Origin of the sequence: Candidatus Liberimonas magnetica (assembly GCA_020523885.1) — a bacterium.
GTDB lineage: Bacteria > Elusimicrobiota > Endomicrobiia > Endomicrobiales > JAFGIL01 > Liberimonas > Liberimonas magnetica.
The window spans coordinates 1-57,671 of sequence record JAJAPY010000015.1 but is presented as its reverse complement, the minus strand read 5'-3'; the positions used below and the strand labels follow the sequence as shown (position 1 = coordinate 57,671).

Annotated in this window: 46 protein-coding genes and 1 tRNA gene (1 of these 47 running past the window's edge); 43 read left to right on the top strand and 4 right to left on the bottom strand. The window is 39.7% G+C overall.

The window, feature by feature from the left end; all coding sequences use genetic code 11:
- The 36 genes from LHV68_10725 to LHV68_10550 form a co-directional block, all read left to right on the top strand.
- Window positions 1-2,203: the 3' portion of a vitamin B12-dependent ribonucleotide reductase gene (locus tag LHV68_10725; GenBank protein MCB4792341.1), read on the top strand. 152 nt of this gene lie to the left of the window's left edge; the window shows 2,203 of its 2,355 coding nt (coding positions 153-2,355); its start codon lies off the left edge, out of view; its stop codon occupies window positions 2,201-2,203.
- Between the two features lie 527 nt (window positions 2,204-2,730).
- Window positions 2,731-2,931, top strand: coding sequence for a hypothetical protein (locus tag LHV68_10720; GenBank protein MCB4792340.1), 201 nt, complete (start codon window positions 2,731-2,733; stop codon window positions 2,929-2,931).
- Entirely contained in the window at window positions 2,928-3,401 is a 474-nt protein-coding gene (locus LHV68_10715) for a nucleotidyl transferase AbiEii/AbiGii toxin family protein (GenBank protein ID MCB4792339.1), read from the top strand. Before LHV68_10720 ends, LHV68_10715 begins: the two co-directional genes overlap by 4 nt.
- Window positions 3,388-3,936 carry a dCTP deaminase gene (gene dcd / locus LHV68_10710; protein MCB4792338.1) on the top strand — a complete coding sequence of 183 codons (549 nt, stop codon included), beginning with the start codon at window positions 3,388-3,390 and terminating at the stop codon, window positions 3,934-3,936. Before LHV68_10715 ends, dcd begins: the two co-directional genes overlap by 14 nt.
- 207 nt (window positions 3,937-4,143) lie before the next feature.
- Entirely contained in the window at window positions 4,144-5,304 is a 1,161-nt protein-coding gene (locus tag LHV68_10705; protein MCB4792337.1) for a GuaB3 family IMP dehydrogenase-related protein, read from the top strand.
- A gap of 83 nt (window positions 5,305-5,387) precedes the next feature.
- Window positions 5,388-5,675: a hypothetical protein gene (locus tag LHV68_10700; GenBank protein ID MCB4792336.1), complete on the top strand. Its 288-nt coding sequence runs from the start codon at window positions 5,388-5,390 to the stop codon at window positions 5,673-5,675.
- A gap of 213 nt (window positions 5,676-5,888) precedes the next feature.
- Window positions 5,889-7,418 carry a glutamine-hydrolyzing GMP synthase gene (guaA, locus tag LHV68_10695; GenBank protein ID MCB4792335.1) on the top strand — a complete coding sequence of 510 codons (1,530 nt, stop codon included), beginning with the start codon at window positions 5,889-5,891 and terminating at the stop codon, window positions 7,416-7,418.
- 108 nt (window positions 7,419-7,526) lie between these two features.
- Window positions 7,527-8,159 carry a DUF47 family protein gene (locus LHV68_10690; protein ID MCB4792334.1) on the top strand — a complete coding sequence of 211 codons (633 nt, stop codon included), beginning with the start codon at window positions 7,527-7,529 and terminating at the stop codon, window positions 8,157-8,159.
- Window positions 8,160-8,253: 94 nt separating this feature from the next.
- The gene (locus LHV68_10685; GenBank protein ID MCB4792333.1) at window positions 8,254-9,288 is read left to right on the top strand and encodes an inorganic phosphate transporter; all 1,035 of its coding nucleotides are present in this window, start codon (window positions 8,254-8,256) and stop codon (window positions 9,286-9,288) included.
- 123 nt (window positions 9,289-9,411) lie between these two features.
- Entirely contained in the window at window positions 9,412-10,296 is an 885-nt protein-coding gene (locus LHV68_10680; protein ID MCB4792332.1) for a phosphoribosylaminoimidazolesuccinocarboxamide synthase, read from the top strand.
- A gap of 85 nt (window positions 10,297-10,381) precedes the next feature.
- Window positions 10,382-10,864, top strand: coding sequence for a phosphoribosylformylglycinamidine synthase subunit PurS (locus LHV68_10675; GenBank protein ID MCB4792331.1), 483 nt, complete (start codon window positions 10,382-10,384; stop codon window positions 10,862-10,864).
- Window positions 10,865-10,876: 12 nt separating this feature from the next.
- Window positions 10,877-13,324, top strand: a complete 2,448-nt coding sequence (gene purL / locus LHV68_10670) for a phosphoribosylformylglycinamidine synthase subunit PurL (GenBank protein MCB4792330.1) — start codon at window positions 10,877-10,879, stop codon at window positions 13,322-13,324.
- Between the two features lie 5 nt (window positions 13,325-13,329).
- Window positions 13,330-14,202, top strand: coding sequence for a phosphoribosylformylglycinamidine synthase I (gene purQ / locus LHV68_10665; GenBank protein MCB4792329.1), 873 nt, complete (start codon window positions 13,330-13,332; stop codon window positions 14,200-14,202).
- Between the two features lie 11 nt (window positions 14,203-14,213).
- Window positions 14,214-15,494, top strand: coding sequence for a phosphoribosylamine--glycine ligase (gene purD / locus LHV68_10660; GenBank protein ID MCB4792328.1), 1,281 nt, complete (start codon window positions 14,214-14,216; stop codon window positions 15,492-15,494).
- Between the two features lie 140 nt (window positions 15,495-15,634).
- A complete protein-coding gene (locus LHV68_10655; protein MCB4792327.1) occupies window positions 15,635-16,378 on the top strand; it encodes a hypothetical protein in 744 nt (247 codons plus the stop codon).
- 153 nt (window positions 16,379-16,531) lie between these two features.
- Entirely contained in the window at window positions 16,532-17,572 is a 1,041-nt protein-coding gene (locus LHV68_10650) for an acetyl-CoA carboxylase carboxyltransferase subunit alpha (GenBank protein ID MCB4792326.1), read from the top strand.
- Between the two features lie 83 nt (window positions 17,573-17,655).
- Window positions 17,656-18,651, top strand: a complete 996-nt coding sequence (locus LHV68_10645) for a ketose-bisphosphate aldolase (protein ID MCB4792325.1) — start codon at window positions 17,656-17,658, stop codon at window positions 18,649-18,651.
- Window positions 18,652-18,722: 71 nt separating this feature from the next.
- Window positions 18,723-19,142: an acyl-CoA thioesterase gene (locus LHV68_10640; GenBank protein ID MCB4792324.1), complete on the top strand. Its 420-nt coding sequence runs from the start codon at window positions 18,723-18,725 to the stop codon at window positions 19,140-19,142.
- Entirely contained in the window at window positions 19,142-19,513 is a 372-nt protein-coding gene (locus LHV68_10635) for a response regulator (protein MCB4792323.1), read from the top strand. The genes LHV68_10640 and LHV68_10635 overlap by 1 nt, the downstream gene beginning before the upstream one ends.
- 16 nt (window positions 19,514-19,529) lie before the next feature.
- Window positions 19,530-19,754, top strand: a complete 225-nt coding sequence (locus LHV68_10630; protein ID MCB4792322.1) for a NifU family protein — start codon at window positions 19,530-19,532, stop codon at window positions 19,752-19,754.
- Between the two features lie 11 nt (window positions 19,755-19,765).
- On the top strand, window positions 19,766-20,251 hold the full coding sequence (locus LHV68_10625) for a metallophosphoesterase (protein ID MCB4792321.1): 486 nt from the start codon (window positions 19,766-19,768) through the stop codon (window positions 20,249-20,251).
- Between the two features lie 149 nt (window positions 20,252-20,400).
- A tRNA-Met gene (locus LHV68_10620) sits at window positions 20,401-20,472 on the top strand.
- Window positions 20,473-20,641: 169 nt separating this feature from the next.
- Window positions 20,642-20,932: a hypothetical protein gene (locus LHV68_10615; GenBank protein MCB4792320.1), complete on the top strand. Its 291-nt coding sequence runs from the start codon at window positions 20,642-20,644 to the stop codon at window positions 20,930-20,932.
- 424 nt (window positions 20,933-21,356) lie between these two features.
- Window positions 21,357-22,784, top strand: a complete 1,428-nt coding sequence (locus LHV68_10610) for a HAMP domain-containing histidine kinase (protein ID MCB4792319.1) — start codon at window positions 21,357-21,359, stop codon at window positions 22,782-22,784.
- A 52-nt stretch (window positions 22,785-22,836) separates the two neighbouring features.
- Window positions 22,837-23,769, top strand: coding sequence for a response regulator (locus LHV68_10605; protein MCB4792318.1), 933 nt, complete (start codon window positions 22,837-22,839; stop codon window positions 23,767-23,769).
- 127 nt (window positions 23,770-23,896) lie between these two features.
- Window positions 23,897-24,586 carry a response regulator transcription factor gene (locus LHV68_10600; protein MCB4792317.1) on the top strand — a complete coding sequence of 230 codons (690 nt, stop codon included), beginning with the start codon at window positions 23,897-23,899 and terminating at the stop codon, window positions 24,584-24,586.
- Window positions 24,587-24,602: 16 nt separating this feature from the next.
- The gene (locus LHV68_10595; GenBank protein MCB4792316.1) at window positions 24,603-25,559 is read left to right on the top strand and encodes a sigma-70 family RNA polymerase sigma factor; all 957 of its coding nucleotides are present in this window, start codon (window positions 24,603-24,605) and stop codon (window positions 25,557-25,559) included.
- Window positions 25,560-25,704: 145 nt separating this feature from the next.
- Entirely contained in the window at window positions 25,705-28,956 is a 3,252-nt protein-coding gene (locus LHV68_10590) for a cellobiose phosphorylase (GenBank protein MCB4792315.1), read from the top strand.
- A 102-nt stretch (window positions 28,957-29,058) separates the two neighbouring features.
- Complete coding sequence (locus LHV68_10585; GenBank protein ID MCB4792314.1) at window positions 29,059-30,987, top strand: hypothetical protein; 1,929 nt, start codon at window positions 29,059-29,061, stop codon at window positions 30,985-30,987.
- A gap of 99 nt (window positions 30,988-31,086) precedes the next feature.
- Window positions 31,087-33,480 carry an OmpA family protein gene (locus LHV68_10580; GenBank protein ID MCB4792313.1) on the top strand — a complete coding sequence of 798 codons (2,394 nt, stop codon included), beginning with the start codon at window positions 31,087-31,089 and terminating at the stop codon, window positions 33,478-33,480.
- Window positions 33,481-33,593: 113 nt separating this feature from the next.
- Complete coding sequence (locus LHV68_10575) at window positions 33,594-34,346, top strand: hypothetical protein (GenBank protein ID MCB4792312.1); 753 nt, start codon at window positions 33,594-33,596, stop codon at window positions 34,344-34,346.
- A gap of 120 nt (window positions 34,347-34,466) precedes the next feature.
- Complete coding sequence (locus LHV68_10570; protein ID MCB4792311.1) at window positions 34,467-35,147, top strand: hypothetical protein; 681 nt, start codon at window positions 34,467-34,469, stop codon at window positions 35,145-35,147.
- Window positions 35,148-35,151: 4 nt separating this feature from the next.
- Window positions 35,152-35,643, top strand: a complete 492-nt coding sequence (locus LHV68_10565) for a DUF5683 domain-containing protein (GenBank protein ID MCB4792310.1) — start codon at window positions 35,152-35,154, stop codon at window positions 35,641-35,643.
- Between the two features lie 9 nt (window positions 35,644-35,652).
- Entirely contained in the window at window positions 35,653-36,522 is an 870-nt protein-coding gene (locus tag LHV68_10560) for a hypothetical protein (GenBank protein ID MCB4792309.1), read from the top strand.
- Window positions 36,523-36,621: 99 nt separating this feature from the next.
- Complete coding sequence (locus tag LHV68_10555; protein ID MCB4792308.1) at window positions 36,622-38,238, top strand: AAA family ATPase; 1,617 nt, start codon at window positions 36,622-36,624, stop codon at window positions 38,236-38,238.
- A complete protein-coding gene (locus tag LHV68_10550; GenBank protein MCB4792307.1) occupies window positions 38,235-39,095 on the top strand; it encodes a hypothetical protein in 861 nt (286 codons plus the stop codon). The genes LHV68_10555 and LHV68_10550 overlap by 4 nt, the downstream gene beginning before the upstream one ends.
- A 180-nt stretch (window positions 39,096-39,275) precedes the next feature.
- Here LHV68_10550 and LHV68_10545 read toward each other — a convergent pair whose 3' ends face one another.
- The 4 genes from LHV68_10545 to LHV68_10530 all read right to left on the bottom strand — a co-directional run bounded on the left by LHV68_10545 (window position 39,276) and on the right by LHV68_10530 (window position 48,713).
- Window positions 39,276-42,566 (bottom strand): efflux RND transporter permease subunit, encoded by a 3,291-nt coding sequence (locus tag LHV68_10545; GenBank protein MCB4792306.1) that lies wholly within the window; start codon window positions 42,564-42,566, stop codon window positions 39,276-39,278.
- Window positions 42,567-42,736: 170 nt separating this feature from the next.
- Window positions 42,737-45,799, bottom strand: a complete 3,063-nt coding sequence (locus LHV68_10540; protein ID MCB4792305.1) for an efflux RND transporter permease subunit — start codon at window positions 45,797-45,799, stop codon at window positions 42,737-42,739.
- A 138-nt stretch (window positions 45,800-45,937) separates the two neighbouring features.
- The gene (locus LHV68_10535; GenBank protein ID MCB4792304.1) at window positions 45,938-47,290 is read right to left on the bottom strand and encodes an efflux RND transporter periplasmic adaptor subunit; all 1,353 of its coding nucleotides are present in this window, start codon (window positions 47,288-47,290) and stop codon (window positions 45,938-45,940) included.
- Window positions 47,291-47,294: 4 nt separating this feature from the next.
- On the bottom strand, window positions 47,295-48,713 hold the full coding sequence (locus LHV68_10530) for a TolC family protein (protein ID MCB4792303.1): 1,419 nt from the start codon (window positions 48,711-48,713) through the stop codon (window positions 47,295-47,297).
- 196 nt (window positions 48,714-48,909) lie between these two features.
- Between LHV68_10530 and LHV68_10525 the strand changes: the two genes are divergently transcribed.
- The 7 genes from LHV68_10525 (at window position 48,910) to LHV68_10495 (ending at window position 57,558) form a co-directional block, all read left to right on the top strand.
- Window positions 48,910-50,295: a 2-isopropylmalate synthase gene (locus LHV68_10525; GenBank protein ID MCB4792302.1), complete on the top strand. Its 1,386-nt coding sequence runs from the start codon at window positions 48,910-48,912 to the stop codon at window positions 50,293-50,295.
- Window positions 50,296-50,443: 148 nt separating this feature from the next.
- Complete coding sequence (locus LHV68_10520; protein MCB4792301.1) at window positions 50,444-52,168, top strand: sensor histidine kinase; 1,725 nt, start codon at window positions 50,444-50,446, stop codon at window positions 52,166-52,168.
- Window positions 52,169-52,277: 109 nt separating this feature from the next.
- A complete protein-coding gene (locus LHV68_10515; protein ID MCB4792300.1) occupies window positions 52,278-52,652 on the top strand; it encodes a response regulator in 375 nt (124 codons plus the stop codon).
- 266 nt (window positions 52,653-52,918) lie between these two features.
- On the top strand, window positions 52,919-53,584 hold the full coding sequence (locus LHV68_10510; GenBank protein ID MCB4792299.1) for a CPBP family intramembrane metalloprotease: 666 nt from the start codon (window positions 52,919-52,921) through the stop codon (window positions 53,582-53,584).
- 332 nt (window positions 53,585-53,916) lie between these two features.
- Window positions 53,917-54,267, top strand: a complete 351-nt coding sequence (locus LHV68_10505) for an RNA-binding protein (protein MCB4792298.1) — start codon at window positions 53,917-53,919, stop codon at window positions 54,265-54,267.
- A 208-nt stretch (window positions 54,268-54,475) separates the two neighbouring features.
- The gene (locus LHV68_10500) at window positions 54,476-56,485 is read left to right on the top strand and encodes a VacB/RNase II family 3'-5' exoribonuclease (protein ID MCB4792297.1); all 2,010 of its coding nucleotides are present in this window, start codon (window positions 54,476-54,478) and stop codon (window positions 56,483-56,485) included.
- A 71-nt stretch (window positions 56,486-56,556) separates the two neighbouring features.
- Window positions 56,557-57,558, top strand: a complete 1,002-nt coding sequence (locus LHV68_10495; GenBank protein ID MCB4792296.1) for a transposase — start codon at window positions 56,557-56,559, stop codon at window positions 57,556-57,558.
- Window positions 57,559-57,671 lie beyond the last annotated feature (113 nt).

The following is a 57,671-nucleotide window of genomic DNA, read 5'->3' as shown; positions in this document are numbered from 1 at the left end:
TGAAAACATCGCCCAGGCCGACAAGATCTATGACCCGAACGCAAATGTTGACCTTATAGCGCAGGAATTCTATGTGTTAATGTCAACCTTGAGTTTTTTGCCTAACTCTCCGACGCTCATGAATGCCGGCAGGTCCCTTCAGCAGTTGTCGGCTTGTTTCGTTTTACCTATAGAAGACTCGATGGATTCCATATTCGAAGCGCTCAAATATACCGCCTTGATACATAAGTCAGGCGGAGGCACAGGGTTTTCTTTTTCAAGGCTGCGCCCCAAGAAAGATGTTGTAAGAAGCACAAGCGGCATCTCTTCAGGGCCGGTTTCTTTTATGCAGGTTTTTAATGCTGCAACCGAAGCGATAAAGCAGGGCGGGACACGCCGCGGCGCAAACATGGGGATACTGCGCATCGACCATCCGGATATCATGGATTTTATTACCTGCAAAAATAACAACGCCGCTTTAAATAACTTTAATATATCGGTAGGTATTACCGAAGAGTTTATGAACGCGGTTGAAGAAGAAAGGGAATATGCCCTTTCCAATCCCAGGACCAAAGAAGTTGACGGCTACCTTGATGCAAAAGAGGTTTTTGCAAAGGTAGTTGACCAGGCCTGGAAGAACGGCGAACCCGGAATAGTTTTTATAGACCGGATGAACAAAGCAAACCCTACCCCCACCATAGCAGATATAGAATCTACCAACCCTTGCGGCGAGCAGCCTCTTCTTCCGTACGAGTCTTGTAACCTTGGCTCAATAAATATGGCAAAGCTGGTAATAGACCGTAAGATCGATTGGAAAAACTTAGAAAAGATAACAAAGACTTCTGTACACTTCTTGGATAACGTAATAGATATGAACGCTTATCCTATTGATAAAATCGCGGAGATGACGAGATCAAACAGAAAAATAGGCCTCGGCATTATGGGCTGGGCAGATGCGCTTATCCAGCTTGAAATGCCTTATAATTCTCACGAGGCTTTAAGGCTGGCAGAAAAAGTGATGTCATTCATTCATGATAAGGCAAGAGAAGAGTCCGAAGGACTTGCCGAAAAAAGAGGGGCTTTCCCGAATTTCCCAAAAAGTGTTTTCAGCGATGGCAAACCCAGAAGAAATGCCACCTTAACAACTATAGCGCCTACAGGGACCATTGGCATAATTGCAGGCGCGTCCGGGGGCATAGAACCGCTTTTTGCTATTGTGTATAAAAGGTCCAATGTCCTTGATAACAATGAGATGTTCGAAGTAAACCCGTATTTTGAAACTATAGCCAAAGAACAGGGTTTTCATACGCCCGAACTGATGAAAAAGATAGCCGAAAAAGGGAGCATAAAAGAATTAAAGGAAATCCCGGAAAAGATAAGAAGGATATTTACTACAGCTCACGATATAAGCCCGGAAGACCACATAAGGGTCCAGGCAGCTTTCCAGAAATATACGGATAATGCGGTTTCTAAGACCGTTAATTTCCCTCATGATGCCACGAAGGAAGATGTGGCAGGAGTCTACAGCCTAGCCTATAAATTGGGCTGCAAAGGCGTAACTGTTTACAGGGACAGGAGCAGGGATACGCAGGTGCTTAACCTTGACAATGCAAAGAAACAGGAAATAGGCACGGACGAAAGAAAGCCAAGAGGCCCGCGCAACAGGCCGCGCATGACAAGAGGCGTTACCCTTCTTATGAACACAGGCTGCGGAAAGATGTACGTTACTGTAAACGAGGACGAACACGGTGCCTGCGAAGTGTTTACCCAGCTTGGAAAATCCGGCGGCTGTACTGCTTCCCAGGCAGAAGCTGTATCAAGGCTCATATCTTTGGCACTTCGTTCAGGTATAAACCAGGAAGAGATAGTCTATCAACTTAAAGGCATCAGGTGCCCTTCGCCTACACTTACCGAAGGCGGAGCCATACTTTCCTGTGCCGATGCTATAGCAAAGGCTTTGCAGAGTTACCAGAGGGATCAAATGGTCCCGGATCTTTTTAATGAAAAGAAAAGTGTTGCACAAAACGAAGCTAATCCGCAGTTGGGCGAAGCGCAAGGCGAAAATATAGACCTTAGCGAGATATTGAAAAACAAGCCGCCCATAATACCGAACAAACGAGATATGGTAGGCTCTTGCCCCCAGTGCCCGGAATGCGGCGAGATGCTTGAATTCGGAGAAGGCTGTGCTGTGTGCCACTCTTGCGGTTATAGTAAATGTTGGTAAAACGGCTCTTGTTTCTACTGCGAAAGCGATATTTTGGCTATAACATCAAAAATCTTCGGCTAATTTAGCACACTAAACTTCGCCTCAGATTTTTAAGTTTCGCTCAAAATCCAGCTTTCTCGCTACGAAACCAAGCCGCCTTACCAACATTGCGTGCTGAATAGAAAATGAATGAAATTATTTCACTTAATTCAATGATTGTTGCTAGCATAAGCATTTTTGGTTCGGTTTTGGTAGCTTCACTAACGTACTATTTTACAAAAAAGAATCAATTAAATTTACAAATATGTAAATGGAAGCTGATAATCAAGATGTCAAAGTTAGAATAATTGACCATGACAGTATTGATGAATCTGGCAAGAAGGATTGTAAAGATAACGTTTTGTTTCCTATTGACTATGTGAAACATTTAGAAATATGAATGATTAATGACTTTGATTGAAAAATTAAAAGATACGTTGCATTATAAAATGCTGTAAAACAATGATAAAACCGGATAAGTGGATAGTCAAGATGAGAGAAGATAAATGATTGCAAAAAAGTGGTTTAATATTACAAATTCCTATGATAAAGCAAGGCGATTTCATGAAAAACTTGATGCACAGATGACGCCTGAGGAAAAATTGGATGATATATTCTTCTGTAGAAGGCAATATTTTATTCTTAATGGATTAAACCCCAATAAAATGTCTATGAAAAAGGTATTTAAAATTTCAAAAAGAATATGAGATACGAAAAGGATTTTAAAGAATTCTTAATGTTGTTAAATAAAAATAGAGTAAGATATTGTATTGTAGGTGCTTTCGCTGTAGGAATTCACGGAAGGCCCAGATATACAAAAGACATGGATATTTTGGTTGAACCTAATAGAGATAACGGAAAAAAAGTTATTAAAGCTTTAATTGATTTTGGATTTAAAGAATTGGCAAATCAGTTAAATGAAAGTGATTTTGAAAAAAAGGATAATATTGTCCAGATAGGCCAAGAGCCGATAAGAGTGGATTTGATAATGTCGATTAAAGGGGTAAGTTTTAGTAAAGTCTGGCAGAATAGAAAAATCCTTGATTACTATGGGCAAAAAGTTAATTACATCGGATATAATGAATTAGTAAAATCAAAAGAAAAAACAGGCAGATCAATAGATTTGATTGATGTTGAAAATTTAAGGAAGATTAGGAAATTAAATGATAAAACCTGATAAATGGATAGTCAAGATGGCGAGGGAACATAAGATGATTGAGCCGTTTGAAGAGGCTCAGGTTAGGAAGGGGGTTATTTCTTACGGGGTATCTTCTTATGGGTATGACATGCGGGTGGCTAACGAGTTTAAAATATACCAGCATAAGGGAGTGCTTGACCCGAAAAGGCTTGAACCTTCCTGTTTTAAGGAAGTAAAGGCTGATGATTTCATAGTAATTGAGCCTAACTCATACATACTTGGGCGTTCGCTTGAGTATTTCAGGATACCTCGTAACATATTGACCATTTGTTTTGGCAAATCTACCTATGCCAGGTGTGGGGTGATAGTAAATGTCACTCCTTTTGAACCTGAATGGGAGGGGTATGTTACTATGAGCATTTCAAATACCTCAAATGTTCCGGTCAAACTCTATGTAAACGAAGGTATAGCCCAGGTTATATTCCTTGAAGCGAATGAAATATGTCAGACATCGTATGCTGACAAGAAGGGCAAGTATCAGGCTCAAGATAAAATAACCGTTGCCAAGCTTTGAATTTTGCTGATAATTTTTATACAATATATGTCATTTAATATATATTCATATATATTAAAACAATAGATTTGACTTTTTTCTGTTTAAATGCTAAATACTAAGCTCGAAACCCTAAATAAGCTCAAACAATAAAAATTGAAAAAATAACTGTATTTTGTATAAGTTTTGTATTCTAAATATACAGAGTGTGATTGGAGGAATAGTAAAATGTCTTTTTTTATAGGCCGTGACCGTGAAGCAAGGCGTGCATATGGTTTTGATGAAGTGGCTATAGTACCGGGTCCTTTAACCGTAAATCCGGAGGAAGTTGATATACATACAAGAATCGGCAATATAGCCCTTGAGATACCTTTTCTTGCCAGTGCCATGGACGGCGTAGTAAACGTCAAGTTTGCCATTGCCATGGGAAAACTTGGAGGGTTAGGAGTGCTTAACCTTGACGGAATACAGACCCGTTACGACAATCCGGAAGAAATACTTGACAAAATAGCAAGTGCTCAACCGGAAGACGCAACAGCTCTTGTCCAAAATATTTATAAGGAACCTGTAAAGAAAAACCTTATAGCAAAACGTGTTGAAGAAATCAAAAAAAGTGGAGTATTGGCTGCTGTGTCTTGTGTGCCGATGAATGCACCAATGGCAGGGCCGATAGCTCAGGAAGCGGGTGTTGACATATTTGTTGTACAAAACACGGTTGCAACAGCAAGGCATATAGCAACAAAATATGAGGTTCTTGATTATAAAAAATTCTGCAAGGATATGAAGGTTCCTGTAATCGTAGGGAACGTCGTTAACTACAATGCCGCGCTTGAGCTTATGGAAACCGGTTGTGCTGCTTTGCTTATCGGGGTAGGGCCAGGGGCTGCGTGTACTTCCCGCGGTGTGCTTGGCATAGGTGTTCCCCAGGTTACGGCAACGGTTGACTGCGCTGCAGCAAGGGATTGGTATTTTAAAAAATCAGGGAAATATGTATCTATAATAACTGACGGCGGAATGAGCACAGGCGGAGACATCTGCAAAGCTTTTGCTTCAGGTGCGGATGCCGTTATGGTAGGTTCTGCGTTTGCGCGGACAAAAGAGGCTCCGGGAAGAGGTTTTCACTGGGGAATGGCTACTCCTCATCAGAACCTTCCCAGAGGCACAAGAATAAGAGTAGGCGTAACAGGCACTCTTGAAGAAATATTGTACGGGCCGGCATCTCTTGATGATGGTACGCAAAACCTTGTCGGCGCCCTGCAAACCTGTATGGGGTCTGTCGGAGCAATGAATATAAAAGAAATGCAGCTTGCCGAGCTTATCATAGCTCCTGATATAAAACATGAAGGCAAGCTTTTCCAGAAAGCCCAAAGAGTCGGAATGTGCAAGTAAAGAGTTCTTAGTTCGGAGTTAGAAGTTCGTAGTAACTACGAACTAATGACTAATAACTACGGACTGATAGGAGGTAAATTAAAATGATACGGCTTCCGAAGAAAAAAAAGAAACTCTGCATTGAGGAACCTCATTTCTTATACTATAACGGTTTTGAGATACAGGTCATACCTGAGCAGGACAAGAAAACTCTTCTCTGGAGATATAGGGTCTGTTTTTATAGACACAGGAACGAAAAAGTAAGGAAAAGAGTTTTTAGCGATAAAACTACATTCTCAAGGAAAACAGAAGCCATAAAACAGGGATTTGTTTTCGGACAGAAAGTTATAGATGGAAAATCAAAAAAGTTTTCGTTAAAGGATATAAAATAATCAATAAAAGCCTTTTATAAACCCGCCTGTCCACGGCCTTTCCTTGTTCTCATAGGTCCTATGGAGCAAGAGCAGCCCTGGTGGACCAAAGGCAGTTGGAGCAGATAATTTCTCCATAACTGCTTAATACACAAAAAATCAACACCTAAATAGGTTAATAAAAACTTTATTAAAGGATAGAAGTATTCCTAAAAACTAAAGTCATATATAAAAATGATACTAATACTTGATTTCGGTTCTCAATACACGCAGCTAATAGCACGAAGGGTCAGGGAAGCAAAGGTATATTGCGAGATATACCCGGGAAATAAACCTGTATCCGGCTTGCCGTCCCTTAGCGATATTTCAGGCTTGATATTGTCCGGAGGCCCTTCCAGCGTATATGATAAGAATGCGCCGTGGCCCGATTCCAGGATATGGGATTATAATGTGCCTGTACTTGGCATATGTTACGGTATGCAGCTTATAGGAGAACACTTTAAGGGAAAAGTAAAACGCTCAAAGCACAGGGAATATGGTTTAAGCGAACTTACACTTGATACCTCAAATGACCTGTTTTCAAACCTTGATATGAGGATGCCTGTTTGGATGAGCCATGGAGATGCATTGAAAAGGCTCCCTAAGGGTTTTGAACATATAGGCCATACAAAAAACTCTGCCTATGCAGCGATTTTCAGTAAAGAAAAAAAGATATTCGGCGTACAATTCCACCCTGAGGTAAAGCACACCCCTTTTGGAAAAAAGATAATAGAAAATTTTGTTTACAATATCTGCAGGGAAAAACCTGACTGGACTATGCATTCGTTCATAGAAGAAGAGATAAAAAGGATCAAAGCGGCTGTAGGCAGGGAAAAGGTCCTTTGCGCTCTTTCGGGAGGAGTGGATTCTTCGGTAGCTTCGGTCCTGGTACATAAAGCTGTCGGTAAACAGCTTACTTGCATCTTCGTGGATAACGGGGTCCTGCGCCACGGAGAAAAAGAAAGAGTTAAAAAGATATTCAGCAGAAAATTCGGCAAAAATATGATAATTAGAGATGCTTCCGCAAGGTTTTTAAATAAATTATCCGGAGTAATAGACCCTGAGAAGAAAAGAAAAATAATAGGACATGAATTTATAGCGGTTTTTGATGACCAGGCAAAAAAATTAAAAAACATAAAGTTCCTGGTCCAGGGTACGCTTTATCCGGATGTTATTGAAAGCATATCTGTCAAAGGTCCTTCTGCAACAATAAAAACTCATCATAATGTAGGGGGCTTGCCGGAAAAAATGAAGTTGAAACTGATAGAACCTTTAAAATTTCTTTTTAAAGACGAGGTAAGAAAACTCGGTCTGGAACTTGGCATTCCTCAGGAAATTTTAACCAGGCACCCTTTCCCCGGGCCGGGTTTTGCAGTGCGTATCCTTGGCGAAGTGACCAGGGAAAGAACAGATATCCTAAGGAAAGCCGACCTTGTAGTTGAAGAAGAGATAAGGCGCTCGGGGCTCTATGAAAAACTGTGGCAGGCTTTCGCGGTGCTTCTTCCCATAAAAACCGTAGGTGTTATGGGAGATTCAAGGACTTACGAAAATGTAATCGCTCTTCGGGTAGTAGAATCTGATGATGCGATGACTGCGGACTGGTCAAAGCTGCCTTATGATGTCCTGGGCAGGATTTCATCGAGGATAATAAATGAAGTGCGGGGTGTTAACCGTGTGGTCTATGATATATCGCAGAAACCGCCCGCTACGATTGAATGGGAATAAAGCAGACTTCAGACCACAGACTACAGACTAAAACCAAAAGTCCAATCCGAAGTCTTTAGTCTGATGTCTCAAGTCTGACGCCTGAAGTCCGAAGTTTAGGAGGTTAATATGTTAAAAAAGTATTTTGGGATGGAAGATAATTTTGAAAAATTCATGCTGGCATACGCAGATAATCTTGAGGCGACATCTAAAAAATTCTATGATTTTATCCGTGCGTTCGATGTGTCCGGGATAGATCAATGGGCAAAAGAAATAAAAGAAATTGAACATAACAGCGACAATGTAACCCATGAAACAATGAACTGGCTTGAAGGCACATTTATAGTAAATTATGACAGGGAGGACATACATGTCCTTGCTTCTGACCTGGATGATATAATAGATTTTATGGATGCTGCGGCAACAAGGATATCCTTATACAATGTCACAGAAATGCTGCCTGAAGTAATAAAGCTTACTGAACAGCTTTTTCTTTCTTGCCAGGAGACTGCAAAAGCTGTACGTGCTATTTCAGGCCCCAAGCTTAACAGGAGCGTTTTAGAAATTTGTAAAAATATCAAAGGATACGAATCAGAAGGTGACAAATTATACCATGATATACTTGCAATGCTTTTTAAGGATGGAAAAGACCCGTTATACGTAATAAAATTTAAGGAAATAGTCGAAGAATTAGAGCGCGCCCTTGACCGGTGTAACCAGGCAGCGATGGATGTAGAATCGTTGATATTTAAATACAGCTGAAACCTCAGATATCCGACCACAGACCACAGACAGCAGCTAAAACCAAAAGGATAAGGCTGAAGTCTCTAGTCTGAGGTCTGCAGTCTATAAATAAATGCATATTCCGTTTGACCAATTACCGTTATTATACTGGATTGTAATTCTTGCGGCTCTTGCTTTTGATTTTGCCAACGGGTGGCATGATACTGCAAATGCAGTTGCAACATGTATATCAACAAGGATCCTTAGGCCTGCTACTGCAATCGCTCTTTCTGCTGTTTTAAATTTTGCAGGGGCGCTATTGAGCACAAAGGTCGCTAAAACAATAGGAGGTGGGATTGTAAACCCGACTATCGTTACAGGAGAACACGGAGCCTTTCTTATATTTGCGGCTATGCTTGCGGCGATTATCTGGGAAGTATACACTGTTTTGGAAGGACTTCCTGTTTCTGGCTCACATGCTTTGATAGGCGGTTTGATAGGTGCTGCGATTTCGGTATATGGTTTTAACGTAATTGTGTTAAAAGGCATTTTGAAAATATTTCTTGCTATGGTCCTTTCTCCGGTCCTTGGTGTTATTATAGGTATGCTTATCCTTAAACTGAGCTATACCATAGCTCAGAGATTAAAACCCATTAGAGTTAAAAAGATTTTTGCTTTTGTCCAGATAATTACTTCTTCAACAATGTCACTGATGCACGGGCAGAACGATGCTCAGAAAGTTATGGGAGTAATTACTCTGTTGTTGTTTACCGGCGGGTATTTCGGAGCAGTGGAATTTAAAAATGTTCATGTTCCGATTTGGGTAATGCTTGCCTGCGCATTTTCTATGGCTATGGGTACGGCTATAGGGGGAAGAAAGGTAATAAAAACACTCGGCTGTAAGCTTGCTCATCTAAGGCCCATAGAGGGCGCTTCAGCAGAGCTCTCAGCTTCAATAGTCCTTGAAGCTGCATCGTCCTTAGGAGTGCCTGTAAGCACTACTCATACCATAACGGGGAGTATAGTCGGAGTTGGGGTAGAAAAAAGAATGAAAGCAGTAAAATGGGGAACAGGGCTCAAAATAATTTATGCCTGGATTTTTACCCTGCCCGTAGTTGCGCTTATGAGCGGAATCCTTGCCAAAATATTTTTATATATGTATAAATAAGTTTGTCCCGCCGCTTTGAAAACTACGGGTATACTCGTGGATGAAGCGGGATTTCGCCCCACCGAAGGTGGCAAGAGTTTTAGTAACGGGTGCATGCAAGTGGGGCTCAATTTGAGGTAATTTATGAACAAAACCGTTGAAACTGAAAAAATCGATCTGCCGCTTTATCATAGAGGAAAAGTACGGGATGTCTATAATCTTGGAGAAAACCTTTTAATAGTTGCCAGTGACAGGATCTCTGCTTTTGACTTTGTGCTTCCTACCATAATACCTGATAAAGGAAAGATTCTTCATAAGTTGTCGATGTTCTGGTTTGATTTTATAAAAGATATGATGCCTAACCATATAATCACAGGCGATTTTGAGAGCTTCCCCAAAGAACTCAGGAAGTATCCGTATTTAAGGGATAGGTCCGCACTTGTAAAGAAAGCAAAAAGGGTTGATATAGAATGCATAGTAAGAGGCTATCTTTCAGGATCAGGATGGAAATCATATAAGCAAGACCAGGCTATCTGCGGAATAAAGATTGAAAAAGGGCTTCTTGAATCATCAAAACTGCCTCAACCCATATTTACGCCCACTACCAAGGAAGAAGGCGGGAAACATGATGAGAATATTTCTTTTGAAGAAATGGCTAAGCGGATTGGGAATCAATTAGCTGAGAGTATCAGGGATTTATCTATAAAGATTTACACAAGGGCAAATTCGCATGCCGAAACAAAAGGGATAATCCTTGCCGATACAAAATATGAATTCGGACTTCTTGACGGCAAAATAATCCTGATAGATGAGATATTGACCCCTGATTCATCCCGTTTTTGGGAAAAAAGCAAGTATATAGTCGGAAAATCTCAAGACAGCCTTGATAAACAATATGTAAGGGACTATCTTGAATCGATACAGTGGGTTAAAAGGCCGCCTGTTCCGTCCCTGCCCGAAGATGTTGTTAAAAGAACAAAAGAAAAATATTTGGATGCTTATAGAAAATTAACGGGAAAGGAAATATAATTAGGTATCAGGCATCAGGCGTCAGCAAAAAGAAATAATATTTTTAATGCTGAAACCTGATCCCTGAAGCCTGAAGGCTAAAAAAATGATTTACCAAGTTGAAGTAATGTTAAATAAAGGATTTAAAGATATTCACGGCCACAATATAAGGAATGACATTTCTTATATTGGGATAAAAGACAAGCCTGAGGTAAGATACTCGCCTCTGTTTTATATAGAAGGGAATATTGAACTTTACGAAATTAACAAGATAGCTAAAAACCTTCTTATCGACCCTGTTACACAGAATTGCAGTATAAGAAGTATTGCATCCAAGAACGCTCAGGCAAAAAACTCCCAAACCAAGAGCCAGGGGCACGAAGTTGAAGTGTGGTTCAAACCGGGTGTTACGGATGTTGTGAGCGAGAGCATTATAAAGGCGATCAAGGATCTCGGTATAGATAAAGAGCTCAAAGTTAAAACAGGGCATAAATATATTTTTACGGGTTCGGTATCTTTAAATTCCGTGAAACAAATAACCGAACGTCTTCTGGTCAATAATATAATACAGAAATATACAATACGATAAAGCAGGAATAGAATGGTAAAGATCATAGAGATCATGAATTCATCAGACGAAAAGCTTATTAAAATAAGCAAGGATTATATTTTGTCCTTGTCGCTTGTTGAAATGAAGGCGATACAGGGGTATTTCAAAAAACTTAGAAGGAATCCCACGGATGTCGAACTTGAAACTCTTGCCCAGACCTGGAGCGAGCACTGCAAGCATAAGACCCTGGCCGGAATTGTTGAATACGAAGAGATAAAGCCTCACACAAAAGCCCATGGGCAGCAGGCCGCAAACCAAAAATCCAAAACGACAGATTGTATGCCTAGTAAAAAAGTCTATAACAACTTGCTTAAAGAAACAGTATTTAAAGTGACTAAAGAACTCAATAAAAAGTGGTGTATCTCTGTTTTTAAGGATAATGCAGGTATAATCGAATTTGACAAAAACAATGGTGTTGCTTTTAAAGTTGAAACGCATAACCATCCTTCAGCGCTTGAGCCGTACGGAGGCGCAGCAACAGGGATAGGCGGAGTAATAAGGGATATTTTAGGTGTCGGCCTTGGCGCAAAACCTCTTGCAAATACTGATGTCTTTTGTTTCGGCCTGCCCGGCCTTCCCTGGAAAGACCTTCCGCAGGGTGTCCTTCATCCCAAAAGGATCGCTAAAGGAGTAGTTTCAGGCGTCCGCGATTACGGGAACAGGATGGGGATACCTACAATTAACGGGGCGGTATATTTTGACGAGGGGTATACTTCTAATCCGCTTGTTTTCTGCGGCACCCTGGGCATTATCCCAAAAAATAAATGTTTTAAGAAAGTCTATCCCGGAGACTTGATATTAGTCGTCGGAGGAAAGACCGGCAGGGACGGCATACACGGAGCGACTTTTTCGTCTGTCCAGCTGGACCAGGAATCAGACGTAAGTGCGGTTCAGATAGGGAACCCCATCATAGAAAAAAAAGTACTGGATACGGTCTTAAAAGCACGCGACATGAATTTATATCATGCGATTACGGACTGCGGCGCGGGCGGGTTATCAAGTGCAGTCGGTGAGCTTGGGCAGGACTGCGGCGCCCTGGTCCATTTGGAAAAGGTCTCATTAAAATATGAAGGTTTAAAACCCTGGGAAATCTGGATCTCAGAAGCCCAGGAAAGAATGGTGCTTTCGGTCCCTAAAAAGAATAAGGGTGACATAGAAAAAGTTTTTCTTTCGGAAGATGTCGAAGCTACGTTCATCGGCGAGTTCACTAATGATAAAATCCTTACAGTAATGTATGAAAAGGATGTCGTAGCTAAACTTCATATGGAATTCTTGCATAACGGCGTACCCAGGCAGAAAAGAAAAGCCGTATGGGAAAAAAGAGTTGAGAGTTCAGAGTTGAGAGTTCAGAGTTCTAAAAACTTAGGCAAGGATTTAAATCAGCTTCTTTCGAGTTACAATATTTGCTCGAAGGAATGGATAATAAGGCAGTACGACCATGAAGTCCAGGGGCAGACCGTAGTTAAACCCCTGCACGGCAAAATAGAAAACACAGGGCCCGGGGATGCATCGGTGATATGGCCGTACACAATTACAGGCGAATCTAGATACAGGGGGATAGTCATTTCAAACGGGCTTAACCCTGAATACGGTAAAATTGACCCTTATTGGATGGCAGCTTCAAGTATCGATGAAGCCATAAGAAATGCAGTGTGTGTCGGAGGCCAGCTAGAGAAAATCGCTATTTTAGATAATTTTTGCTGGGGAAACCCTAACCGTCCTGAGCAGCTTGCAGGGGTGGTAAGGGCTGCGCAGGCGTGTTATGATATCGCTAAAATCTACGGCACGCCTTTTATTTCCGGCAAGGACAGCCTGCATAATGAATATGCTTTAAAAGATAAACTATATTCCATACCGCCGGCTCTTTTGATCTCTGCCGTAGGGATAGTAGATGATATAAGAAAGACTATAACTATGGACTTAAAAGAGGAAGGGAGCCTCATCTATGTCCTGGGTGAAACCAAAAATGAGATGGGCGGTTCTCATTATTTTAAAATCCATAATCTATTAGGTGGCAGTGTTCCGAGGCTTGATGCCCTTAGGTCAAAAAGGTTGCTGAGAGCTTTACAAAATGCCATAAATAAAAGTTTAGTAAGTTCGTGCCATGATTGCTCGGAAGGCGGTATAGGAGTAGCCTTAGCCGAGATGTCGATAGCCGGTAATAGAGGCATAGAGTTTGATTTAACGGATATCCCTGAAGAAACAAAACTTGGAGAAACAGGACTCCTTTTTTCGGAGTCCAACAGCCGGTTTATAGTTGAAGTAAACCCGAAGAACAAGAAACTCTTTGAAAAAACTTTGGCAGGTTTGCCTTTTAAGCATGCCGGCAAAGTAACCAAAGAAGCAACTCTGACAATAAAAGACTTAAAAGGTAAAACGCTAATAGAAGAAAAAATAAATACCTTAAGAGATTCGTGGCAAAAAACATTAAGCTGGTAATGAAAATGAACAAACCTAGAGTGCTGGTTTTAAGGACTGCCGGAACAAACTGTGATATCGAAACAAAGTTTGCATTTGAGCTTTGCAGTGCAAGGGTTGAACTTTTACATATCAATAAATTGATAGATGATGAAGTAAAACTTGACCATTACCAGATACTTGCTATCCCTGGCGGTTTTTCCTACGGCGACGATATAGCTTCAGGCAGGATACTTGCAAACGAATTGAAGTATAAGCTGGGCGAGAAAATCTATAAGTTTTCTTCATCGGGCAAGCCCATTATAGGTATTTGTAACGGGTTCCAGGTTTTGGTAAAGATGGGAATCTTGCCTAAGTTGAAACTCGTGCTTGATGAAGAGCTTAAAAAAGACCCTTCTCTTGGGTTTAACCAGAGTGTTACTCTGGGCAGCAATGATTCTGATAAGTTTGAATCCAGGTGGGTTCACCTTCAAATAAACCAAAAGGCAAAAGCGAAAATACAAAATTTTTGGTTAAAAGGCCTCCCTGATATAATCCCGCTTCCTGTCGCACACGGAGAAGGAAAATTCATTGCTAAAGACAGCAAAGTATTGGCAGATATAGAAAATAATAATCAGGTAGCGTTCAGGTATGCGGATAAAAACGGTAAGATAGCAAGATATCCGCTAAACCCCAACGGGTCTGCAAATAATATTGCAGGTATATTTAACGATAAAGGCAATATACTAGGGCTTATGCCACATCCTGAAAGATACATCTTTAAGTGGCAGCACCCGAATAAGACATCAGTTCAGAGTTCGGAGTTTATAGTTCAGAGTAACGACAAAAACAAAGAAACTGATTCTGAGTACGGGTGGGGGTTGCAGATTCTTAAGAATGCTGTCGAATTCGTAAGGTAACGGATAAAAAAATGAATGTATTAGTTATTGGTTCCGGAGGGCGTGAGCATGTGCTTGTCTGGAAATTAAAACAAAGCCCAAAAGTCGAAAAGATTTATTGCGTACCGGGAAATGCAGGGATTTCTCAAATAGCTGAGTGTTATAATTATAAGATAAATGACTTTTCGGCCCTTGCCGGGTTTGTAAAAGAAAAAAATATAGATTATACGGTAGTCGGTCCGGAAGTCCCTCTGTCTGAAGGCCTGGTTGATTATTTCACTTCCGAAGGCTTAAATGTTTTTGGGCCTAACAAAAAAGCTGCAATGCTTGAAGCAAGTAAAGTTTTTGCTAAAAATTTTATGAAAAAATACGGGATACCTACTGCAAAATATGAGGTGTTCAGTGAAATAAAGGATGCCCTAAGTTACCTTAGTACATTAGAACAAAGTATGCCTTTAGTAGTCAAAGCCAACGGCCTGGCAGCGGGTAAAGGCGTGATAATCTGTAATAACGCAGAAGAGGCAAGAGAATCGTTAGAAAGTATCCTTGAAAAAAAAGTTTTCGGGACAGCCGGAGAAAATGTTGTTGTCGAAGAGTTTTTAGCAGGAGAAGAAGTGTCGATAATGGTGTTCTTGGACGGAAAGAACTACAGCATTATGGTTCCGTCCCAGGACCACAAAAGGATTTTTGATAATGACCTGGGGCCAAATACCGGAGGAATGGGTGCCTATGCACCTGCACCTCTGTTTGATAAAGAAATGCGGGTTCAGGTTGAAGAAAAAGTAATTAAACCTGTTATTAATGGTCTTGAAAAAGAAAAAATAGAATATAAAGGTGTTTTATACATCGGCCTTATGATCTCAAATAAAAAACCCTTTGTACTTGAATTTAATTGCCGTTTTGGGGATCCTGAAACCCAGGCCGTATTGCCCCTTCTTAAAACAGACCTTTTGGATATAATAGATTGTGTAATTAATGCTAAATTAGACAAATGCAAAATAGAATGGTATAATAAATCCGCTGTATGTGTTGTTTTGACATCAAAAGGCTATCCAGGAGATTACATAAAAGATGTTGAGATTTCAGGGTTAACTGAAGTTTTAAAACAGCAGGATGTGATTATATTTCATGCAGGCACTTCTTTAAAAGGAAGCAATGTAGTTACTTCTGGCGGCAGAGTTCTCGGGATTACCGGTGTAGCTGATAATATAAACCAGGCTCTTAAAACAGCATATAATGCGGTAAAGTCAGTAAAATTTGACGGTATGCATTATAGGAAAGATATAGCTAAAAGAGCGATCGATAGAAACTGATAAAACGCTAAATCCGAAATTCTAAACACGAAACAAACTCAAAATATCCAAAATTCAAAGCTTGAAGTTTTAAGTTTTATATTTTGGATTTATTTAGAGTTTAGTGTTTTGAGTTTGCAAGAAGGAAGGTATAGAAAGGTATGAAATTAATCTACAAATTTTTATTACTTTTGGTATTATTATTATTAAATCTAAGGGTATCTTCTTTTGCCGAGTCAACGTACGTCATAGACACACCTACGACAGGCATGCTTGATTACGGCGGCTACGATTTAAATTTCAGGCTTTTTTCAAACGGAGGAATAATCACGCGCCTTGACTTCGGTGTTTTTAGAATGGTTAACCTGGGCTTGGGCTGGGAAGCGCAAAAGGTTATAGGTTCAGACAATGTAGTGGCATCCGATAAAATCTCGGTCAGTCCTCCGGCTTTATATATGAAAATAAGGCCGTTTGAAGGAGGCCTAGTGCTTCCGGCCTTTGTGCTCGGGTATGACGGCCAGGGCTATTTTTACGACAGAGATAAAGCAGAATTTACCCAAAAAGAAAAAGGAATTTTTGCTGCAATAGGAAGAGAGATATTGTTTCCGGGTTTTAGTTTAACATTGGGCGGCAATATAGCAGATTTCAAAAATAACACGATTACAGGTTTTGCGAATATCCTAATAAATTTAGAAGATAAATTTAATTTTTTGGCAGAATATGATAATATCCAGAACGATATAACTCTAAACAGGTTAAATATAGGGTCCAGGTTCTTTATAAATAAGGATTTAAGCGTAGACCTGGCCGGAAGATATTTAGGAAGTAATACTGATATTAGTAATGCAAGTTCTCAAATTGCAAACGAACGTATTATCCGCATTAATTATGTAAGTAAATTCTAGTATAGGAAATTAAAAACCCTATACTTGATTATAATGATTATTAACTAAGATTACACAGATTAAAAGTAAGCCGCTTCTGTAATCACTGTAATCTTTTTTTAAAATCTGTATAATCGACAAGTTCCCGAAGGGACTTGTAAATAAGGTGAAACCATGGCAGACGATATCTCGGTATTGGAATTTGAAAAACCTATAATTGAAATAGAAAATAAATTAGAGAGCCTGAGAACTGCAGGAGAGTCTTCCGAAGAAATAAAATTTCTTGAAAAGGAATGTGAAGAACTAAAGACCAAAGTCTATAGTTCTTTGACTCCTTGGCAAAGGGTCCAGCTAGCGCGCCATACAAAAAGGCCGTACACCCTTGATTACATTAATGCTATTTTTACTGATTTCATAGAGTTGCACGGGGACAGGAATTTCTCAGATGACAAAGCTATAATATGCGGGCTAGCTTTATTAGATGGACAGCCGGTGGCTGTTATCGGCCAGCAAAAGGGAAGGAACCTGCAGGAGAATATGGAAAGGAATTTTGCCATGGTCCACCCCGAAGGATACCGCAAAGCTCTTAAAGTCATGAAATTTGCAGAAAAGTTTAACCGTCCGATTATTACATTTATAGATACACCGGGAGCTTATCCTGGCATAGGGGCTGAAGAAAGAGGGCAATCTGAAGCGATAGCAAGGAATTTAAGGGAGATGTCCGCTTTAGCTGTTCCGGTTATAAGCGTGATAATCGGAGAAGGCGGTTCAGGGGGAGCTCTTGGAATAGGTGTGGCAAACAAGATCCTGATGCTTGAAAATGCATACTATTCGGTAATATCGCCGGAAGGATGTGCTGCCATACTCTTTCATGATGCAGCGAAAGCTCCTGATGCGGCTGAGGCATTAAAAATTACGGCGACTGACCTGTTCAAGCTCGGTGTTGTTGATGAGATAATCCAGGAACCTGTCGGCGGAGCTCATAAAGACCCGGTAGTGACATCAAACAACGTGAAAAAAGCTCTCATAAAATATTTGGATGAGCTCAAAAAACTTTTGCCCGATGAACTTTCTGAAGACCGTTACAATAAATTCAGGGCGCTCGGTATTTTTGAGGAAGGGAGTAAATCCTTAGTTGCTTCGGACAAAACATCTGAAGGTAAAAAGGTAAAAAGGAAAATAAGCCCCGGCAAAAAGATGCCAACTGACATTTGAGACAGATTGGTGAACGTTAAGCTTAAACTTCAGTCTTATATCTAAATAAATGGCTGATCAGCGAAAAATAGGAGGAAGAAAAAATGGCATTAGTTCCGATGAAGCAGATCCTGGATGAAGCAAGAAAAAAAGGCTATGGTGTTGGTGCTTACAATGTGAACAATATGGAACAGATACAGGCGATCATGGCGGCAGCTCAAGTTACGAAATCACCTGTTATTATCCAGGCAAGCAGGGGTGCTTTAAAATACAGTAATTTTACTTACCTTAAACACTTGATGCTTGCGGCAGAGGAAGAAAACCCGGATATCCCGATCGCAATGCACCTTGACCATGGCAATTCGCTTGAAACGGCGAAAAAAGCGATCAGTCTTGGTTTTACGTCCGTAATGATAGATGGATCCCTAAAAGAAGACGGAAAGACACCTTCAGATTATAAATATAATGTTGACGTTACTAAATCAGTAGTCGAATATGCCCATAAATTCGGCGTGACCGTTGAAGGGGAGATAGGCCGTCTCGGAGGTATTGAAGACGGTGTCGGTTCAGGCTCGATACATGTTACTGACCCCGATGAAGCGAAGGAATTTGTAGACGAAACAAAGCTTGATGCCCTTGCTATTGCGATAGGTACCTCTCACGGCGCTTACAAATTCAAAGGTTCCAAGAATCTTGCCTTCGACGTGCTTGAGAAAGTCCGCAAGCTTATCGATATCCCGATCGTTCTTCACGGTGCGTCTTCAGTACCGCAGGAATTGATAGACCGGGTCAATAAATACGGAGGTAAGATGCCTGGAGCAACTGGAGTTTCCATGGAACATCTGCAAAGGGCTATCAAAATAGGGGTAAGCAAAATAAACGTAGATACCGACGGAAGGCTTGCTATAACCGCGGAGATAAGGAGAGTGTTCGCAGAAACCCCGGAGAAATTTGACCCGCGGGATTATCTTGGCCCTGCCCGCGACACGCTTGCTGTTTTAATAGAATCAAAAATGAAAGATTTTGGGACAGCAGGCCATGCCGGAGATTATAAACCTATCAGCTTAGATGACATGAAAAAGTTTTATAGTAGCAAATAAAAAATGAACCCAGCCCATCTTGATTTTAAGATTTGCCGGGTATTAGACAGTGCTTAGCAAGGGTTTTTATAATGATACTACAAGATGTTAAGGTGGGCTGGGTGAATGAGATAAATATCCGTGTTCCATATGCTGATACAGACCAAATGGGGATGGTTTATTATGCAAATTATCTGGTTTATTTTGAACGCGGCAGGACAGAATGGTTAAGGGAAAGAGGGCTAAGTTACAAGGATCTTGAAAGTAAGGGAATATATCTGCCTGTGATAGAGGCCCATTGCAAATATGTGTCACCCGCAAGATACGATGATCTTATAACTGTAAGGACTATACTCAGCGAAATTAGTTTTGCCAGTATAATTTTTAATTACGAGGTCACAGCCGGTGAAAAGGCCCTTGTAAAAGGCAGCACAAAACACCCTTTTGTAAATAAAGATCTGCGGCCTGTAAAGATTCCTGAAGAAATCAAGGTTGTATTGGAGAAAAGGTGATGGCAAAAAAAATTTTGATAGTTGATGATGAAAAAGAGGTAAGTGACCTTTTAACGATAGCCTTAAAATCAAAAGGTTATAATGTTTCAGCTATGGCCCAGGGCAATTCATTGTTTGATATAGCTGTGAACGAAAAACCAGATCTAATTATTCTGGATATATTGTTACCCGGAATAGATGGTTATTCTATTCAGTTGCAGTTTGCTCAACAGGAAGAAACTAAAAATATACCAATAATAATACTTACGGCACTTCCTGCTGCAAAAGCACTGTTCGATGAATTTAAACAGGTCAGGCATTTCGTAAGTAAGCCGTTTGAAATCAACAGTTTATTAAGCAAAGTCGAGGAAGTATTGTGGGCAAGCAGTTAGCCATTAGGAGAATACAATGAAAGAAAAAGTGGAAAAAGCGTTAGAGAAAGTCAGGCCTCACTTGCAGGCAGACGGCGGTGATGTAGAGTTAGTGGAAGTAACCAAAAATGGTATAGTTAAAGTAAGGCTAAAAGGTGCTTGCGGTTGTTGCCCTATGTCAAAAATGACTTTACAACAGGGAGTTTTTAAAATACTTAAGCAGGAAGTCCCTGAAATTAAAGAAATACAATCTATTGATTAATGAATTAAAATATGATTATAGGTGTGATAGCTGATACTCATGAAAATATGCCGCTCATAAGGAAAGCGGTTGATTATTTTAATAAACATGATGTATCTTTGGTGTTTCATGCAGGGGATATTATATCTCCGATTTGCCTAACGGAGCTCGAAAAACTAAAGTCAAAACTAATAATAGTTTTCGGGAACAATGACGGTGAAAAAAAAATATGGCGGCAGAAAATAAAGGATTTAGGCGAGATACACGATGGTTTTTTTGAGACGAACATTGAAGGGCATAAAGTCCTGGCCATACACGAACCTTATTTGTTGGATGCCTTGATAGAAAGCCAAAAGTACGATATTATAATTTATGGGCATACCCATGTACCGGAAATTAAAGCGAGCGGCAAGACTTTGATTATAAATCCAGGAGAATGCGGTGGGTGGCTTACAGGCAAATGTACGATTGCACTGCTTAAACTGCCTCAAAAAGAAGCTAAAATAATTGAATTGTAATATTAGTAGATTATTGGATATATAATAGGCAAAGGCAGGGTAGTTCAGCGGTGGAGCAGCGGACTCATAAGCCGTTGGTCGTAGGTTTGCCTATGCAGGTCATCACCTGCATGGTGACAAGACCTTTGGTTTTTGAAAAGTTTAGAGTAGGCTGAGTAGCTCAGTGGTAGAGCAGCGGACTCATAAGCCGTTGGTCGTAGGTTCAACCCCTACCTCAGCCAGTTTTTTAAATTACATAATTAATTGATAAATAGCTTGAAATTTTAAAATTTATTTATTATAATCTATTATATAATTCTATAATAAAATAAAAGGAGGTGCACTGTTAGTAAAGAGTTTTTGTAAAGTTTGTAAGAATTTTTAAGTTAAAATACCATTAGGAGGTTTTTTATGACAGCTTATGAGTTGAAACAGATCAATGTAAAATCTTTACTTAAGATAGTTCCAGTTGTATTTGCAATTCTTGGCACCGTGATAGGGTTGTTTACATTCTTTCTTTTTCCGACTGATGTTGCAAGAGATTTAACGGTGGGAGCAAGACTATTGTCATGGCTGATTTTTGTAGTTCTATACACAATTATCATGCTTGTTGGTATCGTTATTATATCTTGGTTATATAATTTAGTAGCAGGCAAGATGGGCGGGGTCAGCATAAACCTGCAGTCAAAAGAAGAGATTTAAGCGCTTGATACAACCTTGAAGGCAAACATGGATGTAAATCCATGGAAAAATGTTGAAATTTTTTTAAAGGGCAGAAATCCTGATACCATGGGCATAAGTCCGTAGAGCTGGATTTATTTTTTTAGCCGTTTGTTATTTTATTTATAGTAAAAATATTTAATAAATCCCCGTTTCGAAAAAATTCGAAACGGGGAGGATTTTATATTTGCTTGGCTAACCCAATGACAGAAACATTGTTGACTTTTCGATTTCTCGATATGGAGTTTGTGTAAGAATCATCGGACTTGTTAACAGGGGTGGATGTTGATTATAGGGGGTGCCGCGTTATTCAAAGTCCTGCCATGTCGGACGATTCTGTCGGACTCCGTAGCGGAGCATCGGAGGCAGGACGGCTCCTGCCGAAGGGGTTCCATCTCTTAATAAAATGAACTTAAGAACCAAGTTTACACTCTACATTTCATTGCTGATAATATTTGTAATTTGTGGAATATCTATAAGTATTTTCTTTACACAAAAAAGCCTGCTTTCCTCCCAGTTGGAAAAAAATCGAAAAAAAAGTTTTGAAGACTTCTTATATACGTGTAAGGAATCCCTGGTTGTCAACGATGAGATACAGGTCTTAAATACGATTAGGTCAATAATAAAGATACATTATCCTACTATAGTATATGCTGGATACATTTCTCCGTCACAAATAGTCTTGTTTAATTCAAGAGACGCCGAACGCCAGGAAGATTTTAAATCCAGGATAACAAGGGTAAGCGAATTTACCACAGTGGATTTTGTATCGCATATAAATGAAAAAATCAAAGAATTTTCAATGCCAATTTATCTTGATAATGAATATAGAGGCACGATAAAAGCAGGGTATTCACAGACTTATTTGGAAAATGAAATAAAACAAGCGGTTATTGCGTTAGGCAAGAAAATTATGCAGGTTTCTGTTTTGGCTCTGTTTTGCGGCTTGCTGTTGTCCAGTATTATAGCTTTTTTCTTTAACAAGCCGATCAAGGCTCTTGCAAAAGCGGCTAACGAAATAGGTGCAGGGAATCTGGACAGTAAGGTGGAAATTCATTCAAAAGATGAGCTCGGAAGCTTAGGCCATACTTTCAATGATATGGCAAGAAAATTAAAAGAACTGGATGAGCTAAAGGATAGTTTTGTTTCCAGCGTTTCTCATGAACTGAGGTCTCCGTTAGCTGCAATAGACGGTTATTGTGATTTTTTAATTGAAGGTTTTAATAGGAATATGCCCAGGGAAAAACAGGAAAAGTCCTTAAAAATCATAAAAGATGCTACTATAAGGCTTACAAATTTCATAAATAATGTTCTAGATATAGCAAAAATTAAAGCAGGCAGGTTTGAGCTTAGAAAAACACCTGTGAGCTTCAATGACCTTGCGGAAGAAATAGTGTCTTTATTCGTTTCGTTAGGAGAACAGCAGCAGAAAAAAATATTCAATGCAGTAGCCAAGGATTTGCCGAATATTTTCGCAGACCCTGAAAGAATAAAACAGGTTATAACAAACCTTGTCGGTAATGCTCTTAAGTTTACCAAAGCAGGTTCTGAGATTTCCATAGGCGCAAGACTTAATGAAGACGGACAATCTATCACCGGCTGGGTTAAGGATACCGGTATCGGCATCCCGCCCGATGACCTTACAAGGGTATTTGAAAGGTTCTTTCAGGTTAAAGAATCCGGAATGAAAAAACCCAAAGGGACAGGCCTTGGCCTTGCGATTGTTGCGGAGATAATAAAACTGCACAATGGAAGGATCTGGGTTGAGAGCACGCTGGGACAGGGCTCAACATTCAAATTTACTATCCCGGTATATAAAAGAATAGAAACTTAAATAACAAAATATAACGTTTTTTTAATCTGATTTTATATGTTAAAGGTATTTTATGCCAGGTAAAATTCTTGTAATTGATGATGAGCCTAATTTAAGGGAAATGTTAAGCGATATTTTGTCTAATGAGGGATTTACCGTAGTGACCGCAAGTAATGGCGAAGAGGGGTTAAAAAAGATCTATGAAGAATCTCCTGACCTGATAGTACTTGATTGCGCCATGCCTATTCTTGACGGCTATGAACTCTTGGAGCGCATGCGGACGGACCCGATGTTGTTAAATAAGCCCGTCGTTATGTTAACCGTTCAGAACAACGAGCATGACGAAATAAGAGGCCTTAGGCTTGGGGTTGATGATTACATTACCAAGCCTTTTAAGCCGTCACTTTTAGTGGCAAGGATCAACTCTGTCCTTGAACGCAAGATGCAAAGTATCAGTGCAAATCCTCTAAGCTTTTTGCCAGGTAATGCTGCGATAAAAGCCGAAGCAGAAAAAAGGATCGTTAATTCTATTCCCTTTGCCATGATTTACTTGGACATAGCAAATTTTAAGAGTTTTAATGACAGATATGGATTTCAAAGAGGCGATGAAATAATAAAAAATACCGCATCCATACTTATTAGGTCGGTTCAAACCTATGGCCAGAAGGGAGATTTTATCGGGCATATAGGAGGGGATGATTTTATTATTATATCGACTCCAAGCAATTTTATCGGGATAGCCGAAGAGATAATAAGGCTATTCGATGAAAGCATACCTAAATTCTATGATAAAGAGGATAGAGAACGGGGTTACATAGTCTCCAAAGACAGGAGCGGGAATACAAAAAACTTTCCTTTTATGACCATACAATTGGCCATAATATCAAACGAACAGACCAGGATAGCCCATTACGGCGAGTTAAGTGAAATAGCTTCTGAACTCAAGAAAATCGCAAAACAGAGCGAGCGCAGCACTTATGTACTTGACAGAAGAAAAAGAAAATAAAAAATTTTTATCCCGCGGTTCTAAAAACCACGGGTAGGCTCAAAGATGAAGAGGGATTTCGCCCCACAGAAGGTGGTAAGGATGTTGATACCACGTACATGTACGTGGGGCTCAATAAGGAGAAGCCATGATCTCTAAGAAAAAAATCTTGGTTGTTGATGATGAAGAGCACATAAGGTCGTTCTTAAGCGATCTTTTAGAGAGTGAGGGTTATCTGGTTATAACTTCCCCGGATACAGATACCGGATATAAAAAAGCCATTAAATCACAGCCTGACCTTATGATCCTTGATCTAAAAATGCCTCAAATAGGCGGTGTTGAACTCTGCAGGCTGCTCAGGGAAAATCTACAGACAAAAAATATCCCTATAATCATGCTGACCGTACAATCATCTGAAACGGATAAAGTTATTGGCCTTGAAATCGGCGCAGATGATTATATCACAAAACCTTTTGGCGCCAAAGAGCTGCTTGCCAGGATTCACTCTCTCCTGCGAAGGGTAAGCAGGAAAGATGAAGTTGAGATCTTAAGCTCTGGCGGGCTGGAATTAAACCTTATAGCCAGAACCGTGACCTTAAATAAAAAACAGTTAGAATTAAGGCCGAAAGAATTTGATCTGCTGCACATGTTCTTAAAGAAACCTAATGTAGTTTTATCAAGAGAATATATGCTGGAATCTGTTTTTGACGTCAAGGAATTCATAGCAACAAGGACAATCGATACCCATATAAAGAATTTGCGCAAAGCTCTCGGTCCCTGGGGAAAAAAAATAAAGACTGTTTTCGGGCGCGGTTTTAAATTTGTCCCGAATCCCTAAAGAATTCCAAATAAGAATGGCTTCTAAATCTAAAAAAAAATCTAAGCTCAATAAGGTTAATACATGCGATATGAAATCCCCCGGCTCCTGTCGGGGGATGCCCGGCCTTCGTAGCCATAAAGGCTACTACGGCGGAGTAGGCAATACAGATGATGTCGCAGTAGGTCGCGTTATCAAAGGAGACTCCGGCTCCTGCCGGAGGGTCTCCACTGAGGATAAACTAATTATAGACAATATTAAATTAGGCGATGAAAATGCACGTGATATATTAATAACAAAGCATTCATCCTTAGTTATTTCTCTTGCAAGAAAATATCACAACTGTTTTAAAAACATTGATATGGAAGAGCTTATAGCTGAAGGAAACAGCGGGCTCCTTGAGTCTATTAACTATTATAACCCTTCGTTAAAAACAAAATTTTCCACTTATGCCTGGTTTTGGATAGTCAAAAATATGCAGGAATACATAAATAAAAGCAATGCGATCATAGGCTTGCCATATAAAGTAATGTCGGATTTGAAGAGGATAGTCGGAAGCATGGAAGACGAGGTAAGAAAAGGGAATGTCCCTTCTTTGGAGGATATATCCAAAAAACTTGATTTTGACCTGGATAAAGTAAAAGAGTTGTTGTCTCAAAGAAAGAATTTGTCAAAGCCCTTGTCACTGGATAAATACCTGGATAATTATGAAAAAGAAGCGACCTTGGGAGACATCGTACCGGATGAAAGCAGCGACACAATTGTCGAAATCCTTGATAAATCTGAAAATAAAATAAGCCTGGATGAAATGCTGGAGCATCTAACGCCAATTGAAGCTGAGATAATCAAATTGAGATATGGATTCAATGACAAGAAGTATCATTCTTTAAAAGATATGAGCAAAAAGGTCAATATTTCTGCAAATAAAATAAAAGATATAGAATCGATCGCAATTCGAAAGTTAAAGAAATTAGTTGAAGAATCCTCTGACTAGATTTAAAGAAAGTTGCAGCCTTAAAACAAAAAACTAACAAAAAGTAGAATAACCTCTCAGATAAACCTTCAAAAAACAGTAAATTCATGAGAAAATAAAAAAAGTAACCTGAATTTAAGAAAAATATAATAAGAGGGAGAATATAATGCTTGAAAAGAAAGCAAAATATACATTAAGGGAGGACGGCACATTTGTTATCGAGAATTATTCATTCGGAAAGCCTTTTGCCAGTTTTTTACCAGGTATTGCGGGTTTAAAAGGCATACCGATGTGGGTGTTTTATGTAAACAGGGCTCAGGGTATAGCTTCTTTCGGCGTGAAAAGTAAAGATTATGCAATCATGGAATTTAACCCTGCCGAGAAAGCCTACGGTTTGACTGCTTATAATGGTTTTAGGACTTTTATAAAAGTTCACGTCGGTAAAAATACAAAGTTCTATGAACCATTTATAAATATAGAGTCCGAAAGGACTTACGATGTGACACAGAGAATGTATGTAAGGCCTTATGAAGTCATGTATGAAGAAATAAACAATTCTCTGGGTCTCAGAGTAAATGTAAGATACCTTACGCTGCCTGAAGAGCCGATGGCAGCTTTAATACGTATAGTCAAGTTCGAGAATACGGGCAAGAAAAAACTCAAACTTGAAATTATAGACGGCTTGCCAAAACTTATACCTTATTATGTTAATGAGTTCCTTATCAAATCTATAAGCAATACTTCCCGGGCCTGGGCAACGGTCACTAATTTTGATAAGACAGGAGTGCCTTTTTACAAAACAAAAGTTGAGATAAACGACAGGCCTGAAGTCTATGTTATGAAAAGCGGTAATTTCTATTTTGGAAAAATAGAGAAAAGCGGTGGTCTTAAGAACAGTGATATAATAATCGACCCTGACCTTATTTTCGGAGAGGAAACGAGTTTTCGTTCTCCGAATGCTTTTTTAAGGAATGAAAAATTTACGGTCCCCAAAAAACAGCTTGGAGATAATAAATATGCTTCTGCAATGAGCCATTTTAACTTAGAATTAAATAATGGTCAAACTCAGACATTCTATTCCATGGTAGGCCATATTTCAAGCGAGCCTGAATTAAACGAATTCGTTAAAAAGGTAGACTCTAAGGATTATTTTGACAGTAAGGTAAGGGCAAACAAGAGTATTATAGAAGGTATCACACATGCGGTCCATACTGAATCGGCGCTCAAGGAATTTGACCTGTACTGCAGGCAGACTTATTTAGATAATGTATTACGAGGAGGAATTCCCATACTTCTAAATGCCAGGGATAAAGAAATAGTTTTTTATGTGTATTCAAGAAAGCACGGCGACCTTGAAAGGGATTATAATAATTTCCAGTTGTCTCCATCCTATTACTCCCAGGGAAACGGCAATTTCAGGGATGTAAACCAAAACAAACGGAATGATGTGCTGTTCAACCCTAAAATCAATGATTATAATGTCCTTTCTTTTTATAATCTGATCCAATTAGATGGTTTTAATCCTCTTCTGATAAAAGGCTCCACATTTTTGATAAATACCAATAAGCATGATATCGAAAAGATATTGAAGAGTTATATTAAAAATGGCACAAAAAAACTTGTTGAATTTTTCAAAAAACCATTTGAACCCGGAGACCTGCTTTTGTTCCTGGAAAAGGAAGGCATCAGCTTGAATATATCCAATGATGAATTCTTAAGCAGGATATTGGAAATATCCAATCCAATGGATGTGGCTGAACACGGCGAGGCTTGGCATGGTACCGGCTACTGGGTAGATCACTGGACTTATAACCTTGATCTTTTAGAGAATTACCTTTCTGTTTATCCGGATAAAGAAAGAGAGATACTTTTAGACAAAAAAGAATTTACATATTATGACAACCCTTTTTATATTCTCCCAAGAGAAGAACGCTATGTAGAAATAGAACCCGGCAAAGTGAGGCAGTTTGGTTCGGTTATACTTGACAAAAACAAGGCTTCGGTCCTTAGACAAAGAACCTCTCATACGAATATAGTAAGAGAACACAAGGAGCACGGCAAAATCTATAAGACTAATCTTTTATGCAAGATGCTATGTCTTATATTGAATAAGCTTGCTTCTCTTGACTGCGAAGGAATAGGGATTGAGATGGAAGCAGACAAACCCGGCTGGTATGATGCTTTAAACGGTCTGCCTGGTATTCTAGGGTCTTCATTACCAGAGACCTTTGAGCTTAAAAGGATAGTTCAGTTTTTGCTTATAAATCTTGATAAATTCAATTTAAAGCCGGATTATGAGATACACATCCCGGAAGAAATTCACGGGTTTTATGAAGAACTTGGCGGGCTGCTTAATAAGCCAGGAATAGATGCATTCGTTTTTTGGGATAAGGCATCTTTAGCAAAAGAAAATTTCAGGAAAGTTATCAATCTTGGTGTATCCGGGAATGAAAAAACCATTACTTATGATAACCTAAAAGATTTTCTAAAAAATTCCTTAAATAAGCTTGATGATGGGATAAAAAAAGCTTTTGACAAAAAAACCGGGCTTTATTATACGTATTTTAGCTTTGAAGCCGAAGAGTATTCCCTTACAGGAAAGAAAAGCCACCAGGGGCTGTCTCTTGTCAATGTAAAAAAATTCAGGAAAAGGCCTTTGCAATTCTTTCTTGAAGGTGAAGTCCGGTATATGAAGACCGAAACTAATAAGGAAAAGATAAAAACCCTTCATAATGCCGTAAAGAAGAGCGGTTTATATGACAAAGTATTGAAGATGTATAAATTAAATGCGTCTTTAAAAGATGAACCTGCCGATATAGGAAGGTGTACCGTGTTTTCGCCGGGATGGCTTGAGAATGAATCAATCTGGACTCACATGGAATATAAATATGTTTTAGAGATCTTAAGGGCAGGGTTGTTTAAGGAGTTTTTTGAAGAATTCAAAAAAGTCGGCATTTGTTTCCTTGACCCGAAAATGTACGGAAGGAGCATCCTTGAAAATTCTTCGTTCATAATTTCAAGCGCTTTCCCGGAAAAAAACGCCTGGGGAAGAGGCTGCGTAGCCCGTTTAAGCGGTGCTACTGCCGAGTTTTTAGAGATGTGGCTTTTAATTACAATAGGGCCCAAGCCCTTTAAACTTGATCCGAGAGGCAAACTTACATTAGAATTTAATCCTGCTATACCAAAGGAGTATTTTACAAAGAAGAAAACCTTTACATTTAATTTTATGGGAAAAACCCTGGTAACATATCACAATAGCAAAAAGATAGATACGTACACCGATAAATTCAATGTTAGCAAAATAGAGATCGCATGGTATAACGGCGGTAATGACATCGTGAACGGCAGATTAATCCCTGAAGATTTGGCATTAAGGATAAGAAACCAGGAAGCAGAAAAGATAGAAATATTATTTTAATAAAAAAGTCACATATAATTAATAATTTTCCTCACTCAAAGCTATCCTGTTTTTAATTTCTAAACTATTAATTTTAACCACGGTTTCAATTTTGGAGGTTAAATGTTGAAAAAAACATTATTTGTTGTAGTTGGTTTATTTTATTTAGCGGATCCTGCAATATCTTTAGCCGCAGATTTTCAATTATTTGACCCCGGGAAAGAAGCTATAGTGGATTATCAGAAATATGGAGAATTTGAAAATCCCGGTACTAGTAAATATCAGTATAAGATGATAGATACAAAAGGCTTAAAGGAAGCGGTCGGAGAAGGCATATACCCGAACACAAACAGAGTTTATGCAGACCCGGGCTTTAGAGATTTTGATCAAAAAGGCCTTCTTGAGGGCAGTCATTGGGATTTTATAAATACAGACAATTTTAAGGCAAACTTTTATAAATGGGCTGTCGCTAAAGAAGAACCCGGGGTGAAACTCTATTATACCGCATTAGCGCTTGAAAAATCAGGAAATTTTCAACATGCAATAAAAGCCTATTATGCTATAGTGGTACATTATCCCAGGTCAGTAGGTTCTACATACTGGAAAACTCCCTGGTACATAGGGCCTGTGGCCATAGACAAGATAAATTATGTAACACGAGAACATCCGGAACTAAAGTTGAAGTTAGTAAATGCTTCTATAAAAGTCAGGAACAGGTTTGACGATGACCTGAAAAACGATATTTTTATTATAAATCCCGGTAAATTTGTAACAGCGGCAGAGAATGATTTTATAGAAACAAAGGCAGACCTTGTCAAATTAGACATAGCAAGCGATACAGAAGGCGATAAAGTAAGGCTTGTAAAATATTCAAATAATCATTGGCAATTATTGGTTGATAATAAACCCTATCCCATAAGAGGCATGGTTTATTCTCCGAACCTGATCCCGTTAAGCCCGGATTACCCCACTCCGGAAGGAAGGACCCTGAACGTATCCCGCGATTGGATGTTTGAAGATAAGAATAAGGACGGCATAATAGACGGGCCTTATGAAGCCTGGGTGGACAAAAACAAAAATAATAAAAGAGATTCGGACGAAGAGGTTGTCGGTGATTTTAAGCTAATGAAAGCTATGGGAGTAAATACCCTGAGGTTGTACGACCATTACGGCCTTAACAAGGACCTTTTGATGGAGGGGTATAAAAAATACGGATTTATGTATGCGGTCGGCGACATGATAGGGATGTATTGTTATGCCTCCGGTGCAGACTGGTACGTAGGCACTGATTATACAAATGAGAAGCAGCAGAATAATATGCTTGATAGCGTAAGAAAAATGGTTGAGGAATACAGGAATGAGCCGTATATCCTTATGTGGATAATAGGGAATGAAAATAATTATGCTGCTGTCGGCGAAAAAGGCAAATTCGAAGGCCATGGCTGCAGGGCCAAATTACAGCCTGAAGCCTATTATAAGTTTGTAAATAAAGCGGCTCTTTTGATTAAATCCCTGGACCCACACAGGAGGCCCGTTGCTCTATGTAACGGCGATACATTGTTTCTGGATTATTGTGCTAAAAATGCGCCGGACCTGGATATATACGGTGCCAATGCCTATAGGGGAGAACAAGGTTTCGGTTCCATTTGGACGGACGTAAGCGAGGTCTATGAAAAACCTGTTCTTATAACCGAATACGGATGTTCGGCATACCATCATTCCTGGCCGCAGGAAAAATCAGAAGAAGCTCAGGCTAAATACCTTGTAAGTAATTGGAAAGATATGGAAAACAATTTTGCAGGCTTAGGCGCAGGAAATGCCCTGGGCGGATTTTTGTTTGAATGGTGCGATGAATGGTGGAAAGGCGGGCCTGCTACCGACCCGTCCAAACATGATGTAGTCTCCCAGTTCGGCGCACCTTTTCTTGACGGATACAGCTATGAAGAGTGGCTGGGCATAACCAGCCAGGGTGACGGTTCGGACAGCCCTTTCTTAAGGCAGCTCAGGCAGGCATATTTTGGACTTGAAAAAGCCTGGGAAAAATATAGATAAACCCGGTTAAGGATTGTTTTGTATATTGCAGATAGTTAAGGTTTTTTACAAGTATAAATTTATTGACGGATTATCAAAAAATAGGTAAAATATTAAATTATGAGAAAATCAAGGCTCTCTGCAGCTTTGCTAGTCATTTTTATTGCGTTATCAACTAGCTACGCTGTCAATCTATCTACGGAAGGTTATTTATCAATTAAAGGAGATCTGGATATTGATTATTACAGCCACAAACTCGGAGACAATTGGGATTCTTCAAAGGCAAGTTATAAGGGGATAAACTACAACTATACCTATAATCCGTCTTCGCATACAACCAATTCCTGGAGCAATGTATCAGGAGAAACTCTTAATTTAAGCGTAAATTTTAACCCGAATAAATATATAAATGGAGATCTAGGTTTTGAATTCATAAAAGACTACGCTGACAGGTACTGGATGCCTGTAAACTTTGAACATAAACTAAGCCTTGACAATAATAACTTTAGCTGGACCAGTGCCGATATAAGTTATAACAGGGGTTGGTTCCATTTAAATTATTTTCGAGGTATCGGCCATTACCATTGGGGAGACAAAGGAGATCTTTTTAATCTTTATCCGGAACAGTTTGAGACCGACAGGTACCTTAGAGTTTCCGGCCGGCCGGTCCCCGAAGGTTATGGGGCGGTTATCAGGGGAAAACAGAGTAAGTTGGAAATTGTTTATGGCCCTGAAGCCGTCTGGAATTATAGAAAAGGGTATTATTTGAATTATAGTATTAAAATATTAGGCTTAAATAACCACCTTATCTATGTTGACAACATAATACCTTACGGTGACCCGGATGAAAGAATGCGCTCCTTTGAGTTAAGCACGAAATATGACGATTTCCAGTTAGGTTTTTTATATCAGCCGTTCAGGCTGAACAGGGATTATACCTATGTAGAAGAAACCGGGAACTCCCTAGGGTTTCTGGGCACGAACTACTTAAAGAAAACAGGGACTACAAATTCAAGCGATGCTCTGGGCATAAGCACAAAATTTAAACTCCTGCCCGGATTCATTTTTGACAGCATAAATTTACAATACAGTTATTTAGGGCTGGTAGCCGGGAATAAACAGGAAATATCTACTCAATTTGATCGCCGTATATCAAATAATATCAATAGCACCATAGGCTATAAATACAGGAAACCGCTTTTAGGCCCTATACCCCTGGTATACCAGGGTACTGCTTCAAATAAGGGCCCGGCACTTTTTGAACCAAGAGGGCCGGAAAGCCCTTTCTGGGTAGGCTGGAATTATGCTTGGGATAACCGTGAGGCAAGCATATTGTCGTTCACACTCTCTTTTGACCCTACTCCGAATACGCCGTTTTATTATTACCAGCCTAATGTTCTGGATGAATGGAATTTGAACAAAAAAGAAAATGCTAAATTATCTTTTGCGGCAAATTATACTTTAACCAGATACCCTTCTAATACCGACAGGCTGCTTTTCTATGATGAACAAGGTAATATGGTATGGGAACCGTATGGAGCCACAGGCGCATGGCCTACGAATGGGTATATAGGGGCATTTAAACTAATAAGCATAATAAATACGCATAAATGGAGAATATTTTATGATTTAGGTTTCGGGGAAGCTCTTGCAAGCAGCAGCCTGGCATATACTTTGTCCGATGTGAAAGAAAAGCCGATAACTGATTATGTTACAACTGGTATTTCCTGCCAAAACAAGTTTTATACAGTTAAATTGCGATACGGGCAGGATGTCTGGGGCCCGGAACAATGGCACAGTGATTTTGGCGAGGCGATAGATAAATTGTACCAGTTCAGCTTAAGCAGGAAATTTGGCGATTATCTCACAGCGGGAGTCGAGTACACAGGGGTAAAAGAAATAGATTATAAATACCTCGCACCTGAGCTGGGCGATTATGACGAAGTGAGATGTTTTGTAAAGATTTATTTCGGGCCGGTTACCGCATATCTTGGTTCCGAAGAAAAAAAATACAAAGGTGTAGTAAAAAAACCGGTCATAGAAAATATCGCAAAAGATGCAGCAAAACCTAATGTTCCTGCATCGCCGCAGCCTCAGATAAAAAATGTTTCAGAAGCCGCTAAAGATATATTGAAGGATGTCTCGGATGAAATGAAAATAAGCGAAGATTCAAGAGGCCTTGTTTTGACTTCAACAGTGCTTTTTGATTCTAATGAAAGCGAGCTTAGTCCCGGTTCAGAAAGGGTAATGAATAAGATGTCAGAGGTTTTGAAAATAGAATCAAAAAACAAAATCGTTGTTGAAGGTTACACCGATGATGTCGGAAGAGATTCTTATAATCAACGACTTTCCGAGAAAAGAGCTCAGAGCGTTGCAAATTTTTTTATAAATGCCGGTATCGATGCTGAACGTATAGAGGTTAAAGGCTATGGCAGCAAGAAACCCGTTGCTTCTAACAAATTAGAAAAAGGGCGCGAAGCAAACAGAAGAGTGGAGGTGATAATCTTAAAATAACAAGTAAAGAAACAGCCCTAAAAAAACGTTATTAAGATTTTAAGCTTTCCTAATAACTTGAAAGAAAAAAACTGTTCCCGTATTACGGGGATGAAATAAAAGGAGATAATAAGATGAAAAAGCACCTGTATTTGTTAATTGCCGCAATTCTTGTATTCGGCATGTGCGGCCCTGCTTTTGCTGCAGTAAAGAGCAAAAAAAACAAAAAAGAAAAAGCAGCCCCTGCTCCTGAAGCTGTTCAGGCAGCACAAACTTCTACCGCAACTCCTGCAGCAACAACAACTCCAACCGCAGTAACAACTCCGGCTCCGGCGGAAGCGGCAGCCCCTGCTGCATCTGAAACTCCCAAAGTACTAGTTGTGTATAATGATTCTGCTTCAAAAGACAATCATTATGCGCCTACTGGTTGGATGGGCGATTTCGGAGATATTAAAATAAAATCAGATTATGCGGAAAACCCGCACAGCGGAAAGACATGCATTAAAATAACTTATTCAGGTGAAATGAAGCAGAACGCAGGTTGGGGTGGAATCTACTGGCAGTACCCTAACGGCAACTGGGGCACAAATAAAAAAGGCGGATTAAATCTAACCGGCGCAAAAGCCCTTACTTTCTGGGCAAAGGGAGAAAAAGGCGGAGAGATAATATCAGAATTTAAGATGGGTGGTATTACGGGAGAATACGGTGATACGGATTCAAAAAGCATAGGGCCTGTTACTTTAACAAATAAATGGGAGAAATACAGTATTAATTTAGTCGGTGCGGATCTGACGAATGTTATCGGCGGATATTGCTTTGCAGCATCAAAAGATGACAACCCAAATGGCTTCACGATTTATTTGGACGATATTCAGTACGAGTATTAATTCTGGAAGTTATGCAGAAAAATCCGCAGCTCATGCAGAAAAACAAAATACTTCATGCATGATCCGTGGGTGTTTTAGTTGATTATCAGTACATTTAAGACTGATAATAAAATGGAGTTTATGCAAAATAAAATCATTTTGTTAATTATATTCATTTTTTTTACAGGGTGTGAAAAAAATCCTGTTAAAAAACTTATAAACCCCGCTGATTCAAACGCTATAGGTATCTGGGATACGAACGGAGACTGGGTAATCTATGATGACGAAATAAAAACGGGTGGTGCGATTTTATTCTTTAATTCTCTTGATAACCAGGTGCTGGATTTTAACTGCCGCGATAATCCTCATAGCGGTTCAAAATGCCTTAAGTATTCATGGAACGGCAAGGATGTGTATGCCTACGGTGCAACTCCGGGCTTGGAACACGATTATTGCGGTTTTAGCTTAACAGCAAGTAAAGATGTTAACAGCTATCTGACAGCTACAAGAGACATTTCGGGCGGGACTTATACAAAGATATCCTTCTGGGCAAGAGGGGATTTAAACACCTTTGTTTACCTGAGGCTTGAAGGGAACAACGGAACCGATACCTCCTTAAGCGGTACTGATGCCTGGATGAGCTCTGATCTTGCGCCTGTAACTTCCAGCTGGCAGAAATATGAATTCAATATTACAGGAAATATGACAGCCATAAAAGATTTTGTAAAGATCGTATTAAAATACAATGAGGGCGTGTCTCCTAATACAGTTGTGGGTAATGGCGGGACTGTATTTATTGACGACATTAAATTAACGCATTAATTTTATGAAAATAAATTTTAGAAAAATCATTTTAGCTGTTTTATGCACAACTTTTTTTTCGGGCATGTCATTTGCAGGGCAAGTCATAATTGATATAAGTAAAAAAACTCCTGCAAATGCAGGGATCCGATCCATGTTTTTTCCGGGCTGGGGCCAGGTTTATAACAATCAAAAAACAAAAGGCTATATAATATGCGGCCTGGCACTGGCAACTTTTGCCTATTCGTCTATGCTTTATGTAGAAGCAGATGATGTCTATACCGATTATGCAAAAAAAGGTATTAAAAATGATCCGTTGTATTCGGATTATGAAACTAAATTCAATCAGGCAAAGAATGTCTCTTACTTTGGCATCGGCATTTGGGTTTATAGCATAATAGACGCATTGGCCAACGGCGGTAATTCCCAAAATAATACCGTCCTTGAAAGAAAAAACGGGTTCTTTCTCGATTATTCAAGATCGGGGTGTTCTTTAACCTATACAAAGAAATTCTAAAGGTTTTAAATGAGAAAACTTATAGCATTTTTGATGATATTTATATTTATAGCGTCTGCATGTGAAAAAAAGAGAGACCGGCTAAGTGATAATACTTTTTCTATTGCCATAGACCCTGCTACAGCGGTAAATATATATTCCGGGAACTCAGTAAATTTAAAAGCTGTGTGTAGAAGTGCCCAGTCTAATGATGTTAATGGTAACCCTGTCTGGAGTGTAGATAAAAATCTAGGGACGTTTACTCCGTCAAGCGGAAGATCTACGGTCTTTAAGGCAGGCAGCAGCCCTGGAAACGGCAAGATATATGCATCCTATAGTTCTGTGGTTGCTAATGTAGCTCTTAATGTAACGGCAAGCTCAGGTTCTACTGCAGGATCGTATATAATATATTCTGACCAATTTTCTACAGACCTGAGTGCGCCGGGAACATTTGACGACGGAGTAAGCTTAATAATATTAAGTGTAACATCTCTTTCCAGCGAAGGCCTGCAGGCTTTTAAAGCCGTTTTTTCAGTTGTAGCAGGGGGCTATACTGGATGGTTTGTATCAGAAAATACTTCAAAGGACATGTCGGCATATTCAAGCGGGTACCTGCGTTTTGATATAATGACTGATTATGATATAGAGATTGGAATACGTTCTAATAACACTAATAGCGGTACTAATTCAGCAAAGAAATTTATATCAAGTTATGCAACACCTAACGGAAGTTCTTTTCAGCCAGTTGCGATACCTATCAGCGATTTAAAAGCCGCTGAACCTACTTTAGATTTATCACAAATGAAAGACATGTTTATAGCATCTGCGCTTGGCTCACATATAGGTGCTCAGACAAATAGGGTTTTTATAATTGACCATATACGTTGGACAACGCAATAACTGATATCAGACTACAGACCGCAGACCACAGACTAAAGTCTTAAGTTTTTAGTCTCTAGTCTGAAGTCTCTGGTCTGTAGTCTGATTTAGGGAGATAAAATGAGAAAAATTAAAGTTTTTTTTATGGAACACTGGGTTATGATTGTTGTAACAATAAGTGTAATTTTACTTGTAATCCTTGCAATTGTTGGCTTAAATTCATTAGAATCGTTTTATAGGAATCTGACACTTGCTACCATGCCTATACAGCTTCTGCTTGCCGGAGTAAATGCATTTATTTTTGTTTTTTTCTACCTGATGTTTTTCAGGGACGGTTTTTCCAAAATGAAGAAAACAAAAATTAGCACACAGGATATTAATATAAAATTCAAGGATGTAATAGGGCTTGAAGGGGCCAAGAAAGAAGCCCTGGAGGTTGTGAAGCTTCTTAAAGACCGGGCAAACGTCAGGAAAATCGGAGGAAAAGTTATCAAGGGGCTGCTTTTGATAGGGCCTCCGGGCTGCGGAAAGACATTGCTTGCAAAAGCTATAGCTACTGAATCGGGTATTCCTTTTTTGTCTATGGCAGGAAGCGAGTTCGTAGAGATTTTTGTAGGGGTAGGAGCATCAAGGGTGAGAAAACTTTTTAACAAAGCAAGGCAGTATGCTTATGCAGAAGGCGCATGCATTGTATTTATCGATGAACTTGATGTAATAGGAAGGGAAAGGACTTTTTCCTATATGGGAGGGGGGCAGGAGACAAACAGCACGCAGAACCAGATACTTGTTGAACTTGACGGACTGGACAGTGCAAAACATAATGTTATAGTCATAGGTGCTACAAATGCCTCGGAGGACGTTCTGGATAAGGCTATGCTCAGGCCCGGTAGATTTGACAGGAAAATATACATAACCTATCCTAACCTTCCTGAAAGAGAAGACCTGTTCAAATACTATCTTGCCAAAATAAAATACAATGAAATAAGTGTGGACATAGGCAGGCTGGCAAGAAGAACAGTATATAAGTCGCCTGCTGACATAGAAAATATAGTGAAAGAAGCGACCTTGATCGCCACAAGGAATAAAAAGGAAGCAGTTGATATGGATGACCTGTCGGAAGCTATGGACAGGATAGACCTGGGGCTTGAAACACATCTTAGGATGACTCCTCAAGAGAGAAAACAAACCGCATACCATGAAGCAGGCCATGCCGTTGCTCTTTATTTCCTGCACCCTACCGATGATGTTTTTAAAGTGACTATCAAATCAAGGGGGCAGGCTCTGGGGATGGTCACGCATAATCCAAGGGAAGAACTTCACACGTTCAACAGGGATAAGCTGGTCGCTGATATAACCGTTGCAGTGAGCGGGTTTATAGCTGAAAAACTGTACTGCGGCACGACATCGACCGGAGTATCTTCGGATTTTCAGAAAGCAACAACCATAGCACACTCAATGGTCTGGCGGCTGGGCATGGGTTCAAGCAAGATAATAGGCGATTTTACTGCAATACCCGAGTCTCAAATATCGAATATGCTCAAAGAAAAACTAAATGAGGATACACTAGCTATTATCAATGATTCGTTAAAGAAAGTTGAAACATTCCTGAAAAAAGAATGGAAGCTTGTTGAAGCCCTGGCAAACGAGCTTTTGGAAAAAGACGAGCTGGATTATGACAACATTGAAGCCGTATTTAAGGTACACGGAAAGCAGAAAGATCCGTCACAACTGTTATGACAAGTTTAAAAGATATAAGGATTATCCTGTCATTTATATTTGCTCTTGTTTTCATGTTTAACGGGTGTAAACCATCTTATCCAAAAGGCCAGATAGAGGAATCTTTAAGTAAGGTTTTGAAAAAAGAATATAATATAGACAGTAAAGTTGTATTAAAGACCAATACTCTTTACCTGGATATAAATTTATTAGGTTTGACAAGTACAGAAGTCAAAGCGCTTTCTGATGTTCTTAAGACCGTTCAAAATGCAATGCTTACCATTACAAGGATAGCTTTAAGCAGCGATGCGAAAGTAGAATACATGGTAGTAAACGTAAAAGACCCTGCCTGGAAGCTAAGCTTAAAGTTAGTTCAAAGGATGGATGACGTAAAAAGCCTTCTTTATCAGAGGATATCAAGGTCTGATTATGAAGGCCGTTTTATTTTGGAGATAAATAAAAGTGATAATTTCGAGGCCGGCGAACTTGAAAAAAACCCTTTATCGATGAATGAGTTTATCGGAAGGCTGATAGTTTCCCAGGTTAATATGGTAAACCGTACAAATCCTTTTTTATCAGTACTTCTAAATAATTCTCAGCTTTATTATAAGGGTTTTGACAATAACGAGTTAATCATCGGGATAAGCGGGTATTTAGGGGATAAGACCTTGCCTTTTTTTAAATCTATGCTTGTTGATAAAACAAAAGAAATTATTAAGAAGTATAAAATAATGGATTTAAAAACAATAAAGATAGTGACTGACAGCAATCAGCAGACCGATGTAATTGATTTAACGACCTATAAAAGCTCTTCAACGCTGTCTAACTTTCTCACAAAACAGCCTGCCTTTAAAAAACTTAAAAAATCAAAAAACTAGACCATTACCCCTAATAGAGGCTCTCTCTTAACTGATTAATCCCGCGCTATGAAATCCCCCATCTCCCGATGGGGGATGAATGCGGATTGGAACCGCGGGAGGTCGCGAAATTTATGGAGCCTCCCGCTCCTGCCGGAGGGGCTCCACTAATAGGTTTCTTTTTAATTTGTAGAATAAAAATTAAAGAGATAAATGGTCTTCGTCTGGTTCCTGTTTTTTCTCTTCTGAGGTTTTTGGCGGTTCTATTTTCTGAGGCAGCTCGTCTGGTGGCTTAGCTAGGGGCGGTTCAACCGGAGGTAATTCAACCGCCGGTTGTTCAGCCGGAGGCAGTTCAACTGCGGGTTTGGCTGACGTTAAAAAATATATCAACGGGACAAAGAAAAGAGACATTCCGAGGGCGAATGAAAGGCCGCCTATGACAGTTATTGCCATGGATTGGTTTGAGCCGGAGCCCTCCTGTCCAAGCCCTAAAGCGAGGGGGATCAATCCTACGATACTTGTAAGAGTTGTCATTAAGACCGGCCTTAAACGGGAACTGGTGGCTTCTACTATGATGTCTTCTAAACCCAGGTTGTCTGTATTATTTTCCTGCATGTAATTATACCTGTCTACAAGGAATATAGAAATACTTACAGCCTGGCCTAAGAGCATTATCATTCCGAGCATCGAAATGGAGTTAATAGACTGGCCTGTGAAATAAAGCGTGTAAACAGCGCCTAAAACCCCCAGAGGCACTGCAAACATGACTATTAGAGGCTGCCTCAGGGATTCAAACTCGGATGCAAGGATCATAAAAATTATTATTACGCCAAGAATCATGGCAAATCCCGAAGACGCCATAGATTCTTGTATCGCAAGCATTTCACCTGCGATATTAGTTACGATATCTTCTTTTTTAGGAAGTTCCTCAAGAACTTTTTGAAGGATACTTACGGCCTTATTAAAACTCCCCTTGACATTCGATGTAACAAAGTATGTCCTGTCGCCTTCCGATCTTTTTATTTCGGGGAGTGAATCTACAAAAACGGATTGGCTGATCTGTTTTAACTGGATCGTCATACCCGACGGTGAATAGGCCGTCATTTCATTCACCTTTTCCAGGGAATCCCTGTCACCAGGCCGCATCCTCACTCTTATGTCATACTCGTCGTCTTTTGTCTTTAGTTTTGTGGCAACATGGCCTTTTATTGCGGCAAGGCTCATGGCAGATATGTCTTGTGTTGAAAGCCCGAACAAGGAAGCCCTTTCCCTGTCTATTACGACTTTAAGCTGAGGCACAAAGCCGGACGGATTTATTTTTATTCCGTAGAAATTGTTTATCTTCTCCATGCGTTCTTTGATCTCTTCAGACCTTTCTTTCAAGCTGTTCAGGTTTTTCCCTTTTACTTCTACGACAAGGCCTGAACCCGACCCGATAGATGACCCGAATAAGCCCTGCTCGGTAATAAACTCGGTCGTAATGTTTTTAATATTCCAGGTCTTAATTTCATCGCTTAGTTTTGAAACTACCTCGTTCGTAGACCTGCCTTTCCTGTTCAACCGTGCTACAATCCTTGCTTGATAGGAACCGAGTGTCTCAACCGATGCACTGCCGACTTCATCGCCTGTAGACCCTACGATTACTGACATGTCTTTTATTTCATGCACAGTTTGAAGGTGTCTTTCGATACGTTTTGAGATATCGTTTGTTATGTTCAAAGGCGTATCCGGGGTCATCGAGAGATTAAGGATGAAACGCCTTTCATCGGCTTTCGGCATGAACTCTTTAGGGATCAAAACGAAAAACAACAAGCCAAAAAATGTATATATTCCTAAAACAAAGAGCATTTTACCCCATCCCCACTTCAATATGCTTCTTAAATTAGGAATAAAATATTTCTGCGAAAAACTTTGCCCGAATTCTATACTGAATTTTGAAAGGTCCATTTTAGCCAAAAATGTCGGGACAAGGAAAAGAGCTACAAAAATAGAGGCTATCATGCCAAACGTGATGGTAAGGGCCATTTGCTTGAAGAGCTGCCCGGCCATGCCGGTTATAAAAATGAAAGGTATAAATATAGCAATACTGGTAAGAGTAGAACTTATCACGGACGGTACAAGAACTACCGTAGCTTCATACACCAGATCTTTCTGGTTTTTACCGGGTTTATTGTGGAAGTCAACTATAATGGCTTCCATTACAACATTGGCGCTGTCTACCACAAACCCGAACCCTATGACTATTCCGCCCAAAGACATAGTATTTATCGTAATATTCTGAAAATACATAAGTATCAAAGTGACAAAAGTTGAGATCGGTATTGCAAGGTTTATGATAACCGAGGCTGAGGCGCTTCTCATGAATATTAAAAGCGTTATAAAAGTAAAGATTCCGCCTTCGATAGCATTTTCGTAAATATCATCGATTGAAGCTTTTATAAATTCCGACTGGTCATAGATCATTTTTATGTCAATATTTTTAGGGGTTCTGAGTTTTACTTCTTCAAGTTTCTTTTTTATTAATTCTGACATTTTAACCAGGTTTGCGCCTGATTGGGGGAAAATACCCAGAGATATATTTTCTTTCATGTCATACCTGGAAAAACCTGTCTGGTCCCTCAAAGCCTCTTTTACCTCTGCTATATCCCTTATAAATATGATTTTATCTCTTCTTTGGTTGGGGTTGGGTTCACCTCTTATTTGTTTTGCATAAGTGTTAGTATTAGGTTGTTCTTGAGCGCTGAAAGCAAGGGACGATATGTCTGAAATGGTCTGGAATTCTCCTACCGTTTTTACAAGATATTCATAAGTTTGTTCTTTAATAGTACCGGCAGGATATGTCACGTTGGCATTTTTAAGCGAGCTGATTACATCCATAATGGATATCTGGTTCGCTAAAAGCCGGCCTTTGTCTATTTCAACAAGTATTTCTTTCTTTTCTCCGCCTCTGACCTCGACTTTAGCAACTCCGTCAATCCGTTCCATTTCGTCTTTTATATTTTTTTTGCAAAAAGATCTTAATTCAGCCATTTTCCACAGGCTAGTTTCTTCGTTTTTATAGCTGGCCGAAAGTATCATGGCTTCAACCTGCATAGGATTGTATTTTAAGACTATCGGGTCGCGGGATTCCTTGGGTAAAGCTTCTTTTATCAAGTCTATCTTCTCTCTTACTTCCATAGCGGAAAAGTTCATGTTTGTTCCCCAGCGGAATTCGCACGTTACTATCGATACTCCTTCTTTTGAAACAGAACTTACCTTTTTAATGTTTTTAACCGTTCCCATGGATTCTTCGACCAGCTTGCTAATAAGTTTTTCAGCCTCTTCCGGCCCTGCACCTTCATATTTAGTAACTATGGTGATTTGGGGAAATTCCATCGAAGGAAATAATTCCTGAGGTATGCGCGACCAGGAAATAACTCCAAACAAACTAATAGCTAAAAAAAGCATTATAGTTGTTACAGGCCTGTCTACAGGAAGTCTTAATAAATTCATAGTTTAATCACCATTGTTGAAATCAAAACCCTAAACACTAAATCCGAAACTCTAAATATAAATTCAAATTCCAAAACATAAAATACTAAATAAAATCCAATTGTTTATTAATTATTTAAGTTTTCAGTTTGTTTAGAGTTTAGTATTTAGAATCTAAAGAACAAAAACCATTATGTTGGTTTATCACTTAATAATCTTCTACTTTTGGTAGTTATATAATTAAAAATGTTATCTTTATAGGTGTCTAAATAAATAAAGAAGTTGTTACTTATGTTTTCCATGATAAGATAGCCTACGGGCACTATCAAAAGAGTAAGCAGCGTCCCCGTCATTGTTCCGAAAAGTATCGTCATTCCAAGAGATCTCCACATCGATGCTGCTTCATCCCTGCTAAGGACCATCGGAAGAAGCCCCAGCGTCCTCATAAGAAGAGTAATAAGCTCCGGCCTTAACCTCTCACTGCAGGATTCGAAAATCACGCGTAAAAGATTGGTCCTTCCCACTCGTCTTGTATTTATTTTTTCCACAAGTATGATAGAGCCGTAAACCACGGAACCGAACAATATCATAAGGCCAATCCATACGCCCAGGCTTAAAGGTTTCTTAAAAGCCCATAAGGATAAAGCTACTCCTATTATGCTTAAAGGCAATGCGAACATTATAAGGAGCGGCTGAAGAAATGATTCAAACAAAGAAGCAAGTACCAGGTATATCAATATAACCGTCAAGGAAATGGCCATTATAAATTGTTGTTTGTTCCGGGTGACTTTTTCATAATCTCCTGAGAGGCTGAAGGAATAATCTTTGGGGAAAGCCAGCCCTGACAATACCTTTGTTATCCTTTCCGCTGCTTTGCCAAGGCCGAGGTTCGAACGGTTGGCGCTTATCTGTACAAAACGTTTTTTGTTCTTGTGCCATATTTCCTGGGTAGATTTTACCTGCTTTATTTCGCAGAGCTGGCCCAAGGTTACGATATCGCCTCTCTGGGATATCAGGAAAAGAAAAGGCAATTCTTTTGAAGATTTCACACTCCCCGGAACCAGCCTGCAGATAGTCTCTATCTGTTTTCCTTCGCTCCTGTACTGCGTAGCTATAAGGCCTCTAAGCGAGCAATGAAGGTAATTTCCGAGATAATAAGTATTCATGCCGAAAAGCGCAAGCTTGTCTTTGTCAACCAGTAAATTCAATTCAGGTTCATCTTCTCTCATCCTTATTTTTACGTCCGTCAACCCGGGTATCTGGGAAAGCCTGCCTGAAGCTGCAAAGACAATTTGTTTTATGACATCATAATCGGTACCGAAAAAATCTATGAACATTTCACTCGCACCCGTCTGCTGTGACTCCTGGTAATAAACAAAGGCAGGGGAAAATTCGTTGAACCTTTTCCTGAAAAGTGCCTTGAATTGGTCGGCCTGGGATTTAACTCTCACTTCGATGAATGTATGAAGTTTCTCAACTTTTGATGAAACCCTGTCTACAATAGGGTAGGACAAAAGGGCTTGTTCCATTTTTTTTACAATTTCATTGGACCGTTCTATCCTTGTGGCTGGGGGGAACTGTATCCCTACTCGGAATGTATTTATATCGCCCTGTTCTATAAACTCTGAATCCCTGTGTGCCATTATCCAGGCTGAAAACAACATCAATACAAAAACGCTAGCCCAGATCTGTCTTTTATAACGGAACGAAGTTTCAAGCATATGCCTGTAATAATTTCGCACTTTTTTATACCAGTTTTGAAAATCAGGGTTAAAGTTGTTCTGCCAATTATAACATTCGGGAGGCACAAAGGTCAGCGTACAAATTACTGATGCTATTAATGAGAAAGTTATGGTCAAGGCAAAAGGGACGTAAAGCTGCCTTATTTCGGGTTCTAAGAATACCAGTGGAAGAAATACTATTATGGTAGTAAGAGTTGACGCTGTTATGGGAAGCGCCAGTTCATTCGTTCCTTCTACTATCATGGTCACTTTATCTTTAAAAGTTTTGCGTTCATGATGAAACGATATATTCTCAAGTATTACAATGGCATTATCCATAACATTGCCTATCCCCATGGCAAGGCCGCTTAAGGTCATAACATTGAATGTCAGGTTTGAAAAGTATATCAAGACGACGGAAAGCAGCAGGCTTAAAGGCAGGGTAGTTATAACTATTAAAATGCTTCTCATATTCCTCATAAAAAGAAATAAAATACCGACTAATAATATCGCCCCGACAGTTAAAGCCTCTTTTAATGCATAAATAGACTTATTAATGAATTCCGCGTCGTTTTTTACTACAGTTATAACAATATCACTGCCTACGGTTGGTCTTAACCTCTCGATGTTTTTAAGTATTTCATCGGCAACTTTAATAGTGTTTGCAGTTGATTCCTTTTGGATGTATAAAGAGACCACGGGCTTAATATTCAAACGGGCAAACGAAGTGGCTTCATAAAATGAGTCCCGGACTGTTGCAACGTCTCTCAAGCGTATGACAGACCCGGACGGGGTTGTAGCGATTCCGGTATTTGCTATTTCTAAGATGTTGTTATATTCTCCGGTAGCCCTGACGACGAATTTCTTATTTTGTTCCGGTATTTCTCCGGCTGAAATCGATATGTTGCTTAAGTTTATTTTTTCTACTACGGACATAATCGGCAATCTATAGGCGATAAGCTTTGAATTATCGGCTTCAATAAAAAATTTTCTTTCACGGCCGCCCCCGATCTCAACGTTGGCAACACCTGATACGCGCATAAACTTATCTTTTATCTTGTCTTCGGCTATTACACGCAATTGCTCCGGTGAGCATTCGTTTGAACTCAAGGATACTATCATGATAGGGGCATCTGATTGCTGGTATTTTGCAATAATGGGTTTTTCGACTTCTTTAGGCAAGATATGCCTTACCATGGCAAGTTTTTCTCTTATATCGATTACAATGAAATTCGTGTCTACCCAGTTATGGAATTTCAGGTTAATTACGGATTCAGATTCCCGGGAAGATGACATCAGTTCTTTAAGACCGTTGATTTCGGAAAATACTTCTTCAAGCGGCCTGGTTACATATTTCTCTACTTCACTTGCGGCTATTCCGCCTCTTAAGCGCGTGATCACACTTACTTCGCCGGAGGCATAATTTGGATAGAGTTCTACAGGAATTCTTTGCAGGCTTACAACGGCAAAAAGAATTATTGCAATAACCAGCATTAACGTGGAGATTGGTTTTTGTATACCGAATCTAGTCATAATAAAATAAGCCTAAATCCTGTTTTTAATAGGCTTAGGCCTGATATTTGAAGTAATGGAGATTTTGAATTTGCAATTTGCACTTTGAAATTTACATTTTGCAATTAAGCCAGGCTGTCTTTGGTTTTTAGGATTCTACTACTCTTGTGCAGCAGGTTGATTTTCTTCGGCTTTGTCTTCAATTATTGAATATTTTACACGTATACCATCGGAAAGCTGTCCTTGAGTTTCAACTACTATCAGTTCCTCCGGCACTAAACCGTCTTCTATTATTGCTTTATTTTCAACTTTATCACCGACTTTAACGTTTCGCAATTCTATAGTACCTTCACCTTTTGTGAGTTCATCAGGTTTTAACAAAGGCAGGAGATACGTAGATGCTCCAAGGGTTATTATGCTTTCCTGGGGCACAATAAATACATTTTCCAGCTCTTTTAAATAAATTACTCCTCTTCCAAACATTCCGGACCTCAGTTCTCCGTCGGGATTTGGGACATCTATTTTAACTGTTGTACTGCGAGTCCTTTCCTTGACAGTTGGAGCGATTTCCGCAACCTTGCCTATAAAATCCTTGTTCTGATAAGCATCACAGTTAATCTTCACCTTTTGGCCGACCTTTAGGTTGTTTACGTCTTTTTCCGGGACATCTACTTCGAAATTTGTCTCAACACCGCTTATGAATTTGGCTACTACGTCATGCTGGGTTATGTACTCGCCCGGCCGTATGATTATCTGCGCTAAAAGGCCGTTATCAGGAGCAAGCAAACTTGTTTTGGACAAATTTGACTGAGCCAGTTCAAGTTCAGAAAGAGCGGCCTTCATTTTTGCGTCCGCAGACATCGTTTCATACCTTGCTTCCTGTATTTTGCTTTCAGATAAAGCGTTCATGGCGTACAATTCTTCGTAGACTTTTAATCTCTGGGAAGCTGAAAAATAAGCGGATCTTTCTGACTGGTGCCTGCTCTTTGCATAATCCACTTTTGTCATGGCATCTTTCGGGTCAAGGGAACACAATACCTGGCCTTTTTTTACCTTATCGCCTTCATTAAAATTATAAGATGACAGAATGCCGTCCATTTCAAACCTCAATTCGTTTTCAATAGCTCCTTTTATGGTACCCATTACGGTATACTTATCGCTGAAATTTTCTTTTTTAGCAGGTTTTACCCTGACGCTGAAAAGTTTGCTTTCTTCCGCTGCTGCCGCTTTTTTACTAAAAAATATTTTTTTTACGGCAAAACCAAATATGGCAAAAAGTAAAACAAATATTGAAATGAAAATAATCTTGCCTTTTTTTGAAGTCGGTTTTATTTTTTGTAACAGAGGCTCAAGCTTTTTTAAGAACGGGAGTAGCTTTGTAAGGCGCGGCCACAGCTTATCTTTCACAATATGAAAGATAAAAAGTATGATTTTTCCTATTGTTGATATAATAAAATCAGAAATCTTTTTTATTTTAAGAAAACCCAATAGTTTTTTTATTTTTAGTTTCATTTAATTACCTTAACGGCATCAGGGTAAGCCTTTCCAGATTGCTGACATTCGAATAATTAGTATACATCATTTTTGAATATTGGAATACGGTTTCAGCATAAGATACTGTTTCCTGCATCAGTTGCAGAGTCGTAACCTCATAGAGCTGGTTCCTTTTACGCAACAACTCGAGCTTTCTTTCTTTTATTTCAATTTCATCCTTAAGGACTTTTGCGCTAAAAAGAGAATCCCTGTATTCGCTGTAGGATTTGTCGACTTCCATGATCGTTTTCTTATTTGACTCATCGTAAGACGCTAAAGCCTGATTGAACCCCACTTTGCTTTCCTTAGAATCAACAAAATAGTTCAAATCATCAAAAAAAGAAAACTTAATATCAAGGCTGTTCGTATCAAACCTTGCATTAGGGTTGGTAGCCTCATTAGGGTTTGTTTTTGTCGTATTTTGATCTATTTCAAGCGAATTACCCCACAGGCCCCAGCTCAGTTTTCCCAACAAGCTCCAGGACACAGCCAAGGGTATTGGCTGCGAAACATCCGCTTCTCCGCTTCTTCCATAAAAACCTTCCAGATATATTTTGGGGATGATCTTTGAGTCAATGATCCTTCTTTTGTATTTCGCCATTTCTATCTGCAGTTTGGTCATTTTTAATTCTACGTTGTTTTGAACAGCAAAATTAATGCATTCATCCAGTACGTACGATATTTCCGGTACATCTTCTGGAAGGCCTTCCGGTATTACTCCCGGGATATCGTCTAATGACTCAATGTTTGCAAAATATGCAAGCCGCCTTTTTGTAAGTGCCATGGTGGACTCTGCTTCCTTGAACATGTTTTCAACTTTATCCCTGAAGTTTTTGGCTTCATCTAAATCCAGTTTTGATATAGCTTTTGCATGGTATTCCAGTTCTACCCGCTCTGATAATTTATTGATTTCTCCAAGTGTTTTTTTTAGCTTAATATACCGCATCTTTGCAGTTAAAAACTCAAAATAAGTGGCTTTAATCTTATAAAATAATTCTTCTCTTATTTTAGTATAATTATATTTTGCAGAGGCAAGCATTGAATTGTCGTACTTGTAAGTATTGCTCAACCTCCCACCCTCAAAGATAGGTTGCTGGGCCCTAAAACCTAAACTTTCGGATTGATACTCCTGAGAAAGAAGGCCTATAGACGGGTCTGCACCTGAATAGGTCTTTCCTTTTTCGTATTTTCTCTCCAGGGATAATACAGGCAAAAATGCCCTGGTAGACCTGATCAATCTTGTCATGGAAAGTTTGACCTGTTCTTCAGCAACTTCCAGGTTTTTATCTCTGGCTTGAGCAAACCTTAAACACATATCTAAAAATTGATCGGAGGCTTTAGAGATACTAGAGGTAACAATTAAAGAAAAGAAAACAATTAGATATTTTACTTGTTTTATCATGGTATATTTAAGTTACAATTTTACTAAAAAGCTGCGATTTTGTCAATTCCAACAATTTAGTCCAACAAAATGCTATTTTTATATATACATATAAAATAATTAATAAATCAATTTGATTTTTATGCATTAAATTAGTACAATTTTAAAAAAGTATATAATAAAAATAATTTAAAAGGGCGCAACGGTTGGAGGAAAAATGCTTCGTTTCAATAAAGATAGGAAAATACTAGAACCTGAAGAATACCATTATGAATTGCAAGATGTAACCGAACCTAACTTATACAGGGATGTGTTCCCTTACGATGATATCCCTAAAATCCCGTTTAATAACAGGGTAGTACCTATGAATCCTCCGGAAGAAATATGGATTACAGACACGACTTTCAGAGACGGTCAGCAGGCGCTTCCTCCTTTTACCGTAGAACAAATGGTTGCTATCTATGATATGTTACACAAGCTCGGTGGGCCAAACGGGGTCATAAGGCAAACGGAATTCTTTCTATATTCTGAAAAAGATAAGAATGCTTTAGCCAAATGCAGGGAAAAGGGGTACAAATACCCTGAAATAACATCCTGGATAAGAGCAACTAAAAATGATTTTCATCTTGTAAAAGAAATGGGACTTAAAGAAACAGGTATTCTTACCTCCTGCTCTGATTATCATATCTTTCTGAAGCTTAAAAAAACCCGCAGGCAGGCATTGGATATGTATCTGGATATTGTCCGCGCTGCTTTGGCAGAAGGCATAATACCAAGGTGCCATTTTGAGGATATAACAAGAGCTGATTTTTACGGATTTGTTGTGCCTTTTGCAAGCGAGCTGATGAAGCTTGCAAAGGAAGCAAAAATGCCGGTTAAGATCAGGGCGTGCGATACTCTTGGTTTTGGGGTAGCTTATGCAGGAGCATCCTTACCCCGCAATGTGAACGGGATCATGTACGGGCTGACCCATCTGGCCGGAGTTCCGTCAGAGTGGATAGAATGGCACGGGCATAATGATTTTTACAGGGGTTTAACAAATGCTACTTTTGCATGGCTGTACGGGTGTAGTGCAGTAAACGGAACTTTACTAGGCATAGGTGAGCGGACAGGGAATACGCCTTTAGAAGCTCTTGCAATAGAATATGTATCTTTACGGGGAACCTGGAATGGAATGGACCTGTCGGTCATTACAGATATAGCCAAGTATTTTAAGAATAAGATAGGCTATAATATACCGCTGCAGCAGCCCTTTGTTGGAGCTCACTTTAACCTGACGAGGGCAGGCATACACGTGGACGGCCTTCTTAAAGATGAAGAAATTTACAATGTTTTTAATACAGGGAAAATCCTTAACAGGCCTCCGGAGGTCAGCTTGACCGACAAATCAGGCCTTGCGGGCATTGCTTACTGGATAAATAATGAGCTTGAACTTTCCGGTGATAAAAAAATAGATAAATCACTGCCTGCAATAGCTAAAATGAAAGAATGGATAGACAGCGAATTCGAAAAAGGAAGAGTAAACGTTATTTCAGACGATGAAATGTGGGAACTTGTGAAAAAATATCTGCCGGAACACAGCCCGAAGAAGAACAGTAAATGACAAACAAAATGAATCCCAAATAAACAACAAAATGACTAACCGAATAAATCCAAATAAAAGAAAAATATATATGACAAATAAGTATATAACAAAATAAGTATTTATTATTCGGTTTGGATTTGTCTTGTTCTGTTGGGATTTAAGAAATATGTCCTTAAGATATAAAATAATTTTTTTATTTATACTTGCCATAGTCCTGCCTGCTCTTCTTTTAAGCATCATACTGACCTCTATAAGTAAAAAGGCCTTGAAGAACTCCATATTTTATCAACAGGAGGAGACTCTTAACAGGCTTTCAGACCGTTTAACTTCTCAGATAAACCATAACCAGCAGCTCCTTTTCGTTCACAAAAATATCGGGCGTATGCCGAAGGCCGAGCAGCTCTTGACGGCAAAAGAGATTTTTGCTCAAAGCGAGGATTTTACTGAAATAGCCCTGCTTGATAAGAATGCAAGGGAACAATGGAAGCTTACCCGTTCAGGCCCGGTAAAAAACCTGGCAAAGCGTACTACTAAACCTGAATTTCTTGAGGCATACAAGGGTTTTGAATATATCAGCCCGGTCTATATTTCAGGCCAAAGAAGCCCCTACCTTATACTTTCGATCCCTTTATCGCCTGCCTCTTCCGTTCTTACGGCAAAACTTGACCTTGAAAAAATGTGGCAGTGGATAAAAGAAATAAAAGTTGGCCAGACCGGCCAGGCTTTTGTGGTTGACCTTAAAGGGAACCTTATAGCCCATAGGGATCCGGAACGCGTTTGGATGCACAGCGATTTCAGTAATTTGCCGATTGTTAAGGATTTCATAAGTTATAAACAGATCAACAGCGAAAACTGGCCTGAATATAAGGATGAGAAAGGCGAAACGGTTGTTTCTTTATACAGGCCGCTGGCAAAGTTCGGCTGGGCTGTTATAATACAGATACCCGCTAGAGAAGTATACCTGCCCGTCAAGAGAATGTATCAGAGTATTTTATTCTGGACTTTTGTCTGGACCAGTATATTCTTAGTGGTTGGGTACAGATTTGTTAAACGTATCATAGACCCGCTTGAACTTCTTAAATCAGAGGCGGGTAAGATCAGCCAGGGTAAACTTGATATTAAACTTGACATTAAAACAGGCGATGAAATACAAGAGCTTGCAGGCAGCTTTGAAAAAATGGCACTTTCCCTAAAAGAGTTGGAGGAATTACGGCAGGACCTTATCAGCATGATAATACATGACCTAAAAAGCCCGCTTAGCGGTATAATGGGAGGTCTTGATTACTTAGGGTCCGGGCTTTTGGGCGAACTTACCCCCGAACAGAAAAGAATAGTTGAGATATCGAATAAATCCGGGCAAAACCTCCTTATCATGATCCAAAATTTATTGGACATAGCAAAGATGGAAGAGGGAAAACTTGAATTGAGAAAAGAAAAATTCGATATAGCAAAGATACTTCTTGAGCGCTTTAACCAATTCGAACCATTGGTGAAAAGCGAGAACAAAACTATATCTGCGGACATCGGAAAAGATATCCCTGTCATTGAAATTGACGGAGCTCTGATAGAGAGGGTCTTAAATAACCTTATTTCAAACGCACTGCACCACACATTAAAGGAAGGTAAAATAGTTTTGGGCTTAAAGAATCTGGATAAATTTGTGGAAATAAGCGTAACTGATAACGGTTCCGGCATTCCGGAAGAATATAAGGATAAAATATTTGAAAAATTTGTTCAGATTGAAAGAAAAAGGGTGCACCTGCGTACGGGTGCGGGCCTGGGGCTGACATTCTGTAAAATGGCGGTAGAGGCGCATAACGGCAAGATAAGAGTTGAAAGCGAGCCCGGCAAAGGGAGCTCATTCATATTGTCTTTGCCCAGCCCCACATAAAGCTCCGCCTAAGGCGGGGCTTTATGTTGATGATGGAGGGATGTCACTTATTTAAGGGAGCCTCTGGCTCCTGCCGGAAGGATTCCACAGTAAATAGTCCGGGGGTGTTATGAAGAAAGTTTTAGTAGTAGATGATGAAAGAGATGTTTGTGCGCTTTTGCAGCATATTCTAAAAGGACAGGGATACAAGACAGAAATAGCTCATAACGGTACAGAGTGCCTTGATAAAATAAAATATTTTAAGCCTGACCTTGTAATGCTTGATATAAACATGCCTCATATGGACGGGTGGCAGGTTCTGGAATGTTTAAGAAGCTCTGCTAAGACAAAAGAATTGCCTGTGATAATGTGTACCGAAAGAAATATGATCGGGGATATCGATAGGGCCGATAAATTTGGCATAAACGGGTATATAACCAAGCCTTTTATAGTAGAAAGAGTTTTAAGAAAAGTCGAAGATAATTTTTGTAAAATAAAAGCTTAGAGTTTTAAATGTATGAGACAAGATGCGCTCATTGCGGAAGGACTAATATAAAGGAAAGATTGTTCTGCATTGTTTGCGGGAAGGAGATCCGTAAGATATCCCAATATGAAGATGATTACACACCGCATATGCGGCGTGTTAACTCAGTCAATAGGATACTTATAATTTTGATTCTTGTGGCTTCGATGATAATTATGCTAAAAACTCATATACTTGACAGGTTGTTTAGCAGATAGGGAAACGGATTGCACATAGTGTCACATTACATGAATAACAAAAAAAATACTCTCATTATTCTGTTTATTATTGGCATATTGCCTTTAGAAATAAATGGATTTTATAATTGGTATATTTCTCGATTCCCTGCCTTTTACTGGTTGGTTGAAGTTTTGACCTGGATCCTTCTTCCGTTATCTATACTTACATTCGGTGTAAAAAACAAGGTGTTCGGTTTTAAAGATCTGGGATTTCACTCTGAAGTTTTTGATAAAAAAAATAGTTATCTTTTTTTTGTCAGTATTTTAGTTGTGACGTTTTTAGGCATTGTCATAGATGTCTCATCCTACTATTCTATCAAGAAGATACTTAACAATTATGGTATGCTTCAATTTGATTATAAAGGCGTTATGCCCAAAACAGGAATATTAAGCATAATAGTATTACTGCATTTTTGCCTATCAGCAGGATTTGTTGAAGAAATATATTTCCGCGGTATGTTCAGGCTGCTGTTCAATAACAGCTCTAAAAATAAATTATTATATGTATTAACATCTTCAATAATATTTTCTGCCGCGCATTGGGAAGGCGGAATATGGAACCTGTTCGAAGGGCTGATGGTAGGAGTATTCTTCGCAATGGCATATCTGAGACTAAAAAATCTATGGCCGCTTATTATAGGCCATATTGCCTGTGATTATTATTGGTTTTCTTAAAATATTGTTTGGATCGATATTTATTGAGGCAACTCGTGGCCTTGATATATTGTTGATAATAAGATACAATAAATTAAGTAAATCTTGATTTCAAAGGGATAGTTAAGCTTTCTTTTTAGCCTAACCACAAAATCACCGCACATCTAAAAATCCACAAACCAAGAGAAATAAAAAGCAACAATTTTTAGGGTTCCGAACAACATTAAACCGTTAAAAAGATTTAATCCGCACTTGAAGAGATCACTGAGTTTAACAAGGAGGCCGCATCGATAAAGCGCAGGTTTATGACGCAATGCAAGGGCGTAAAAAAAATTAGCAAGGAGGAGCGTATTATGAACATTTATGTAGCCAATATTTCTTCAGATGTTTCAGAAGATGAGCTGCATCAGATCTTTACGGAGTTCGGGCAGGTTAAATCAGCAGCTTTGATCAGGGACAGAGATACCGGACAATTACGCGGTTTTGGCTTTGTGGAAATGCCTTCACAGGATGAAGCAAAAGCTGCTATTGCTGCTTTAAACGGCAAAGATATAAAAGGTAAAGCGCTTGTAGTTAACGAAGCGCGCCCCAAACCGGAAAGAAAAAGCGGCGGCGGCGGCGGGTACGGCAACAGAGGCCATAGCGGCGGCGGATGGAGTAAAAACAGAAAAAGCGGCGGCGGTGGTGGATATGGAAAATGGTAGTACTAGGCCGTACTAACAATTAAGGCCGTATTTTTTAGTCAATAGCCCTTAATGCAAATCAACAAAAACCATCTGTTTAAGCAGGTGGTTTTTGTTTGTCATTTAATCCTGTAATCTGTGTAATCTAAGGTTTTATCTGTGTAATCGAAGTTAGCAGCGAAGCTGTCTGACTTGACAAATATCCTATATATTGAGAAAATTTATTAGTATGAAACAACATTGGAAAAGGCGTAATAGGCATCAAGGTGACCATAGGCACCACGGGGCTGGGAAAAAGGAAGAAACCCGGGAAGGCGTTATACAGCATCACGGTAGGTTTGCGTTCCTGCTTACTGAAACAGAAGGCGGGCAGGACGTGTTTTTGTGCGGCCGCGGGCTTGGCCTGGCAATGGACGGTGACCGCGTTTTGGCGCGTGTGCGCCGCGAGTATGACGGCCGGTTGTCCGGTGAGATAATAAAAGTGCTGAAGCGTGCACATACTTCTATTGTTGGTATTCTTAAAAAATTTCCACACGGCTGGGGGGTATTCCCGGAGAAAGGAAATGCTTCGCCGGCACAGGTTCTGTCTTTTGCACATAGAATAACGCCTATAGCAGGGGCCTTTGCTGTTCTTGAAGTTACCCGATGGCCTACGGACAGGGAAGGTGCTGCCGGAACAGTAACCGAGGTGCTTGGCGAACCGGACGATTTACGGGCTCGTATTACATCGTTATTACGGGAGAGCGGTATCAGTGAATATTTCCCGAAAGAAGTTCTCGCACAAAGTGGCGCATTGCCTGATAGATTAGAACCACCTGCCTGGCATGGAAGAGAAGAGCTATTCCATCTTCCGATAGTGACAATTGACGGAGCTGACGCGAAGGATTTTGATGACGCGATCTCTATTGAACCACTTAGCGACGGGATGGTATGTCTTGGTGTGCATATAGCAGATGTGGCACATTATGTTAAGACAGGCTCAGCTGTTGATAAAGAGGCGTACCTTCGAGGGACAAGCGTTTACCTGCCCGACCGTGTAGTGCCTATGCTCCCGCTGTCTCTTTCAAATAATCTTTGCAGCCTTGTGCCTAACCGGGAGCGTCTTACTGTGTCAATGTTCATGGATATAGATCCTGAAGGAAAAGTTACGAAACGCAGATTGGCAAATACTGTAATTCGTTCCTGCCGTAGGTTCACTTATGATGAAGTTCAGGTGCTTCTTGACGGTGGAAAACTCTATGATGTACCCGCTGCCGCTGCACAGGCGGTGTTACGCATGGGATGTCTTGCCGATGTGTTATACGATACAAGAATCAAACGCGGCGCTTTAGATTTCAATATACCGGAGTATAAGGTTGAGATGGACGCTAAGGGCAAACCGCTGCGTGTGGCACTCCGTCCAAGGCTAAAGAGCCACCGGCTTATAGAAGAATTCATGCTGCTTGCCAATGAATCGGTCGCGACAGAGCTTATGGCAGCAAAAATACCCTTTTTGCACCGCAGACATGACGACCCGGACCCTGCTAAAATAAAAGCTCTGTCAAAGGCTCTTGGTGATTTGGGGCTTTCAGCAGGACACGTCCTTGGCGGGAATATACATAAAGCATTACAGGATGTTTTGCGTCAGGCCGAAGCTCACCCTTTGACATATATAATTAATTCACTTATGGTGCGCAGTATGCAGCAGGCTGTTTACGCACCGGAATCAAAAGGGCATTTTGGCATCGCAGCCATAGCCTATGCCCATTTTACATCACCCATCCGCAGGTATCCAGATCTTATGGCACACAGGGCTGTTAAAGCGCTTCTTTCAGGTGGAACCCCTTATGTAGGAGCCGAAGGCTCATTTGATAACGTGACATCCCGCCATGGCGGGATCCAGCAAGGCGCGAAAGGGGTTTCTCTTGCCGAGGCGGGCGAGCACTGCTCCGAGCGAGAACGAGCTGCAGCAGATGCTGAGCACAAGGCAGTTGACATTATGAGGGCTGAACTGTTCAAGGGACATATCGGTGAAGTAATGGACGGGACTGTTACGACAATTATAGACACCGGTTCATTTGTCCTCTGCGGAAATACTGGCGCAGAGGGAATGCTTCGTATTACCAATCTTGCGCCAGGTACAAAGGTTAAGGTGATAATAGACGCTGTTGATACGATTGATGGAAAAATAGACCTGTCCCTTGCACAAAAGCCGCAAATGCCGCCGCATTGGCGTATAACACACCGCAAACGAAAGTAGAAATTATCGCAAGTAATTGGGGTCAGGGCTAAACTATTGACAAAATATAAGTCAAATGATAATGTAAAAACATGGCAAGGCCACTAAGAATAGAATATGAAGGAGCAATATACCATATAACAAGCCGTGGAATAGATCGCCGGGAAATATTCAGTGATGATAAAGACAGAGAGCACTTTGTTCAATTACTGAAAGAAGGCGCGGATTTTTATAAAGCGGAAATTATAGCATATTGTCTGATGCCGAATCACTTCCACTTTTTATTGTGCACGCCAAAGTCAAATTTAAGCAGGTTTATGCAGCGGCTTAATACCGCATATACAAGATATTTTAATTTTAAATATAAGCGCGTTGGCCCGCTGATGCAGGGAAGGTATAAGGCAATACTGGTGGGTTCTGATGAATATTTTCTATCGCTTAGCAGGTATATATATTTAAACCCGGTTAAGGTTAAGTCCTCATTGAAAAAGAGCAAAGTTGAACAGGAGCTAATATTAAGAAATTACAAATGGAGCAGTTATTTAAGTGTTTTATATCCTGAAAAGAGGTCAAAATATTTCAGATGTGAGAAAGTACTGGAACATACTGGCGGTGATACAGAAACCGGACGGAAGAAATATGAAGAATATGTGAAGGAAGGTGTGGTAAACGGAGCAGGCAATCCTATGGATAAGCTGCGCAGCCAGTTTTTACTTGGATCTGAGGATTTTATAAAGAGAATAAAGGACAAATATATCAAAGGGAAGGATTTAAAGTCTTATACAACAAATGTAAGAGAAGTGAGGCAGTATACAATCAGGGAAATAATTTTAAAAGTGGCGCGCGAGTATGGCATAAAACCTGAAGAATTAATTGAGCTGCGTTCACGACAGAGAGAGGCAAGAAAAGTGTTGATAGAACTAAGTTATAGGCTCTGCCTGGAACATAAGACATTAAGAGATTTGGGCAGAGAATTTGGGGGAATGACTGGAGCCGGAATATCTAGGGTACACGAGAGGTTTCAGGAAGAAATAAGAAATAATAGAGATTTGGGGAAAAGAGTAGAAAATGTATATAAGGCAATTTGTGAGTAATTGCTTAACCGTCGGTCCGTGTGATTTTGTCAATAGTTTAGCCCTGACCCCAATGCAACTTTCTTAAAGTCAAAGTCGCAACGTCAAAGGCAACAACACCTTGTCAGCATTTG

Coding starts and splice junctions, on each gene's coding strand:
- LHV68_10720 (MCB4792340.1), top strand. CDS start 2,731: ATGATTGCAAAAAAGTGGTTTAATATTACAAATTCCTATGATAAAGCA.
- LHV68_10715 (MCB4792339.1), top strand. CDS start 2,928: ATGAGATACGAAAAGGATTTTAAAGAATTCTTAATGTTGTTAAATAAA.
- dcd (MCB4792338.1), top strand. CDS start 3,388: ATGATAAAACCTGATAAATGGATAGTCAAGATGGCGAGGGAACATAAG.
- LHV68_10705 (MCB4792337.1), top strand. CDS start 4,144: ATGTCTTTTTTTATAGGCCGTGACCGTGAAGCAAGGCGTGCATATGGT.
- LHV68_10700 (MCB4792336.1), top strand. CDS start 5,388: ATGATACGGCTTCCGAAGAAAAAAAAGAAACTCTGCATTGAGGAACCT.
- guaA (MCB4792335.1), top strand. CDS start 5,889: ATGATACTAATACTTGATTTCGGTTCTCAATACACGCAGCTAATAGCA.
- LHV68_10690 (MCB4792334.1), top strand. CDS start 7,527: ATGTTAAAAAAGTATTTTGGGATGGAAGATAATTTTGAAAAATTCATG.
- LHV68_10685 (MCB4792333.1), top strand. CDS start 8,254: ATGCATATTCCGTTTGACCAATTACCGTTATTATACTGGATTGTAATT.
- LHV68_10680 (MCB4792332.1), top strand. CDS start 9,412: ATGAACAAAACCGTTGAAACTGAAAAAATCGATCTGCCGCTTTATCAT.
- LHV68_10675 (MCB4792331.1), top strand. CDS start 10,382: ATGATTTACCAAGTTGAAGTAATGTTAAATAAAGGATTTAAAGATATT.
- purL (MCB4792330.1), top strand. CDS start 10,877: ATGGTAAAGATCATAGAGATCATGAATTCATCAGACGAAAAGCTTATT.
- purQ (MCB4792329.1), top strand. CDS start 13,330: ATGAACAAACCTAGAGTGCTGGTTTTAAGGACTGCCGGAACAAACTGT.
- purD (MCB4792328.1), top strand. CDS start 14,214: ATGAATGTATTAGTTATTGGTTCCGGAGGGCGTGAGCATGTGCTTGTC.
- LHV68_10655 (MCB4792327.1), top strand. CDS start 15,635: ATGAAATTAATCTACAAATTTTTATTACTTTTGGTATTATTATTATTA.
- LHV68_10650 (MCB4792326.1), top strand. CDS start 16,532: ATGGCAGACGATATCTCGGTATTGGAATTTGAAAAACCTATAATTGAA.
- LHV68_10645 (MCB4792325.1), top strand. CDS start 17,656: ATGGCATTAGTTCCGATGAAGCAGATCCTGGATGAAGCAAGAAAAAAA.
- LHV68_10640 (MCB4792324.1), top strand. CDS start 18,723: ATGATACTACAAGATGTTAAGGTGGGCTGGGTGAATGAGATAAATATC.
- LHV68_10635 (MCB4792323.1), top strand. CDS start 19,142: ATGGCAAAAAAAATTTTGATAGTTGATGATGAAAAAGAGGTAAGTGAC.
- LHV68_10630 (MCB4792322.1), top strand. CDS start 19,530: ATGAAAGAAAAAGTGGAAAAAGCGTTAGAGAAAGTCAGGCCTCACTTG.
- LHV68_10625 (MCB4792321.1), top strand. CDS start 19,766: ATGATTATAGGTGTGATAGCTGATACTCATGAAAATATGCCGCTCATA.
- LHV68_10615 (MCB4792320.1), top strand. CDS start 20,642: ATGACAGCTTATGAGTTGAAACAGATCAATGTAAAATCTTTACTTAAG.
- LHV68_10610 (MCB4792319.1), top strand. CDS start 21,357: ATGAACTTAAGAACCAAGTTTACACTCTACATTTCATTGCTGATAATA.
- LHV68_10605 (MCB4792318.1), top strand. CDS start 22,837: ATGCCAGGTAAAATTCTTGTAATTGATGATGAGCCTAATTTAAGGGAA.
- LHV68_10600 (MCB4792317.1), top strand. CDS start 23,897: ATGATCTCTAAGAAAAAAATCTTGGTTGTTGATGATGAAGAGCACATA.
- LHV68_10595 (MCB4792316.1), top strand. CDS start 24,603: ATGGCTTCTAAATCTAAAAAAAAATCTAAGCTCAATAAGGTTAATACA.
- LHV68_10590 (MCB4792315.1), top strand. CDS start 25,705: ATGCTTGAAAAGAAAGCAAAATATACATTAAGGGAGGACGGCACATTT.
- LHV68_10585 (MCB4792314.1), top strand. CDS start 29,059: ATGTTGAAAAAAACATTATTTGTTGTAGTTGGTTTATTTTATTTAGCG.
- LHV68_10580 (MCB4792313.1), top strand. CDS start 31,087: ATGAGAAAATCAAGGCTCTCTGCAGCTTTGCTAGTCATTTTTATTGCG.
- LHV68_10575 (MCB4792312.1), top strand. CDS start 33,594: ATGAAAAAGCACCTGTATTTGTTAATTGCCGCAATTCTTGTATTCGGC.
- LHV68_10570 (MCB4792311.1), top strand. CDS start 34,467: ATGCAAAATAAAATCATTTTGTTAATTATATTCATTTTTTTTACAGGG.
- LHV68_10565 (MCB4792310.1), top strand. CDS start 35,152: ATGAAAATAAATTTTAGAAAAATCATTTTAGCTGTTTTATGCACAACT.
- LHV68_10560 (MCB4792309.1), top strand. CDS start 35,653: ATGAGAAAACTTATAGCATTTTTGATGATATTTATATTTATAGCGTCT.
- LHV68_10555 (MCB4792308.1), top strand. CDS start 36,622: ATGAGAAAAATTAAAGTTTTTTTTATGGAACACTGGGTTATGATTGTT.
- LHV68_10550 (MCB4792307.1), top strand. CDS start 38,235: ATGACAAGTTTAAAAGATATAAGGATTATCCTGTCATTTATATTTGCT.
- LHV68_10545 (MCB4792306.1), bottom strand. CDS start 42,566: ATGAATTTATTAAGACTTCCTGTAGACAGGCCTGTAACAACTATAATG.
- LHV68_10540 (MCB4792305.1), bottom strand. CDS start 45,799: ATGACTAGATTCGGTATACAAAAACCAATCTCCACGTTAATGCTGGTT.
- LHV68_10535 (MCB4792304.1), bottom strand. CDS start 47,290: ATGAAACTAAAAATAAAAAAACTATTGGGTTTTCTTAAAATAAAAAAG.
- LHV68_10530 (MCB4792303.1), bottom strand. CDS start 48,713: ATGATAAAACAAGTAAAATATCTAATTGTTTTCTTTTCTTTAATTGTT.
- LHV68_10525 (MCB4792302.1), top strand. CDS start 48,910: ATGCTTCGTTTCAATAAAGATAGGAAAATACTAGAACCTGAAGAATAC.
- LHV68_10520 (MCB4792301.1), top strand. CDS start 50,444: ATGTCCTTAAGATATAAAATAATTTTTTTATTTATACTTGCCATAGTC.
- LHV68_10515 (MCB4792300.1), top strand. CDS start 52,278: ATGAAGAAAGTTTTAGTAGTAGATGATGAAAGAGATGTTTGTGCGCTT.
- LHV68_10510 (MCB4792299.1), top strand. CDS start 52,919: ATGAATAACAAAAAAAATACTCTCATTATTCTGTTTATTATTGGCATA.
- LHV68_10505 (MCB4792298.1), top strand. CDS start 53,917: ATGAACATTTATGTAGCCAATATTTCTTCAGATGTTTCAGAAGATGAG.
- LHV68_10500 (MCB4792297.1), top strand. CDS start 54,476: ATGAAACAACATTGGAAAAGGCGTAATAGGCATCAAGGTGACCATAGG.
- LHV68_10495 (MCB4792296.1), top strand. CDS start 56,557: ATGGCAAGGCCACTAAGAATAGAATATGAAGGAGCAATATACCATATA.